32 protein-coding genes and 3 tRNA genes are annotated in these 40,825 nt (G+C 49.3%); 14 read left to right on the top strand and 21 right to left on the bottom strand.

Translation table 11 applies throughout. The features are described 5' to 3' along the window. Positions 1-881: 881 nt before the first annotated feature. The 9 genes from AB1656_25665 to AB1656_25625 form a co-directional block, all read right to left on the bottom strand. Positions 882-1,121, bottom strand: coding sequence for a hypothetical protein (locus AB1656_25665; protein MEW6238786.1), 240 nt, complete (start codon positions 1,119-1,121; stop codon positions 882-884). 490 nt (positions 1,122-1,611) lie between these two features. Continuing rightward, positions 1,612-2,376 carry a hypothetical protein gene (locus tag AB1656_25660; protein MEW6238785.1) on the bottom strand — a complete coding sequence of 255 codons (765 nt, stop codon included), beginning with the start codon at positions 2,374-2,376 and terminating at the stop codon, positions 1,612-1,614. Between the two features lie 46 nt (positions 2,377-2,422). Continuing rightward, positions 2,423-3,778: a hypothetical protein gene (locus AB1656_25655; GenBank protein MEW6238784.1), complete on the bottom strand. Its 1,356-nt coding sequence runs from the start codon at positions 3,776-3,778 to the stop codon at positions 2,423-2,425. A gap of 19 nt (positions 3,779-3,797) precedes the next feature. Further along, positions 3,798-5,345 carry a hypothetical protein gene (locus AB1656_25650; protein ID MEW6238783.1) on the bottom strand — a complete coding sequence of 516 codons (1,548 nt, stop codon included), beginning with the start codon at positions 5,343-5,345 and terminating at the stop codon, positions 3,798-3,800. A 414-nt stretch (positions 5,346-5,759) separates the two neighbouring features. Then, complete coding sequence (locus tag AB1656_25645; protein ID MEW6238782.1) at positions 5,760-6,419, bottom strand: methyltransferase domain-containing protein; 660 nt, start codon at positions 6,417-6,419, stop codon at positions 5,760-5,762. 16 nt (positions 6,420-6,435) lie between these two features. After that, positions 6,436-7,656, bottom strand: coding sequence for a DUF3419 family protein (locus tag AB1656_25640; protein ID MEW6238781.1), 1,221 nt, complete (start codon positions 7,654-7,656; stop codon positions 6,436-6,438). Between the two features lie 52 nt (positions 7,657-7,708). Further along, the gene (locus AB1656_25635; GenBank protein MEW6238780.1) at positions 7,709-8,725 is read right to left on the bottom strand and encodes a PHP domain-containing protein; all 1,017 of its coding nucleotides are present in this window, start codon (positions 8,723-8,725) and stop codon (positions 7,709-7,711) included. Between the two features lie 790 nt (positions 8,726-9,515). Next, positions 9,516-9,597 (bottom strand) — tRNA-Leu (locus AB1656_25630). Between the two features lie 87 nt (positions 9,598-9,684). Continuing rightward, on the bottom strand, positions 9,685-9,966 hold the full coding sequence (locus AB1656_25625; protein MEW6238779.1) for a helix-turn-helix transcriptional regulator: 282 nt from the start codon (positions 9,964-9,966) through the stop codon (positions 9,685-9,687). 234 nt (positions 9,967-10,200) lie between these two features. On the opposite strand from AB1656_25625, the gene AB1656_25620 reads away from it, so the two are divergent. From AB1656_25620 to AB1656_25605, 4 genes are all read left to right on the top strand, one after another. Next, entirely contained in the window at positions 10,201-11,292 is a 1,092-nt protein-coding gene (locus AB1656_25620; protein ID MEW6238778.1) for a PilT/PilU family type 4a pilus ATPase, read from the top strand. Positions 11,293-11,383: 91 nt separating this feature from the next. Beyond that, positions 11,384-11,884 carry a hypothetical protein gene (locus tag AB1656_25615; protein ID MEW6238777.1) on the top strand — a complete coding sequence of 167 codons (501 nt, stop codon included), beginning with the start codon at positions 11,384-11,386 and terminating at the stop codon, positions 11,882-11,884. Then, the gene (locus AB1656_25610; protein MEW6238776.1) at positions 11,881-13,428 is read left to right on the top strand and encodes a hypothetical protein; all 1,548 of its coding nucleotides are present in this window, start codon (positions 11,881-11,883) and stop codon (positions 13,426-13,428) included. The genes AB1656_25615 and AB1656_25610 overlap by 4 nt, the downstream gene beginning before the upstream one ends. Before the next feature lie 89 nt (positions 13,429-13,517). Continuing rightward, positions 13,518-14,897 (top strand): Mur ligase domain-containing protein, encoded by a 1,380-nt coding sequence (locus AB1656_25605; protein ID MEW6238775.1) that lies wholly within the window; start codon positions 13,518-13,520, stop codon positions 14,895-14,897. Positions 14,898-15,074: 177 nt separating this feature from the next. Here the strand turns inward: AB1656_25605 and AB1656_25600 are convergent, their stop codons facing one another. From AB1656_25600 to AB1656_25585, 4 genes are all read right to left on the bottom strand, one after another. Next, positions 15,075-16,154 carry a hypothetical protein gene (locus tag AB1656_25600; GenBank protein MEW6238774.1) on the bottom strand — a complete coding sequence of 360 codons (1,080 nt, stop codon included), beginning with the start codon at positions 16,152-16,154 and terminating at the stop codon, positions 15,075-15,077. Between the two features lie 269 nt (positions 16,155-16,423). Beyond that, the gene (locus AB1656_25595) at positions 16,424-17,410 is read right to left on the bottom strand and encodes a DUF362 domain-containing protein (GenBank protein MEW6238773.1); all 987 of its coding nucleotides are present in this window, start codon (positions 17,408-17,410) and stop codon (positions 16,424-16,426) included. 345 nt (positions 17,411-17,755) lie between these two features. Next, a complete protein-coding gene (locus AB1656_25590; GenBank protein MEW6238772.1) occupies positions 17,756-19,504 on the bottom strand; it encodes a glycosyltransferase in 1,749 nt (582 codons plus the stop codon). After that, complete coding sequence (locus tag AB1656_25585) at positions 19,504-20,496, bottom strand: Crp/Fnr family transcriptional regulator (protein ID MEW6238771.1); 993 nt, start codon at positions 20,494-20,496, stop codon at positions 19,504-19,506. Before AB1656_25585 ends, AB1656_25590 begins: the two co-directional genes overlap by 1 nt. A gap of 579 nt (positions 20,497-21,075) precedes the next feature. Between AB1656_25585 and AB1656_25580 the strand changes: the two genes are divergently transcribed. From AB1656_25580 to AB1656_25550, 7 genes are all read left to right on the top strand, one after another. Beyond that, positions 21,076-22,884 carry a hypothetical protein gene (locus tag AB1656_25580; GenBank protein ID MEW6238770.1) on the top strand — a complete coding sequence of 603 codons (1,809 nt, stop codon included), beginning with the start codon at positions 21,076-21,078 and terminating at the stop codon, positions 22,882-22,884. A gap of 580 nt (positions 22,885-23,464) precedes the next feature. Next, positions 23,465-26,110, top strand: a complete 2,646-nt coding sequence (gene polA / locus AB1656_25575; GenBank protein ID MEW6238769.1) for a DNA polymerase I — start codon at positions 23,465-23,467, stop codon at positions 26,108-26,110. A gap of 12 nt (positions 26,111-26,122) precedes the next feature. Continuing rightward, the gene (gene coaE / locus AB1656_25570) at positions 26,123-26,755 is read left to right on the top strand and encodes a dephospho-CoA kinase (GenBank protein MEW6238768.1); all 633 of its coding nucleotides are present in this window, start codon (positions 26,123-26,125) and stop codon (positions 26,753-26,755) included. A gap of 15 nt (positions 26,756-26,770) precedes the next feature. Then, entirely contained in the window at positions 26,771-28,303 is a 1,533-nt protein-coding gene (gene rho, locus AB1656_25565; protein MEW6238767.1) for a transcription termination factor Rho, read from the top strand. A 45-nt stretch (positions 28,304-28,348) separates the two neighbouring features. After that, complete coding sequence (locus AB1656_25560) at positions 28,349-30,286, top strand: ABC transporter ATP-binding protein (GenBank protein ID MEW6238766.1); 1,938 nt, start codon at positions 28,349-28,351, stop codon at positions 30,284-30,286. After that, positions 30,283-32,106, top strand: a complete 1,824-nt coding sequence (locus AB1656_25555; GenBank protein ID MEW6238765.1) for a glycosyltransferase family 39 protein — start codon at positions 30,283-30,285, stop codon at positions 32,104-32,106. The genes AB1656_25560 and AB1656_25555 overlap by 4 nt, the downstream gene beginning before the upstream one ends. A gap of 129 nt (positions 32,107-32,235) precedes the next feature. After that, positions 32,236-32,916: a phosphatidylserine decarboxylase gene (locus tag AB1656_25550; GenBank protein MEW6238764.1), complete on the top strand. Its 681-nt coding sequence runs from the start codon at positions 32,236-32,238 to the stop codon at positions 32,914-32,916. Positions 32,917-32,983: 67 nt separating this feature from the next. Here the strand turns inward: AB1656_25550 and fumC are convergent, their stop codons facing one another. Next, complete coding sequence (fumC, locus tag AB1656_25545; protein MEW6238763.1) at positions 32,984-34,372, bottom strand: class II fumarate hydratase; 1,389 nt, start codon at positions 34,370-34,372, stop codon at positions 32,984-32,986. Positions 34,373-34,658: 286 nt separating this feature from the next. Between fumC and AB1656_25540 the strand changes: the two genes are divergently transcribed. The 3 genes from AB1656_25540 (at position 34,659) to AB1656_25530 (ending at position 37,926) form a co-directional block, all read left to right on the top strand. Next, positions 34,659-36,068 carry a sigma-54 dependent transcriptional regulator gene (locus AB1656_25540; protein ID MEW6238762.1) on the top strand — a complete coding sequence of 470 codons (1,410 nt, stop codon included), beginning with the start codon at positions 34,659-34,661 and terminating at the stop codon, positions 36,066-36,068. A 184-nt stretch (positions 36,069-36,252) separates the two neighbouring features. Beyond that, complete coding sequence (locus AB1656_25535; GenBank protein MEW6238761.1) at positions 36,253-36,570, top strand: nucleotidyltransferase domain-containing protein; 318 nt, start codon at positions 36,253-36,255, stop codon at positions 36,568-36,570. Between the two features lie 111 nt (positions 36,571-36,681). After that, positions 36,682-37,926 carry a hypothetical protein gene (locus AB1656_25530; GenBank protein ID MEW6238760.1) on the top strand — a complete coding sequence of 415 codons (1,245 nt, stop codon included), beginning with the start codon at positions 36,682-36,684 and terminating at the stop codon, positions 37,924-37,926. A 99-nt stretch (positions 37,927-38,025) separates the two neighbouring features. Here AB1656_25530 and AB1656_25525 read toward each other — a convergent pair. From AB1656_25525 to AB1656_25495, 7 genes are all read right to left on the bottom strand, one after another. Further along, a tRNA-Asp gene (locus AB1656_25525) sits at positions 38,026-38,100 on the bottom strand. A gap of 51 nt (positions 38,101-38,151) precedes the next feature. After that, positions 38,152-38,235: transfer RNA gene (locus AB1656_25520), tRNA-Leu, on the bottom strand. Between the two features lie 173 nt (positions 38,236-38,408). Continuing rightward, on the bottom strand, positions 38,409-39,386 hold the full coding sequence (locus AB1656_25515; protein MEW6238759.1) for a CAP domain-containing protein: 978 nt from the start codon (positions 39,384-39,386) through the stop codon (positions 38,409-38,411). A gap of 244 nt (positions 39,387-39,630) precedes the next feature. Continuing rightward, positions 39,631-39,777, bottom strand: coding sequence for a hypothetical protein (locus tag AB1656_25510; GenBank protein MEW6238758.1), 147 nt, complete (start codon positions 39,775-39,777; stop codon positions 39,631-39,633). A 9-nt stretch (positions 39,778-39,786) separates the two neighbouring features. Beyond that, entirely contained in the window at positions 39,787-40,227 is a 441-nt protein-coding gene (locus AB1656_25505) for an AbrB/MazE/SpoVT family DNA-binding domain-containing protein (GenBank protein ID MEW6238757.1), read from the bottom strand. Between the two features lie 61 nt (positions 40,228-40,288). Further along, positions 40,289-40,543: a type II toxin-antitoxin system RelE/ParE family toxin gene (locus AB1656_25500; GenBank protein ID MEW6238756.1), complete on the bottom strand. Its 255-nt coding sequence runs from the start codon at positions 40,541-40,543 to the stop codon at positions 40,289-40,291. A 4-nt stretch (positions 40,544-40,547) separates the two neighbouring features. Beyond that, positions 40,548-40,825 (bottom strand): hypothetical protein (locus AB1656_25495; GenBank protein ID MEW6238755.1); only part of this gene is annotated, 278 nt, incomplete at its 5' end.

Below are 40,825 nucleotides of genomic sequence, written 5' to 3'. Positions count from 1 at the left end.
TCGCACGCTGAAACGACGCGGATACCATCCGATCCAAACCCTCGTCGCCGCGCTTCGGGAATATATCCGCACCGGCCATTTACCCCCATTCCCTCCCTTTCTCACTTCTGATGGCTGACCTGTTACACGAAATCAAATCATCAAGGCTCATGCGATTAATAAATTCCGTTCTTTCTTGTTCGCCTTGCAATTGCAAATACGCATCGTACTTAGAATTCTCTTCCGCATAGGCGGCAATCGACGATAGGTAAAGAACGATAGAAAAAAGGGCATTGGCTTTCATCGGCGACTGCTCCGTTATAATAATTAAGTCAAAATGACGGTTCACTCTTCAAAATACTTTGATGAAGGCATCATCCGCATATCCTCAAAACAAATTGGACCAGAGAAATAAAGGGATTTAAGGGCAAAAAATATCGGTATCCTTTTTTTGATAACTACTTTTCCTTCCCCTTCAACATAAATGCAATAATTTTCTGATATTTTATGGTTGTAGGTTAATTGATACTCAACTTTTATGTTATTAATGAAATAAGAAATGTTCATGTATACGCAAGGATAGAAATGACAGAATAAGATCGTTCTTTGCCCGGGCTTAATTCTCTCCGCAAAATAACGATATTCATAATCGCTGCCATAATATATTTTTACCTTTGTGAGAGGATGCTCCGAATTATTTATTATAGCTATGACCTGAAAAAAAGCGTATGAATAAAAGAAATAACAAACATGCGCTGCGAATAGAATAAGAAGAAGCGCAAGGATAATCTTGGATTTTAGGGGAATTATGAAATTTCTCATCCTAATTGTTAGGGTGGAGAAATGACATCATCTTCATCCCCATTACGTTGGGAGCAGTAATAGCCATAAGGAGAATGATTTCAATTATTGTTTTTTTCATTTTTCTGACGGATATCATTAGGCGATGTCCTGCCGAGAAACTTGTCCCAAACGCTGCTATCGACGGGCGGGGGCGGTATGTAGCGGAATACTGGATGATTGTCCACATCTTCCAATATGGCGATTTCCAGCGTATTGGAGGTTACATCGCAATAAGTATTATTGTCGTTGTCGTAGAATGTTTTCGTCAAATTGATTTTGTAAATTCCGCTCTGCGTCATGTCGAAGATTCTATTTATCAATATGGCATAACCTGCCGAATTATTTGGTAGTATGAATTCCTTCACATAACTGGAAGAAAGGACGCGATTCTTTAAAAGTATTCCAAGCGTCGCTTCTCCGTAACAAGTAAGCGCAGCTTCCTCATTATTCTCCTTAACTAATGATATTTTCCTATATTCGATTAATGAATCCCGAACTCGGCTAAATCTAATAACATTTTTCGATATATTTGAGTAGGATGCATGAATAATAATCGGCTCGCATGGCAAGTAGTATTTTTTATCGGTAGATAGGATATATTGAATTTTTTGTTTTAGAGATTCATCGAAAGCAGGTTGTTCATACGTTGCCGTCGATAATATTACGTTTACTCTCGACTCTAATTGAATATTCGAGGTTAATTCGGAAACTATTACATTATTGTAATTTTGACCGATGGCAATTTGATTAAATATACTTAAAAGTATTAACAAAGCCATTAAGTTCACTTCAATTATTGTTTTTTTCATTTTTCTGTTGGTCATTATTAGAGGATGGCCTGTTGATATTATTATTCCATGCCTCATCTTCTCTGGACAATTTTGGGCTGTAAAATATGGTTGGAAGCTCGCCGTTCTTGTCAGATACAATAATTTCCAACGTATTTGTCGGCACCTCGCAATAGGTCCCCTTCTCCCTGTCGTAGAAGGTTCTTTTTATGTTGATCTTATAGGTTCCATTTTGGGTCATGTCGAATAAGCGGTTGATTAGTATTTTGAAATGAATGTGTTTTTGCGGTTTCAACGACATTATTACATTACGGAAAACATCGATAATGCCTTTTTTAATATCCCCTAAAACGGATTCTCCATAAATAGTTAACGATATTTCTTCATCTTTATCATTATAAACATATATAAGGTTGTCAACGTAAGGACGGCTGTCATAATAATCGATTGTTTTATCCGATATATTAATATATGTAGCGTCTATTACGATTGGCTCGCAAGGTTCGTAAATCACATTCTCGGAAGTAAGAATACCATGAACTTTATCTCGGATGGATCGGTCTTCTGGACGATCACTTTTCTTTTCTACAAATATCCAGCCATCTTTCGTTGCATTATCGATTATTATTTTTGATGTGGAATTTAATATTTTATATTTTGATAAAATAGGTATGGATAAATCGATTTTTGTATCTTGACTGTATAAATTCAGACTGTTCAGTAGTAAAAACAAGATATAGAATAATTTCAATTTGTATGTATACATATTTGATTCTCCTTTATTAATCTTATGATTTATATTCAATTAAAATCTAGTCATTAATATTTCCACTCCATTGTGGAAAAGGAAAAGCAGAAATATAAGTTGGACTTGATACGTCGCGACTTCCAACATAACCCCAATCGCCGCTATGTATAGACTGAACCGACCAGTTCCAATCAATTTTAGATAATGGAACTGGTATTGAACCACCAATGTTTGATTTAAACATTAACCATGTGCTATAACTATCCGATGCTTGAGATGCCATATAATTTGCTGGAACAATTTTGTTAGGAGTATCTTCAATAAATAATCCTGTACCATAAGGTATGGTTACATCAGATACATTATATTTTTCAAATCTGCTAAAAATGTAATTGTTATCTACATGTTCGCGAAGAGTATGATTGATAACCTGAATCCAGTAAGGAACTCCATTAGTACCATTGGCTGAGTACGAAGCAGTAAATGTTATTCCTATTAAGTTCTGTGAAATATTACCTAAACTAATAATCCATGAATTCTCCAAATAATAACCAGCATAATTATTGATATTAGTAACAACCTGACATGTCGGCCGCTTTACATTAAACGGCGCTCCGCCCCAAAAAGTATGTCCGGCAATTGAGACGTCGCAATAGACATATTTACCATCGCCGCCGTCTACCCAATAATAGCTGACCGTAGGATCGTCCAAATCGCTTCCAGCGATATCGACGACTTGCCCTAAATTAGTGGAATAGGTATAGCTTTTTATTTTGCTTCCCGGAACCGTCCACGCAAAGCCAATCGAATAAATATACACATCATTCGGCGTTATGGAGCAGCCTAAATTGATCAGCGCGCCCGAGTCCACGGTTTGCTGCGTATCCGTTATGACGGAGCCATTGCGGGTGATGTCGACTTTGATGACGTAGCCGCTCATAGAAATGTTACTGCTGCCGGGGATGATATAATCTCCATAAGGGAATTTCGTGCAGGCGTAGCCGTTATGTTTACCCGTAACCGAGAACGCTCCCACGCTCGAATACATGATTCCAATATACGCAGCATTTCTTGTATATTCCTGGCCACCGGAATAATTCCAGGTTGCGTTTTGCAAGTTGCAAAAGCCGCAGCCGTCCGTCGACCAATTCCACGTCGTCCATAATCCGCCTATGTTATTTTGCGGAATCAGCTCGTATGTTATATAATGAGGCGCACTGCGATGACTTAGAAACAAATGATCTCCATTTTCGGAATAAGCGATTACCGTCGAATTTTCCGTAGCATGCATGACGTATCTGTCCGGCGTGTCGCATTCCGGCGGCGGCGGACATGCCTGGATTGTAATGGAATTCCATCCAGAAAGAAACAAAAAAATCGCTGTCAAGAGTGTTTTTATCGTAGATCGCATGGCGAACATAATCAATTCTCCCTCTCCTTTATTGATTTTGCATTCTTTTTTTCATTTCTTCGTTTCGTTGGCGGATCATTTCTTCATGGTCGACTTTACGATTCAATTTCGCCTTATAATCCAGGTAACTTTGATTGTCTCTAATGATCTTGCGGATGCCTTGCTCCATCTCTTTCGATAGTCTCAGGCATTCCCCCATTTCGCCGTTGGCTTTGGGCGGAATTCGGTTATAGACTTCCTGTAAAATTTCCAATGCTTTTTCGTATTGCCCAGACATTCCCGTATATTTTGCCAGCAGGCGGTAAACGTGGGGCAGCATATCGTCGAAGGGTGCGTTTTGGACGATATCTTCCAGTAAGGCTATAGCGCCAAAGACATCCCTCCCGCCGGGATTATTCTTCGAAGCGATATAGACGGCCAGGCTCATCGCCGCGTTGGCGCCCGTAGGCGTAGCGGGGTAGCATTCCTTCATAAGTTCCCGCCAAGCCGCCGCCGCTTCCTCCCACTGAAAACGCCAGGATAAGCCGTGCGCATGTAGTTCCAGTACATGCCAGTACAAATCGCTGGGCATAGTGGCGCGCATTTGCTCGTTGGTCAGAACTTCTTTATTGACGCGCTCGCGGATCGCCGCATCGGAAAAGATGGGCGAGTCTTTCAAATACGCCGTCACTTCGGGAATGATATGCCGCTTGCCGCCGTTGCGGTCGAAGAAGTACGCGATGCGCAGAATACGCCCCAAGACGTGTCCCGCATCGTCGGGATTGCGTTGATAAAAGACTTTCAGCCATTCGCGCGCCGCATCATAATCGCTTCCCGCTTCGAACATCGTCCACGCGATATAGAGAGGCATGGTTTTATAAAATTCTTCGTCTTCCTTTTTATCAGCGAGCAGAGTATCGATGGCTTGCAACGATTTGATCGATTCATCGAACAGGCTGTCCGCCGCCAGACACAAAGCGCGCGTCAGTTCGAGCAGGATAGGTTTTTTGTCGTTGAAGATCAGATAAGGAAACACGTCGCGGACGGCGGAAATGGCGGAATCGTCTTCTTTCGCGAAGAGCAGGACGGTGCGAAAAACGCTCAAATCTTCCTTGCGTTCCCGATAATCGAGATAGTCCGGCTTGCCCACGCAACGGTTGAATTCCTCGATGCAGCGCTCCTTGTTTTTGCCGACCGCCGTCATGCAGTCGAGATAAGTTGGAATCGCTTTCGGCCAATTTTCCGCAATGGCTTGTTCGAAAAGAGTTTTGGCTTCCTGCCACTGGCTGTTGCGACCGGCGAGTTGCGCCTTGTTCAAAACCAATTGGCGATAGAGATTCGAGGATTTCTCTTCATTCTGCAAACGCAAATCGATTTTTTCCACCATGGACGGCAAATCGCCGATAACGTGAGCGTATTTCACTAAATCGCCTAGCGATTTCGTTAAAACGCCTTCGTCTTTTTCGTTGAGAATGGCGCTATTGCCTTTGGCGAGCCGATCGGCGATAGAACCTTTTTCCAGCGCCTCGGAAAAGGCGAAAAAATTCATTCCTGCCAATAAGAATAAAGTTAAAGAAATAAATATTTTTACTCTCATAACGATTCCTCCATATAATATTGTTTACAAATATTTATAATAAATAAATATTTGTCTATACAATATCGGCCTAAATACGTTTATAATTTCTAAATATGGTTTATCGCCGTTATTATGACTATATCGAATTTAGAGAGATTTGTCAAGAGAAAATATAAAAATATTTCAAATAATTAATTACTCATCATTTGCAAATATATAAAGGATAAGGCTATTAGAGAGAGAGAGAGAGAGATTCATAATACATCATATGAAAAAATAATATCTCAATATAGGGGGCGGAAAGGACAAGGGTTTTTCTTCCCTTGATGATTCCCACCGGTTTGCGGGTAAGGCTCAGCTTAGAGGGGCGAGGGAAATTATTGGCATTAATCTAAATGCAGGCTGGAATTAATCCTTCTCCGTTTGCGGGATTCAATTCTGCTTTGTAATAGTAGCCATAAAAGCGTAGCGTTTGTAAAGGTATTCGATTTGCAGCTTCGCCTGTTCGCGGTTGGAAAGGATCGGCAGGAAATTTAACAGTGCGGGATCGCGCCGGACGTGAAACCAAAACAACCAAGCGGCGAGAATCTTGCGAAACCAACGCGGGAGGTCTTGCTGGTCGCAGAAATCGACGATGGCGAGTTTTCCATCCGGTTGCAGTTGTTCGAAGGCCGTTTGCAGCGCTTCTTTCCAAGCGGGGATCATGGAGAGGGAATACGAAAAGAAGATTCCATCGAAGGGGGCGTCCAGATCGAAGGTTTTTTTGGCGTCCAGTTCTTCCGCCAAGCATTGGCGCAATGCGATTCGATCTTCCAGCCCGGCGCGTTTCACCTTCGCTTCCGCCGTGATGAGCATTTCCTTGGAAGCATCCAAACCGTAAAAACGAACCTGAGGATGGCGGCGAGCCATCAAAATCAGGTTGCGGGCCGTTCCGCAGCCGATTTCCAATATTCGTTCTCCAGGCTCGATCCGCATCTGGCGGATCAACCGGTCTCGACCCAACAGGTAGTATTTACGGGTTAAATCGTAGATATACCGTTGAAAACGATAGATGCGATCCATGAGAAGCGCATGGTTGGACGTCGTTTCCATAGCGCGCCTCCGGTTTCTATTGCAGAACGTAAAGATGGAAGCCGCCGTAAATCGCCGACCGGTCTTTTTTGTACAATTCCCGCGATCGAGTTTCTTCGTAAACGAAATGTTTGCGAAGATGGGCCGGCAATGCGGTTTCAATGGGAGATTCGTTCGAGGCCGTGCGGAAAATAACGCGGCTTCCCGGCATTCCCGTCCGGACGACTTCGGTCCATAGTTCGGCGATCGCAGCCGCATCCATCCAATCCTGCGAATCCAGAAAGACGAACCGGTTCAGACATTTGTCCGGCTGTTGGTGAAGATATTCGGTCAACGACGTGTAATTTAGATGGATAGCATCGATGCGTTTTTTAATGGTTTCGTAATTTTCTTCTTTCAGATAGTCGGGAATCGCGATTCGACGATTCACGTCGTATCGGCGGCAGAAGGCCTGCCAGGCAAAATAATTTTCTTCGATCGGAAAATCGCAAGCAAGGCTTTTAATGCGTTTGCGATAAAGACGATTCAACTGGCCGTTGCATTCCTTCTTCATGGAATCGAACTGTTGCGGAGGGATTCCCAAACCGTAAAACAAAAACGGCAGCCGCCCCAAACCTTTCACCAGCCAATGATCGAAAAACGGCGCGAAATGTTTTTCGAAGAACTCTTCCCGTTCCCGAGAGTCCTGGATGGCCAACAATTCTTGCGGATCTTTCGCGAACCGCTTGGAGAGAACATTCGCCAGAAGAATGAAGTTGGCCATCGCGCTGTAGGAATAAACGTTGTTGGCGAAAAAGCGGATGCGGGATTTGCGGAACAGCGATTTCGTTTCCCAATATTGGCGCGTTTCCCGGTCCAGGTGCGGTTGAATGTATTGGTAGTAATTGTTAATGTTGGCCTCTCGGTCGGCGCTTCCGAAAAATTGGAAAAAACGATTGTAGTCGGGAAGGCGCTTCATCGCCGCCAGTTTGAGCCGCGTAAAACAAATATGATTGAAATTCAGATCGACCGCGCGAATGGAATGAGGCCCGGCGACCAGGTAATTCAACAAATTGCAACCGCCGGACGAGATCGCCAGGATTCGGCTGCTCGAATCCAGTTCCATGGCCTCCATATCGACGCGAGGGTCTTCCCAGATTTGGTTGTAGACCAATCCGTCGAACCAATAACTAAAGAGACGCTGTTGCAGGCGGCGAATACTGACCGTGGAGCGATTCTCCACCGCCTCGCGGATTTTAATAGCTGTGTTTACAGGCATGATGGCTATTCCCTATCAAAAATTTAATGGATTATCGATCCGAATATTCTTTCTATGGAGCTGTGTCGAACGTCAAAGAAGGAATATCCAGTATTTTGCCGATTTTTTTTGCGTTCATGTTTTGTTGGAACAAATAAAGAAAAGAGAAGAAACCGGTTTTCACGATCTTGCGCGATAAAGATTCCATGATAGGGAACGAATAGGGATAATTGTCGCTGGTGTTGTTCGCCAGGAAATTGATGGCGCAGTCAAGAATCGTGATCCCGGTGAAGTGCGCCCGGCCCCTCAAAACATTTTCCAAGCGGAATAAGAGCTCGATCCAACCTACGATTTCCGAATTCAAATTCTGCAAATCCAAATCTTGCGGAATGATATACGCGTTTCCTTGGGAGATGTTGGCGAAATATTCGCGAAAAGTATCTCCCTTCGCCAGGGTGTACGACTGCGCGATTCTGCCGATGTGCGTGTCCGTCGAAGCCAGGATTCCTTTCCGTTCCATCATCGCCATCCCTAAGGCAAGAAGGTTTTTCCTGCGGACGCGCTTCATGTTGTATTCGATGACGGGGAAAAGTTCGACGATATCTTTTACGGCCCGGTAATTGGGTCGATCTCCCTGAGAAAACCAAAAAGGATGATTGTATAAATAGGGCAGTTTTTGATCTCGAAGGCAGCCGATGTAAGTTTCGATGTTTTGGTCATGCTGCGCGATGCGAAGCAGTTCGTCGAACTGGTATTTTTTCAAATCGTACACGTTGACGTGAATGGTATGGCCTACCCGTTTCCTGTCCAGAAGGCTCATTTCCACGCCGGTTACGAGATGTTCCCGATCCCAGCCAATGACATCGTACGCCGCCATCGTATCGTGGTCGGTTATCGTTATGTAATCCATGCCAAGATTCAAGGCTTTTCGATAGATGGCTTCGGGTTGAAATTCCTGGGAGGGGAGTACGTCATATGAACAGGTGGAATGAACGTGCAAATCGGCGGCGAGATAACCGTTCTGGATGCATGGCCACCCCTGTTCCGGACGGAGGATTCGTTTGCTTATCGTAGGCATCATTGACATCATGGAAACACAACGCTCCCAAATGAAAATAAAATTGCATGTAATGTATCCTTCGAATATTTGGGTTCATTTCGAGTTCGATTCAAAGTTCGTTAGATTGTTCTCGCCGCAAGATAGGCTGGAATCTACGAGATCAGTCTTGGCAATGGGATGAGAGGTAAAAAAGGGAATTATCTATTTAGCCGTATGAAGAGAAGAAATACGAATTAATTATTTCGCCCATTCAGGGCTTAAGGTTTTTGTTGATCCTGTTCCCAGGCCGTTGGCCTGGGTTATCTTTTTTCGTTATTTCGGAATCCGCGATAACATAACCATTGAAATTGCGCATGAAGTCGACGCCTTCACGAAACATCAAATTTGGCTGAAGGCGACTGCGCGAATGGATGTACTTGTCGCCCGTCCAAAATGGTTTTGTGTGATTGATGGCATTATTCCTGAATAGTATTCCTTCCTTCTGCCGCTCGTGACGGTGGAAGAATTTCCACGATGCCCGGAGAGCCGGGCGATTCTCCTTTAGCAAATCCGCCCAAGACAAGAGGTCTTGGACGGATTTTGTTTTGACCGTTGCGCGGCGGGCGGATTTTAGTCCAGGCGATAAGAAGCGGCGCGGATGAAGAAAATTACTTCCAAAGAAAAAAGAATGCTTTTGGGGCAAAGACGGCGGTTTTATTAAAAAATCCCCACTATGTCTTTTTCTTGGTATCTTGAGGGGTGCATGCTGGGGTAAATGGTAATTTTTTATCTTCGAATCGGACTGCTATTTTTTGCTATAACTTATTGATTTTATGGAGTTTGCGAGGAGGGGGACTCGAACCCCCATGCCTTTCGGCGCTAGATCCTAAGTCTAGTGCGTCTGCCAATTCCGCCATCCTCGCGCTTGGAGAGTATTCTATTCTGTTTCTTCTCCCTATCAACCTCTTCTTTTCCTGCGGGCGCCCGCAGCCATATGGCATGGATTGCTATCAAAGAAAAATTTTATCTCCAACGTTCAACGCTTTGGCGAATATTCGAGCGTTCCTCATGCCGATCGGCCGTTTGCCGTTTTCCATTTCGGAGATATGCCTTTGCGGGATTCCGGTTTTTTCCGATAAAGCCGACTGAGTGATTCCCTTTTTCTCGCGCGCTCCGCGAAGACAAATCCCCGGCAATGTCTCCTCATCGACATCGGAAAAAGCTTCTCGCCAAGGAATCGATTCTCGATCTGTTCCGATAGGAGAAGACGCCTTAAAACCAAATGGCTTCACAGCGCGCAGGACTTTGTCGATATTCTCCTTCGGTCCCTCAAATTGCAGAATCGCAAGAGACGAAGGGCGCGTTTAAGAAATTTCAATAGGGAGCTTTTTCATGCGTTCCGACATAAATCACCTCAATCATTCTTGCGTTCCAGTTTTCTACCCCAGCGTATCGCCCGCTTGGATGACTTCGCGTTAAATCCGATATATCATAACTCATAAACGCCGCCAGGAGAGAATAACGCTATGCAAATTCATGAACTATTAGGGATCATGCGCGAGAAGAACGCTTCGGATTTATATTTGAAAGTTGGAATCCCTCCCGCCTTCCGCGTCAATGGACTCGTCGGCCGAATCGAAGCGGAATTGGTTGCGGACAGCGATATGGAAGCCGCCGCCAAGCAAATTTTGACCGAGCATCAATGGCGGATCTTCTGCGAGCGTCCCGACCTCGATTTCGCCTACTCGCCCGATTCCAGTTCCCGCTTCCGCATCAACCTGTTCCGGCAGCAAGGACATATCGGACTAGTAGCGCGCCTCATCAAAGATGCCGACCTTACTTTCGCGCATTTGCATCTGCCGTTGGCGATCCAACAGCTGGCCGAGTTGCCGCGCGGCCTCGTCATCATCACCGGCGCGACGGGCAGCGGCAAGTCGACGACGCTGGCGGCGATGATCCATCATATCAACGCCAATTTCTCCCGCCACATCATGACGATCGAAGACCCCATCGAATTCATCCACACCGACAAGCAATCTATCGTCAATCAGCGGGAAGTGGGATACGACACGTTGGATTTCAAGGATGCCCTGCGTCAAGTAGTGCGCCAAAGCCCCGACGTCATCCTTATCGGCGAAATGCGAGATATGGATACGATGATGACCGCCGTATCCGCCGCCGAAACCGGCCATCTGGTGCTCACGACGCTGCACACCGTTGACGTATCCCACACCCTGGACCGCATCATCAACTATTTTCCCGACTATCTGCGCGCCCAGGTGCGGCATGAACTTTCTATCTCACTTTGCGGCGTCGTCTCCATGCGGCTTTTGCGCCGCAAGGATGGAACGGGGCGCATCCCGGCGCTGGAAATTCTGCGCAGCACGCCCAGCGTGAAAAAAGGGCTGATGGAAGGCGAATTTTGGAAACTGAAAGAACTGATGCAAAAAGGCCAGGATTTAGGGATGATGACCTTCAACCAATCCCTATTGAATCTTTACAAGCAGGAAATCATAACGATGGAGGAAGCGTTGTTCGCCTCCTCCAATCCCGACGAATTCAAATTGAACGCGCAAGGCATGTATACGGGGACGGATTCGATCTTGCATCGGCGCTAAGCGTAAACGGGGGAAAATGGAATCCATCGTTAGCGTTGACGCTTTGCGTATAGACTTTGAACGCTCTACTCTCTGAAAGGAGTATCGGATTATGCCGAAGTCGCCTCACATCTTGCTGGCAACGGGTAACTGTCAGAAGGTCAGGTCTAATCTCACATACATATTAGATTCGGCGGCAATCTCTGCAATTGATACAGAGATTGCTAACAACGTCCAAGGACTTTTCAATCTAGGTATGGATCACTATAACTTCGCTTGCAGCATCCCCCAAAAAGAATGGCGCCAGCGCATCTCGCGCCTTTATTACGGCGCCTACAATATTGCGCGATCCATCAAGCTGGCTCATGAAGGATACTATTCAACAGAAACCAGCGAACATAAGAAAATCACAGAATTGCCTGTCGACTTGCCCAATTGCCCTCTTTATAAGAATAATCTTAGCAATTTAAGAGACGACAGAAATCTCGCCGATTACGATCATACTGTGATTGTGAACGATCTAGTCCTTACGCCAAACGAGGCGATGGAGTTAGTAACCCAGTTTATTGCGGATGCCAAAACCTTCCTTGCTGGAAAGGGGATAAAAATATGAATACGCAGGAGATGAAGCCAGTTTTATCTAGTAATCACAGCATTCTTTTACAGGCGTTTCAAAAAAAGTCCGGTTTATCGGATCTCAACTACGAATTACGCGAACGTCCCGACGGAGATATACTGATAATCCAACTTGCAAACCCGACCAATCGTTTCTTTAGCATCCTTGAAAATATAATCTCGGAATCATTCCCTAACTATTCATCTCCCCCGAAAGCGACGCTTAAAAAGCGACCCTCCAAAGACTTGCTAAGAGGGCCGGAAGTGAAATTATTTGCTCGTACGCTTTCTGAAAGCCTTACAATTCGTCGGGATAGTTTTGGAGCCGATTTTTTTTCGCGCTATATCCATTCCGTCAGCGGTGCTGAGAATATGATTACTTCAGCAGCCAGTCACTTCGTTTTAGGGCGCAGAGGCTCCGGAAAATCAACTCTTCTTCTTTACGCTTTACATTTGCGAGAAAAAGAAAACCTGCCTTCCGCTTGGGTAGACATGCAAGCGTACTCTCAACGTAATGATACAAATGTTATCGTCGATATCATTGCAACTATCCTTGAGCAAGCGTCCAAATTCGCGGCCCAAGAAGCAATTGCAAATGATTTGCTTTCACGATTTCGTTTGCTTGCCCAGTCTTCGGCAGAATCATCCGAGAAGGAAATAAAGAATTTGCTTCCTAACACTAAAAGACTAATGAATATAATTCTAAACTCATCGAACGATTTTGTGATATTCCTAGACGACTTTCATGTAATTGACATTAATCTGCAACCCAAGTTGCTTCATTTTCTTTACTCCTTCTCTAAAGGCGCTCGCGTTTATATTAAGTTATCCGCCATAGAGACTTTTACGAAGTTCTGGGACGCTGCGACTCGAACCGGTATGGAGTCTCCCCATGACGCCCAACAAATCAAATTAGATTATAACCTCACTATTGCGGATAAAGCTTGCGATCATATCTGTAAAATACTTGATGCTCATGCAGCCTATTGCGGTTTGCCCTCGGCGCGCAGTCTATGCAGTTCGAATGATGTTTTGAATCGTCTAGTTTGGGTTGCGGCCGGCGTGCCTCGCGATGCGCTGAATATCTTCTCACAAGCAATTTCAAAAGCCACTGTCCGAAATCAATCCCGCATTACCGTTACAAATATAAATACAGCGGCCTCCGATTTAATAAATGATAAACTTCGATATATTGAACTCGATTCATCGGGCGCGCTTTCAAAAACCAACCAGATCCTCAGTCAAATTCGTGATTTCTGTATTAAACGGAAAAAGAAGAACGCTTTTTTAGTTGAGATCAAGAATACCGATCCAGTTTATAAGGGCATCCTGCAATTAATCGATTTGCGACTCCTCCACATTGTCCATGAAGGTTTTGTCAAAGAAGAGGCCGGAAAGAGGCATATGGCTTTGATTCTTGATTATGGATTCTATATTGGAATGCGCGCGGCGAAAAATATAGATTTATTCAATAATCAGACCGGCGCTCCTCGCTATAAGGACTTAAGAAAACTGCCGGTGTTCTCTGGTGAATGCAAATAACCGTTTACTCGACTTTAATGTTGAAGCAACGCTATTGGGCTATAGATTTTCATCACGCAATATTTTAAAAGTATTATTGAATCTCTAATATGGAATCCATCCATCTCATCGGAATCGCGGGCAGCGGCATGTTGCCACTCGCCGAATTGGCGCTTAAGCGGGGAATGCGCGCAACCGGCTCCGACCGGCTGGTTCGCGATCCCGGCAATTTGGAATCCCTGTCGCCTCCCATCCGCTTGCGTTTGCAACGGCTTATGGATTTGGGCGCGCAAATTTTTCCTCAAGATGGAAGCGGCGTTACCCGCGAGACGGTTCGCGCCGTCTATTCTACAGCTATAGAAAAGGACAATCCCGACCGCTTGAAAGCCGAATCGTTCGGCGTTCCTCTTTTGCATCGTTCCGAGGAACTCAAGAACCAAATCGCCGGGCATCGTCTTCTCGCCGTGGCGGGAACTAGCGGTAAATCGACAACTACGGCTATGTGCGCTTGGTTGTTGCAGGCGATCGGCGAGCTCGGCTGCTTCGTGGGCGGCTCGGATATCCTCGACGCTTCAGACAGTATGACGGGATGGTCTCAGGTCTACGTCTCTCAAGGCCAATGGGCTTGCGTCGAACTGGACGAGAGCGACAAATCCCTGCTGCGTTTCGCGCCGGAAACTGCTCTCATTCTCAATATCGCCCGCGATCATCATTCTTTGGAAGAAAATTTGGATATCTTCTATGAATTTTCCCGCAACGTCCAAGCGATCCTTCTGCTTAATGAAAGCGATAGCAGCTGCCGCGCCTTGGCGGATCGTTTAGGAAGCGATGCGCGCATCCATTGGTTTGCGCCACCCGCTCCGCAAGCGGTTTTTCATTTGCCGGACGGCGTAGGATTTCTCTTCGAGGGCGAGCGATTCGAAACGCCGCATATTGGCCGCCACAATGCCGCCAATCTATTAGCTGCGCTGGCGGCGGTTCGGCTAACGGCGCCTTCCGCTTCTCTCCGTACTCTCCAGGAAGCAGCGAAAACTTTCCCCGGCATCCGCCGCCGGTTGCAGCGCTACGGTTGCGGCCTCGTCGCCGTCTTCGACGATTACGCCCACAATCCTGACAAGATCGCGGCGCTGCTGGAAGCGCTGCAACTGCGCTATCCCCGCCTTCATCTCGTCTTCCAACCGCACGGCTACCAGCCGTTGCGTTTCCATCTCGACGGCTTCGCCCAAACGTTAACGGCGGGCTTGCGTCCGGAAGACTATCTCTATCTCCTGCCAGTCTATGACGCAGGCGGCACGACGAATCGAAGCATCTCCTCCAAAGATTTAGCGGACAAAATCCCCCCGCCAAACGTTCATCTACCCGCCAGCCGCGAAGAAGCCTTGAACATGCTGCAACAACGCGTTCGATCGGGCGACGCCGTCGCCGTCGCGGGGGCTAGGGATGACGCTCTCGCCGAATTCGCTCAACGCATCGCGGAGCGATTTTCTTGAAATGGAAGCGAATGGCTGAATCATGATATCCAGGATGCAAGGATGACGAGGATTTTTAAAAATTAGATTCTTACGACAAAATTCTGGCTTTGCGATGTAAAATGAAATAAAATAGCCTTACCTAAGAAACTTTGCGCTGCTCATTAATAATGCTCATTGGAGTTAGAAAGGTATATTTCAACTTTTGGGTTTAATGACATTCTTCATTTTTTCTTCCAGAGAGATGACGGAATCCTTCTTTCCTTCAATATAATAGATTCCATTCACGCGATCCTCTACTTTCGATCCATTGACAATATAGGTTGAGGGATCGAAATAATTGTCGGCGAAATTCATTTCTGGAGTAAACTCATGGTAGGTATAAAGGATGTAAGTTGACGCCTTTTCTCTTAGATTGTCGTTGACGTCTTTGACCAATCCTTCTTCATTGAATTGAAAATCTTCGATTGACTGTATTATAGAGTTGTCAGAATAATGATAAAGCCTGCAAATATATAGGCTGCCATCATTGTAGTATCTAGATATCGAATAAATTTTTTCTGGATTGTTCGATGACAAAGTAAGGCTAATCATAACGCAGTTGGGCAGAATCGGATTCGCGCATTGAATCGTAAATTGTTCTCCATCCTGCGACGTTGAGGTGTGAAAAAGTTCTTCCGCTTTCCCATTTAGATTTTCGATCATTTTATTAATGTTGAATGGCGCGCGATCGAAGAAAGGATCGGAAAGTACGCGCAATAAAGAATAATCGTTATCTTCGTAAGTTATATTATCTTTCCGCGGATCGATGACCCAATACGGCATAACCTTATCCTCATCCTCATAGACTACGCAGGCGCCGTTAACGTTCGCATCGCGAAAACCAATCGAACGATGCGAAGTAGTAAATGAATTGTCGGGATTGTTTATGTCTTCCAACCTGATGGAACGAGCATTGCGAACTACTTTTGAAACGGTGGTATGATACCGATTGCCGCTAGCGAATTCTTCCAAAATTTCGGCGTCTTTACGAAGCATTGGCATTGTCATGCCCGACATGGTAAAAAATCGGTTCCACCCCGGCTGATCGAAATGCTGATTTACAAAAGATAATTCTCCTTGAATGCGCAGTCCGGAATTCATTTTTTGTTCTACAACCGTTTTCCCTTCCTCCAATACTTTGTTTACAATATCGAGTTCCGAACCGAATAAGGATAACGGACTTAAAAAAAGCGAAAGCAAAAACACTGCACATAATCGAAAGTAGGTTTTTTTCATTGACGACGCTCCCTTTCTTATAAAAACATATAATCGATTGAATAAACAAATCGATCCTGCATTTGAACGATCTTGTTTCTTTTTGCCTCTATTAAGCGATTATCGATGCGCTTATAGAATTAACAAAAAAAAATGAATATGGTTAATTGTTTCTGAAAACCAGTGAAGCGATGGCAGCGATAATGCGCATTTAGCGCAACAACAATATGAACTGAGCCGCAGACGTTCGGCTCTGCGGCTCGATCATGGGGATATTTGTAGAATATTCCTCACCCCTCCATCCGTTGGAGATCGATCTTCGATTTCTCGTTAGCGCCCAAACCGGCTTTCGCCGCTAGCGCTATATAATTGGTGGAAAGACCTCTTTCGGCGAGGGAGGGCAGGCCTTTGGCTTTGCGCGCCGATTCGATGCGTTCGGTTCCCATGGCGTCTATGGCTACGCAATCCGTGGCGATGAAGATCGACTCGTACTTCTCGACGCCGCTGGCTTTGTATCTCGGTCCGCCGTCGCAACAGCCTAATAGCGCGTCCATCACTACCAGGCGATGTTTAGCGCGCACTACAGGCAGCGCGTTGATTTGCGCGATGCAGGGATGGCATTTCCCGCCGTGAAAGGCGTCGGGATTGTCCGTTACGCCGTGGGAAATATTCTTCAGAGAAAGGGTCGTTCCCGCAATGGGATGGTCTTTCATGATGGGAAGATTGACGAGCGCCGTAATCTGTTCCGTCAGGATTTTGGATAAATGGGTGGAACCGGCTTCGATTTGCGTTGCGTTCTGGTCGTGGCCGATTTCGGGATTTTCGGAGGCGTATACTCTCACGCCGGTCTTGCCTACATTTTCCGCGAAACCGGTGGCGGTAACGAACGAGGTGCGGTTATCCCACACGATGATGTTATTTTCTTTGACGCCCGCGTCCAACAGCCCTTGAATGACGGCCTGGATCAATTCCTTTTTAGTGCACATCAAAGCGCCGCCCAAGCCGTTGACCTTCAATCCAACCACATCATCTTTGGAGACGAATTTCGCCCATTGATCGCGGCGGGATTTCTCGCCCGTGAATTCTCTCATGCCCTTGTCCAGCATCTCCTGCGTTCCCGCCGCATCGGGACGGTTGTTCTCTTGCAGGATGCCAGGACGATGAATTTCGACGATCCGGCTCTTCTCTTCGGCGGCCCAAGAAACCAGGGACGCGGCCCCGGCGGCCAAAGGCAAGGCTTGGATGAATCTCCGGCGATCGATAGAACTGTTGGTCATATTCGTAATTCCTTTCCTATGCGCCGCATGATGTTATCCGGCGGTTCGAGGCTGACAATATTGGAGTAGTATAGCCGCAATTAAAAGGCGGCGGAATTTTTTTCATTTGCGCATAGGAATCTTGTTCCTTTGCCCTCTAAATTACTCAAGGGCAGAAAAAACCTTGCACTTGGCGCCCCAAAAAGGGGGAATTATTTTTATTCTCTCAACATGAGCCTCATGCAAAATTCTTTTATTCCTCCCCCAAGCTTGGGGGAGGTTAGGAGGGGTTGACGTAAGTCCATTAAAATCAACCCCCCTCTAACTCCCCCCAATCTTGGGGGGAGAATTTTAAGACGGATTTCATTAATTTTGCAAGAGCCTCAACATACTTAACAATTCCTTGATGCGATGCCGGTAGGTATGATTGGCGAGAACAGTCTGTTTTCCCTGCTCGCCAATATCCCGCCGCAACTCTTTGCGGGGCGAATAAAACTCGATCTTCTCCCGCAATTCCTGTGGCGTGTGGAAAACGTCGAGGTCGCGTCCGATGACGAATTGTTCTTCCAGTACGGGCCGATATTCCGCTAAGAGAAAGCCACCGCATGCCAAAACGTCGTAAATGCGAATGGGAACGCCGTCGACGATTTGCGGATGGTTGATATGAAGATTGATGGCGGAAGCGGCGTAAACCAGCGGCGTTTCGCAATCGTATTTCAACGAGCGTCCGGCGTAAGCTTGTGTTAGTCCGCCCGTATAACGGGCTTGTCCCCAAAGCGCGTCGCCGTAAATCGCCAATCCGTAAGGTTGGGCGGCGGCCAGAAAGGCGAAACGGATTTCCGCCGCCGCGATTTGATAAATCAGCCATGGAAAAATGGGATCGTTTTCGTCGAAAAAGGGGCGCGTCTCTTCCCGTAGCTGCGCTTGCATTGAGTCGGCGGATTCGCCTAACGATTGGGCGACGGCGGCGCGGATCACTTGAATCAATCGGGCGGAAAAGCCGGGACTCTGCATTAAATACGGCAGCGACAAGCGCAGGCCGGTAGCGCCGACATAAGCGACGGGCGGAGTATTCGGCGGCGGGTCCAGCGGGGGTGCGAATTGGTCGAAGGCCGTCGCGGGCGATAGGGTTTGCGCCCGATCGCCGAAAAGGGGACGCAGAATTTCCAAGTGAGACGAATCGAAAGCCAGCGCCAGGTCGTAATCCTCGGCGATAGATTCGCAGCGGATATTAGGCGTATCGTAAAACCAAACCACGCGCCGAACGCCCGCCTCCCCCATCGACCGCATCTCTTTGGAAGAAAAAAAACTTCCGTAAAAACCCAATACAACATTGGGAACGCATCCGCACGTTTCTCGCCAGGCGTTTTTCCCTTTCAAGAGATGCGCCAGCGCCGGCGAACGTTCGGCGCGCATGGCCCGCAACCCATTGGCTTCCGCCCCGCGCAAGACGGCGGGATGAATGTCCGGTATAGCGTTGGAGATCAGAGCGAAGACGTTTGTATCTTTCGACTCGTCCAAAGGCTCACGAGAAGATGGCGATTGCAGTTGTTCCTGAATCTGCAAGAATTGTTTTTCTTCATCAAGATTTAAAGACGAGCCGGAGAGAAACAAAACCGGCGGCTCGAATAAGGATGGATGGCGGCGGCGCAGCGATAAAAGATGGGATGCCGGATCGTCGCCGATCAACAAATAAACCGGCGTCTCGCCGAACAGGGATCGCATATCCCAGCGGTTGATCCATTCCCAAAACAATTCCCAGCGCGTTTCGCAGACGATCAATCGCCGCCTTGGATTCGATTGCAAAAGCGCCCGTGAAAGATAACCCATTCCCGCTTGCCATAGAACCGCGAGTCCGCAAGGGGACGCCTCCAAATCGCGCGCTCTCTTCTCCGCTTCGTCGCGGGGGTCGGCGGGGCCGTGAATCCAACCATGACTTGAAGGCTGCGCCCAACGGCATAAGACGATTTCATTGGGGGAGGGAAGAAATTCAAAACGCGGCGGCGTTTGCTGCTCGCGCCGTTCTTTCAACAGCCTTTCTATCCGCTGCAGAAGCGCAGGATCGATCTCTTGCAGCAAGCGGATATTGCGTTCGGCGATCGATTTTTCGTTCATCAGGAAACAGGCCGGAATAGAACGGCTTTCATGGTTTGGAAGGCTTCGATCTCTTGCTTCGGTTTAGGATACGCTTCGATTTTATCGAAGTAAATTCGAAGCGTTTCCGGCGAGGAGATTTCGAAAGCGATGGCGCCGCTCTCCGTCAGGCATTGCAACATCTCTTCGGCGCGCTGCATTTGCATGGCGGGACTCAACGTCTTCCATAGATCTGAGGAAGCGAGCAATTCCACTATTCCCTTGCGCGGCAAATCCACCCACTTCATCTCCTCACCAACTGGACGGCAGTATTGGGTTAGAACTTGCAGAGCCTGATATTGCTTGGAGGGAGTGGGTTGGGGAAAATCCTGTTCGATAAATTCCTCGTTGCAATGCAGCAGGAAGGAGCGCAGCATCGCCTGGTCCACGAATTCGATTTGCTCGCCGTTAGTTCGGACGGCGCCGGTTTTTTCCAAGCGTTCAAGAACCAAGCCGATCCGTTGCAGGGGTATATCCGTCAACGCTTTAATGTTGTCGAAAAAGGATATGAATAAATCTTGCGGCGCTTTCTTCACTTCGGCGCAAAGGCAGAGAATCGCGCCGATCCGCCGCCAGCATTCCGGAGATTGCAGATCGATGTTTTTGTGGGCGGCGTAATGGGCCGTGCGCAACTTGCGGCATAACAGTTTCAAAACCACTTCTGCAATTTTGGGATGATGGCGGATGAGGGCGTGGATGCGCGACTTGTCCAAGACCAGCAGCGTGGAATCCTCCGCCGCGATGACCGTCGCCGAACGCGGTTCGTCATCGAGAATGGCGAGTTCGCCTACGATATCATTGACGCCGATTTCCGCGACAATCTCCTTCTTGCCGCCGAAATCTCTTTCGACCAGCAGCCGCCCCTCCAGCACGAAATAAGCGCATTTTCCGGTTTCTCCCTCGCGCATCAAAACCGCGCCCTTGCCGACGCGAAACACTTCGCGCCCTATTCCATGAACTCGTTGCGGACTCATCTCTATTTCCTCGATAATCGATTCTCTTGCGATGCGACAGCGATATTTTTTCGATTATATATTGTCTTAGATATTTTTCCTATCATACTTGTGGAAATAGACGCAAGTATTCATCGTGAAAACGCAGATTTGTTCATTCATGTTATTCACGATAAAAAACAATGCGATTAATGGCGATCGTCGTTTGAATCATGAAAACGCGAAATGAAAATGAAAAACACGAAAAAAAGAATATTTAAACGGTTAATACAAGGGATCATTCCATGAATCGGATATTTCCGTGGAATCCAAAAGAATCCGTGATATTCATGCTATCCGTGATTCGAAAATTTCGTGGAATTCGCGCCTTTTCATGGTTTCGTGATTCAATAACGGAACATAAATAAGTTACTACGCCTCTCCTGAACGATGCTTCCAATTGGTTGTGAAATGTTTAATTCGAAAGCGAGAGAATATTCGCTGCGATGCGGAGGTTGAAATTTGGCGAATCTTTCGAGATGATGAAGCGGCAAGAATTCTCGCGCAAGTAGATTCAACGAACATCATAAGCCATGTCCTTTTTATATAGGAGAACAATCCATGCGGAAATGGTTTTTATTTTTGACGGTTTTATCGATATCGACTTTCCCGGCGTTGGCCGCCGACTCGCCTTTTTCCATCCGGGGAACGCTGCCTTGGCACAATTTTCTCTCCGGCCCCACGGCTTGGAACTTCGACGATTACAAAGACTATCTCGACCGCATGGCGGCGCTGGATATGAATTTCGTTGGCTTTCACTGCTATACCGGCGGCGCGCGGCGCTATGTCAACTACGTCGAACCGCTTATTCGCGTCGAGTATCGCAACGTCCTTCCTCAGGCGGAACTGGATACTTCCGCTACAGCGCGATGGGGCTACCGTCCTTTGACGACGGATCAATTTCTCTATGGAACGAAAAAATGGTTCAAGAAAAAAGTTTTTGGCGCCGACTGCGCTCTCGACGCCAAGGATCAGGAAGACCGCTATCGCCGCACCCAGGACTTGATGAAGCGCGTTATGGACTACGCCCATACAAAGGGGATCAAGTTCTGTCTCGGTTTCGAGTTCGGCGTCTATCCGCCGGAGTTTTATTCCATCATTCCTCCCGACGCCATGTTGAGCAATCCCTATCTTCCCGATCCCACGCATTCGGCCAATATCGAATTGTTGAATTTGTATATCGACAATCTGCTGCAAGCTTTTCCCGGCATCGATTATATTTGGTTCTGGCTGGAAGAGATGTACAACCCCAGCGAGGGATTCGCCTTCTCCAAAGAGTTCGAGAAATATTACAACGCCAACATTGAGCGATTTTCTTATCTCGACGATAAAACCTCCCAATTTTACGGCGTATGGTCTTTGGCTTATATTCAAAAAGCTTATGAAATTCTGAAACGTAAAGCTCCTCATGTCCGCATGGCCATCGGCGGCTGGGGGGAAGATACCCAATTGCCGCCCCTTCTGAAAGGATTGGACGAAGCCGCTCCCAAAGAGATCGTCTTCTCTTGCCTCAATCCCGCTCAAGGCTGGCATCCCCAACCGGAAATCATGGGAAACCTGAAAGACCGAGAAGTTTGGATTATTCCTTGGCTGGAAGGCGACCGCCGCCTTTGGCATCCGCAGCCTCGCGTTTCTCTCTTGGCGGAACAGATCGCCTTGGCGAAGAATCAAGGCATCAACGGCGTCATCGGCATCCATTGGCGCACGGAGGATATCCGCGCCAATTTCGAAGCCTTGGGCTTGCTGGCGAAAAATCCTCCGAAAGTGGATGGCATACGGTTGATGGAGAAAGCCGAAAAAGAAAACGTCGTTTCTCCTTTCTATCTCGCTTGGTGCGAACGCGAATACGGCAAAGAAGCCGCCCGCGCCATCGCTCCTATTTTGACTCATTTCGACATCGATCAGGTTCTCGCGCCGCGCCGGGGCGGCGCCACTTCCGACGAATATTTCCCCTATCATCCTTATTGGGGACGTCTGCTGGATGACGTTCAAAAAGAGACGGAAGCGTTTTTGAACCAAGTCGCCGCGTTGAAAGTAAAGGAGAAGGATCGGACGCGCTTATCCAATATGGAGTATCTCGAAAACACGCTGCGCTTCGTTCTTCTGCTGCACGAAACGGGACTCAAAATTCAACCCGCCTATTATTGGAAGGAGGACGTCTTGACGGATTCGTTTACCTCTCCCGCTCAAAAGGAAAAAGAACGAGTTTCTTGCTTGAAGTCGCTGGAAGAGGCGCCCCTGCAAGCGTTGTTCGAAACCTACGCCGCTCGGGTGCGCTCGCAAGGCGAGCGAGGCGTCTTGAGTTCGCTTAATCAGAAGCTGGGACTTCAGGTGAAGGAATTGCGGCGGTTTTTCGAAGAGCATCCCTAGAACCATTATTGCGCCCGGCTTCTGGATTTCGCGCTGCACTGCTTATAAAGATTTGAGATTGGGAGATATAATAGATTCCGGAACAGGCGGTCGCGTTTTGTAGGGACGTTTACATAAAGTGGCTATTCTTATGAAAGCCGGCAAAGTCCGCCGGGAAAAAAAAGATAAAAATCCCTTGTTTTCAGTGGAAATCTCCGGTAAAATACTTTCAGTTATGATGATTATCGACAGACACGCCTAATTCTGGGAAAATCCCCGTATCAATGCTTTCATGGCTTTGCGTGAGTTTAAGCACGAATGTTTTTGTTTTGAGGGATAGATGCGTTTGGCGAGTTCGAACGGACTTTTATTCTCCATGCGGTAGAGCGGCTGGATATCCAACTTATTCCTTGGGATTCTTTTTTTCCATTTGACGCCGCTGCATGATATGAATTGAAAACAATCGCGCAAATCGAAATGCGCTATCAATAATTCGAATGGATTGGCAATCGTTTCTTTACGGCTTATCGTCTTTTCGGCCGTTATTATACTTGTTGGCTTCCACGTTCCCCATTCAATTCCGTCCTAGAGCGATTAAACGATGAGCAAGGTTTTTTTGGTTGACGGCAGTTCCGTGTTTTTCCGTTCTTATCACGGCATTCGCGACCTTCGGCGTTCGGACGGAAAGGCGGTTAACGCCCTATACGGCTACTTGCTGACTATCCGGAGCTTGCTAAACGAATACAAACCAGAGGAAATGGCCGTCGCTTTCGATCTGCCGGATAAAACTTTCCGCAAGGAAATGTACGAATCCTATAAGGCCAATAGGGCGCAGCCTCCGGACGATCTCATCGCTCAAATTCCCTGGATCAAGAAGGCGACGGAACTATTGGGCATCACTCAATTTGAGGCGGCGGGTTTCGAAGCCGACGACATTATCGGGACTCTGGCGGCGAGATTTTCCCAACAAGGAAAAGAGAGCGTTATCGTTTCGTCGGATAAGGACCTGCTGCAACTGGTGAACGGCGGCGTTTCCGTCTTGCGCCAGACGCTGCAAGGCAACCAACTCTATACGGCCAAAGAAGTGGAAGAACGCTTCGGCGTGAAGCCGGAACAGATGATCGACTATCTTGCTCTCACCGGCGATAGCAGCGACAACGTCCCCGGCGTTCCCGGCATCGGCGAGAAAACAGCGAAGGATTTGATTCAACAATTCGGTTCTTTGGATAATCTCTATAAAAACCTGAATCAATTGAAAGGCAAGAAACGGGAAAATCTGCTTAACCATAAAGATATGGCCATGCTTTCCCAAAAGCTCGTAACCATTCATGTGAATGTTCCCATTGATATGGGAACGGACGGCGTAAAAATCGGCGCGCCGGATTGGGAAGGTCTGCGCGCATTCTATCTCGAAATGGAATTCCGCACTTTCGCCAGCGAACTTGGCGGCGCTCCCGCCAAGGCGGAAGAACTTCGCTACGAAACCATCCGCTCCTTCGCCGAACTGAAGGAAATGATCGCGCAAATCAAGCGTCGGGGCGCTTGCGCGCTGGATACGGAGACGACGTCGCTAGATTCGCTCAGCGCCCGTCTTGTGGGATTTTCCTTCAGCGTGGAAGAACGGCAAGGCTGGTATGTACCCATCGGCCATAGCCGAGGAGAAAATCTTCCCCGCGAAGAAGCGTACTCGCTTTTGAAAGAGATTGTCGAATCCGACTCGATCCGTAAAACCGGCCATAATCTTAAATACGATTATCACGTCTTGGAAAACGAAGGCTTCCAGCTGAGCGGCGTCAAAGACGATACCTTGATCGCCTCGCATCTCGTCCAGCCGGAACGAACAACTCATAAACTGGACGATCTCGCCATCGGCCAATTGGGAATGAAGATGACGCCCATTTCCGATCTCATCGGAAGCGGCAAAAACCAAGGATGCATGGCGGACGTAGACATCGAAAAAGTCTCCCCCTACGCCTGCGAAGACGCCGACGCCGCCTGGCGCCTGAACCAAAAACTTGCGCCCCGCATCGAGGAACTCGGTCTGGCGCGCCTCTATCGCGGCGTGGAAATACCCCTTATGACGGTCCTCGCCGCCATGGAAAGGCGCGGGATCAAGGTGGACCCCGCGATCCTGCAGGAACAATCCTGCGAGCTGGGCGCGGAAATGGATCGATTGGCGGCGGAAATCTTTCAATCCGTTGGACGTGAATTTAATCTCAATTCCCCTATGCAACTGGCGGAAATCTTGTATGATGATTTACAACTTCTATCGGGGCGGAAACGATCGACCCGGGCGGATATTCTGGAAAAGCTGGCGGATGAGGGCGTTCCCATCGCCGTGAAAATTCTGGAATACCGCCATCGGCAGAAGATCAAATCCACGTATCTCGACGCGCTTCAACAACTCATTCGCCCAACGACCGGACGCGTCCATACGACGTACAATCAAACGTCGGCCAATACAGGGAGAATTTCCAGCAGCGATCCCAATTTACAAAATATTCCTATCCGAACGGATGTAGGACGCCGCGTACGGCGCGCTTTCGTCGCGAAAGCGGGTTGCCTTTTGCTCTCATTGGATTACTCGCAGATCGAGTTGCGCATCTTGGCGCACGTCTCCAAGGATCCTGGATTATTGGCGGCGTTCGCCGCAGGCGAGGACATCCACAGGCGGACGGCGGCGGAAATCTTTGGAGCGCCGCTTGAGCAAGTAACGCCGGATATGCGCCGCAAAGCCAAGGAGATCAACTTCGGCCTCAATTACGGCATGTCTTCCTATGGTTTGGCGAAACGATTGAATATACCGGAAAATGAAGCGGCGGCGTGCATCGAAAAGTACTTTAAGCGATATCCTGCGGTCCAACGGTATATGGATGAAATTATCGCTTTCGCCCAGGAAAAATCGTACGTTCTTACTGTCTTGGGGCGGCGCATCTCTACGCCGGGGTTGCGCGATTCTAACCGGATGCATCAAGAGAACGCCAAGCGGGCGGCCATCAACGCGCCTATTCAAGGCTCCTCGGCGGACCTGTTGAAAGCGGCGATGGTGAACGTCCATCGCGCCTTGAATCCCGATGAGGCCGCCATCCTGTTGACGGTGCATGATGAGTTGATATTAGAAGTAAAAGAAGAACGGGCGGAAGCCGTCAACCGTCTCTGCCGGGAATTGATGGAAAGCGCTTTGGAAATTTCGATTCCCATTCCCGTCGAATGCTCAATCGGTTCGAGTTGGGCGGACCTGAAATGAGGATATCCAGGATTGAGCGATAAAAAAGATCGGCGAACGCCGCTGGCGGGAAAAGTCATTGGCGTGACGGGGAATCCCGGCGCGGGAAAATCGGCGGCGGCCCGCCTATTGGAAGAAAAAGGCGCTCGCGTCATCAGCGGCGACAGCCTTGGGTATGAGATGCTGCGTTCCGGTTCGCCTGTCTTTCCGGCGCTGATTCAGACTTTTGGGGAAGGAATACTCGGCGCGGACGGCGAGATTGACAGAACAGCGTTGGGCGAGATCGTTTTCGGTTCTCCAGAACAGTTGCAACGCCTGAACTGTATTGTTCATCCGCCGATGTTGGAACGGATTCGCGGCGAAATCGAACGCTTCCGCGCTTCGCAAGAAAAGGGGCCTTTGGTAGTGGACGCGGCTCTGCTTTACGAATGGGGAATTGAAAAGTGGTTCGATAAGATTATTCTTGTCGCTGCTCCCAAAGAAATCAGGCGAAATAGGTTTCTATCGCTGCGCGGAGGCGAAGGAAGCCGATTCGACAAGCGGGAAGAATCCCAAATCCCGCAGGAAGAAAAGGAAAAAAAAGCGGACGCCGTTTTGTATAACCAAGGGGATTTGATGGCGCTTCGCTCACAAATAGAACTATTATTCGATAATCGAAAGGATTAAGAAAAAGAAGAAATCATGGAATCGAAAACCTTTACAAGACGTCCCCGGAATAACATTAAATCGTATGAGAAGAATGGCGTAAATTCCAATAACAATAATAACAACAATAATAACAACAGTTGGAAATCGGGGGGAGACAAGCGTTCCATCGACCGCAACCGCTATGAAGAACGCAGCCGCTACGAAGCGCCATCCGCCGCCGTCGAAACCGCTCCCGCCGCCGTTGCGAACGCCCCTGCCGATTCTTCTACCGTCGCCGCGGCGGAGCATGTCCGCACGCTGGAGATGGAAGGTTTGAAAAAGAAGACCGTTACCGAGCTGATGACATTGGCTCACGAAATGAACCTGGAGGGCTTGAGCGGCATCCGCAAGCAGGATTTGATCTATCGCATCTTGGAACACGCCGCCAAAATCCAAAGCGAAAAAGGCAGCCAGTTGGAAGGCAGCGGCGTTCTCGAAGCTCTTCCCGAAGGCTTTGGATTTCTGCGCAGCGCCGATTATTGCTACTTGCCGGGTCCTGACGATATATACGTCTCCCCCTCGCAAATCCGCCGTTTTGGACTGCGCAAGGGCGACACCGTCTCCGGCGTGATTCGCCCTCCCAAGGAAGGCGAACGCTATTTCGCTCTTTTAAAAGTCAACAGCATCAACGGCGAGCCGCCCGAAGCCGCCCGCGACAAAATTCTCTACGACAACCTTACGCCTCTCTTTCCCACGAAGAGAATTCACATGGAAACGCGGTCGGAACGCATCTCCTCGCGGATCATCGACCTGATCACGCCGATGGGCAAAGGACAGCGCGCCCTCATCGTCGCGCCGCCCAATTCCGGCAAGACTATGCTGTTGCAGGAAATCGCCAACAGCATTACTACCAACCATCCCGAAGTTTTTCTCATCGTCCTTTTGATCGACGAACGGCCGGAAGAAGTCACCGACATGGAACGCACGGTCAAGGGCGAAGTCATCGCCTCCACCTTCGACGAGCCGCCTGACCGCCATGTCCAGGTCGCCGAAATGGTCATCGAAAAAGCCAAGCGCTTGGTGGAATACCGCCACGACGTCGTCATTCTTTTGGACAGCATCACCCGCCTCGCCCGCGCCTATAACCAAGTTGCGCCTCACAGCGGTAAGATTCTTTCCGGCGGCATCGACTCCAGCGCTCTCATTCCGCCCAAGCGATTCTACGGCGCCGCCCGCAATATCGAGGAAGGCGGCAGTCTCTCCATCATGGCCACCGCCCTGATCGACACCGGCAGCCGCATGGACGACGTCATTTACGAAGAATTCAAAGGCACCGGCAACCTCGAACTTCATCTCGATCGCAAACTAGCGGAACGGCGCATCTATCCTTCCATCGACATCAACCGCTCCAAAACGCGCAAGGAAGAATTGCTGCTGGAACGCGGCGAACTTGAACGCGTTTGGCTGCTGCGCAAGGTTCTCAACGAAATGAACGCCAGCGAAGCGGTGGAACTGCTCATCGAACGCATGAAACGAACCAAAACCAACCGGGAATTCCTGGAAACCCTTCACCAGGCCGATTTATAATCTGGCCGCCTATTCGATTCTTATGGATGGCTGATTAGCGATGCGATGCGGCGCCCGTTTTTCGTTCAACGCGGGAAGGGCGGCCGCTTCAGCCTTGACGATATGAACATCCAATTATTTCAAAGCGAATTGAGCGTTTTCTCAAAGATTTGGAAATACGTTCGGCGTTATAAAGGGCGCTTGATTCTATCCGTTGTGTGCAGCGCGATGATTTCGGTATTAAACGTCGCCTTAATCGCTTTATTAAAACCCTCAGTGGAAACAATCTTTGACAAAATACCTAAAACTCATTCTACCGATTTTCTGAGTTTTCTTCTGGCTCCTATTTATTCGTTCATCAAAAATTATGCGGAAGAAAACATCCTGGGAACATTAGCGTTCATCTGTTTCTGCGTCCTTTTTCTCTCCGCCCTCAACGGCGTTTTCAAGTACATACAGGAGTATATGGTTCGCTGGATCGGAAACCGCGTCATCCTCGATCTTCAGCACGATCTTTACGACCGCATGACCCATTTCAACGCCGCTTATTTTTCCAACAACCGCGTCGGCTCTCTCATTTCCTACTATACGGTCGATATACGAACCATCGGCGTTACCATTTTTCAGGTCTTTGGAAGATTAATGCTCGATCCCCTCAATCTTCTAGCCATCATGATATTTCTACTTTCCATTCAATGGAAACTTACGCTTCTCTACGCCGTCATTTTCCCGTTCATCTTCTTGACGATGAGATACTACGCCGGCAAAAACCGCCGCGCCGGACGCAAAGCGCAGGACATTATGGCCCGGCTCGGTTCTTTCCTGCAAGAGCATTTCAGCTACATCCGCCTCATCCAGGGCTATAACATGTACGATCGCCAGCGCGGTAAATTCCAGGCGGAGACGCGCGGCGTCTTCGGCGCCACCATGTCCATGGCGCGCGCCACCGCCGCCTCTTCTCCCATCAACGAATTTCTCGGCCTTTTCGCCATCTGTTGCATCTTGATGTTAGGTGGATGGATGATGAAATCTGATCGAAGCGGCTTATTCAGCGGCGGAGTCTTCGTTACGTACATCATGGCGCTGGTTGCTCTCTATCAGCCGGTAAAAAGGCTGGAGCGCGCAATCCAGGAAATACAAATCGGCGTGGCTTCAGCGGAGCGCGTTTTCCAATCGCTGGAGACGGACGCCTCGCTTCCGGAAAAAGCGGACGCCGTTGAGGTCTCCTCCTTCGAGCGGGATATCGTCTTCGATAAAGTTTCCTTCTCCTTCGACGGCATAACGAAAGTCTTGAAGGATATCTCCTTCACTGTCCGCAAGGGCGAACATATCGCCATCGTCGGCCCCAGCGGCGCGGGCAAGACGACGCTCATCAATCTCATTCCCCGTTTTTACGATCCTATCGCTGGCAGCGTGAGGTTGGACGGCGCCGATCTCCGTTCGTTGAAACTAGAATCGTTACGGCGGCTCATTAGCTTCGTCTCCCAAGACGTCATGATTTTCGGCGATACGGCTTGGATGAACCTCACTTGCGGCGAAACGCGCTATACTCCCGAACAAGTCATGAAAGCGGCGCAAGCCGCCTACGCCGACGAGTTTCTTCTCGCCTTGCCCCAAGGTCTCGACGCCGTCATCGGCGAACGCGGCGAATCGCTCTCCGGCGGACAATGCCAACGCATCGCCATCGCCAGAGCTTTCCTGCGCGACACGCCGATTCTTATCTTCGACGAAGCCACTTCGTCGCTCGACAGCGAATCGGAACTGCATATCAAGCAATCTCTCGAACGCTTAATGAAAGGCCGCACCACTTTCATCATCGCCCATCGCCTCTCCACCATTCTTCACGCCGACCGGATCGTCGTTCTCGACCGCGGCGATCTCGTCGATATCGGCCCCCATCGCGTATTGATCCAACGCTGCGAACTCTACCAGCGTCTTTACCATCTTCAATTCAATCCAGGAGAAACGGCGCCTCCAGCCGGTGAAGCCGTTATCGGCCGATGACAAAGAAATGCCTGGCCGTTTTTCTCGTTTTAGCGCTTCATGCGGCGATTCTCTGGGATAGCGCCCGACGTGAATCGGCGACGGTGGACGAATTGAGCCATCTCGCTTCAGGCCTCTATTCGCTGACGACTTGCGATTTCCGCATGAATCGCGTCTCGCCGCCTTTGCAAAACCTCATCTGCGCGCTGCCCGCCTATCTCGCTCAAGATTGCCAACTTACTTACGATTCCTATTGCTGGAAAATGGGAATATGGAATGGTTCCGGCGATCAATTGTTGAAAGACAATCCCGATCATTTTCATCAAATTCTCATGGCGGGCCGAACAGGAACCATGTTTCTATCGGTTATACTCTGTTTCGTGATTTTTCTCTGGTCGAAGGAATTGTGTGGATTTCTACCTGCATTCTTTGTATTAATCTTGGCGGCGTTGGAACCGAATCTTCTGGCTCACGGCCATTTGGCTACCGCCGATACAGCTCCCTCATTGATGTTTCTGACGACGGGTTATCTTTTCTGGCGCTTTACTCGCCAGCCATCGCGTCGGCGGCTGCTGTATGTGGGAATCGCCTTCGGCTTCGCTTGGTATTCCAAGCAATCCGGCGCGCTTTTGCTTCCGGCTCTATTTGCATGTTTTTTCATCTTTTCTTTTTTTACTCAAGAAAAAGGGAATATTCTTTTCCTGGAAAAATGGAAAGGGTATAGACCGATTCCGCAATCGCTTCTCCATTCCGCCATGCTGACGGGGGCGACTGCCATCATAGGCTTTTCGATTTTATGGGCGGCATACGGCTGCGAAATCGGAGATTCGATTCCCGGACCGCGCAAACCGCAATTCAGTTATTTATGGAAAGATTTGCAAACGCCGATCAACACGGTTTCGTTTCTGCTGCGCGGGCATGGCGTGAAATCCGACGGCGACAATCCCGACGATCCTCTCTGGCTTTTTCTGCGGCGGCATACTCCCCTCTTCAGCCATATCGAAGGATTCCTATCCAATCGCGCCCATCTGCGCATCGGCCACCGCGCTTATTTCATGGGCGAAATTTCTACTAGCGGCTGGCGTTCATACTATCCAATTCTATTTCTTATCAAAACGCCTATGCCTTTATTATTGATATTCTTAGCGGGGATGCTGTTGCTCGCCCTGCGCGCCATTCGCATCGACGCCATGATGGCGTCAGCTCTCTTCGTCATTCCCGCAATCTACGCCTACGCGCTAATCTTCATGAATACGGCCAACATCGGCTATCGCCACGCCTTGCCCATCCTTCCATTTCTTTTGGTTTCCATGGCGGGCGCGGCGGCCGCCTTCGCGGCGCAATCTTTCACGGCTTCTTTTGCCGCTTTTTCGTTATCGGACGCCGCTCGTCTTCCAACGAAACGGGAACGTTGGCTGCTTGGTTTATTCGCGATAGGATTGCTCGCTTGGAGCGCGGCGGATGCATTCGCTATCCATCCCCATCACCTTGCTTATTTCAACCAACTCATCGGCGGTCCCCGGAACGGCCATTATTACGCCGTCGATTCCAACCTGGATTGGGGGCAAGATCTGCTTTTCTTGAAACGGTATATCGAAAAGGAAAATCTGCAGGACGTCCATCTTCTCTACTTCGGCCCGGAAAAATTGCCCTTAGCCTATAAAGTACCCTGCGCACTCGTCGATCGTTCCAAACCGTTGCCGCCGGGACTGTGCGTCGTCAGCGCCTCCGCTCTTCACGGAATCGGGGCTGGCGATATCTATCCCCATTTGCTTCCGTTCCAAAACCGGAAGCCCGACGATTACGTCACTCCCTCCCTGTTGGTATATCGGATTCCTTAATTCATTTGGGAAGGAATGAAGCGCTGATTTTTTGATATTGCATCGAATCCATTGAAAACTCTTTGGAGAAAGGAAAAAGGCGATTATTCTTTCTATAGCGAAATCCATTTGAAAGGCGTTATTTTTTTTGTGAATCCCTTCGACGAGTTTCAACAAAATCCATTTCCCCGTCCCCGTTCCTGGATCGAGCGTCTGGCTGACGCCATAGGACTCAACCGCTTCTTCCTGCGCGAGGGGCGCCGTCCCGAAATCCGCGCCGAGGAAAATCTATTGCTCTCGCCCGTTCAAGGAAAATTGACCGAAATCCAGACGCTGCGCGCTTCGGAAGAAATTCGCGGCAAGCGCGGATTCCAACGGCAAGAGAATTATTCCTTCGAGGAAATCGTCCATCGTTGCGAAGGGCGGGAAGCGTTCGAGTCGGGACGTTGCTTCAATATTTATCTCTCGCCGTTGAATCTGCACTACCTTCTTTTTCCTGCTTCCATGACGGTGAAAAAATTGGACTATCATCCCGCCTTTTGCCGTCCGATCCTTTTCATGAAATCGGGAGAGATTCATAACGAGCGGTTGGTTATCCACGGCGAAACCGCTTCCGGTTGCCCGATTATCCTCATTCTCGTTGGATCGTTTCTCGTCAGCGGCGTCGAATGTCTGGCGCAGGTAGGAAATAAGTACGAAAAAGGAGCCTTGCTCGGCGGCTTCAAACTCGGCTCCACCGTCCTCATGCTCCTGCCCAATGGCCGCGTCGAACCGCTGACCGAGCCAGGCGCATCTCTCCAAATGGGAGAACCCATCGCCCGGTTTTTGTAAGATAGTTTGAATAAAAAAGGCGGGACAAACGCCCGCCTTTTCATCATTCATCATTCATCACTCATCATTACTTCGGTCCGATCATCTTCTCCGGCCTGACGATCTTGTCGAATTCCTCTTCCGTGAGCAATCCCAATTCCATCGCCGCTTGTTTTAGCGTCTTATTTTCTTTGTGCGCCTTCTTAGCGATGCTGGCGGCCTTGTCGTAGCCGATATGCGTATTCAACGCCGTGACCAGCATCAGCGAGCCTTCCAGGTTTTTCTTGACGTTAACCTGGTTGACTTGAATGCCGACGGCGCAATTGTCGTTGAAACTATCGCAGACGTCGGCGAGCAGCCTGATGGATTGCAGCAGGTTGTAAATCATCACCGGCTTGAATACGTTCAATTGAAAGTTGCCCGAGGCTCCGGCGTAGGCGATGGCGGCGTCATTGCCCATAACCTGCACCGCCACTTGCGTTACGGATTCGCATTGAGTGGGATTGACCTTGCCCGGCATGATGCTGGAACCCGGCTCGTTTTCGGGTAGCATTAGTTCCCCGATGCCGCAGCGCGGCCCCGACGCCGACCAGCGGATATCGTTGGCGATCTTGAAGAGCGACGCCGCCAGCGTTTTCGTCGCGCCGCTGGCTTCTACGACGGCGTCATGCGCCGACAGCGATTCGAATTTGTTTTCCGCGGTAACAAAGGGCAGCCCCGTTAGACCAGCGATGCAAGCGGCGGCTTTCTCTGCGAAACCAATGGGCGCGTTGAGACCCGTCCCCACCGCCGTGCCGCCCAACGCCAGTTCGTTGAGGTGCGGCAGGCAATGCTCGATCCGCTTCAAGCCATGCCGCAGCTGCGCCGCGTAGCCGGAAAATTCCTGTCCCACCGTCAACGGCGTGGCATCCATCAGGTGCGTGCGGCCGATTTTGATTATATCCATGAACTCTTTGGATTTGGCGTCGAGGGTTTCCATCAGCCGCGTTACGGCGGGAATCAGACGCCGGTGAATTTCCATAACGGCGGCGATGTGCATAGCCGCGGGAAACGTATCGTTCGACGATTGCGACTTGTTCACGTCATCGTTGGGGTGAATCGGCGTCTTGCTGCCCAAAACACCGCCCGCCAACTCGATCGCCCGGTTGGCGATGACTTCGTTGGCGTTCATGTTCGTCTGCGTTCCGCTGCCGGTTTGCCACACGACCAGGGGAAAATGTTCGTCCAATTTTCCCTCGATCACCTCGTCGGCGGCGCGGACGATCAAATCTTTCTTTTCCGCGCTCATAATTCCTAGTTCGAAATTCACCAAAGCGCAAGCTTTCTTCAATACCCCGAACGCCTTAATGAATTCCCTGGGAAAACGCTCCACGCCGATCTTGAAATTCGAGATCGAGCGCGCCGATTGCGCTCCGTAATAAGCGGTTTTTGGAACCTGAACCTCTCCCATCGTGTCTTTTTCAATGCGGTATTCCATCTCCATAATCTCCCCGTTCGTCTTGCGTTAAAATTGAATCCATTCATAGAAATACAATATTTAGTTTACAGAGAAATCGCCGCAAGCCTAGCCTGGAACTCATCCATTCCTCCTGGAAGGGAGATGGTTTTATTCTCTATGGGTTCGAAGAACCTCCGCCCCCGATTAAAATTCCAAGCAGCGTATCCTCCTTGGCTGGAAAAACGTATTCATAATCGAGAGAATAACGACGCTTCGCCTCATCGCTCCATCCGAGGATGAAATTTATTGTGGAAATATCATACCCATGAGCGCCCGCATACTCCTTGTCGAAGACGACCGCCGGTACGCTTCCCGGCTGCAAAAAAACCTTTCCATCGAAGGCTATGATGTATTAATGGCCGCATCGGGGGAGGAAGCGCTTGATCTCTTTACCCAGGAAACCATCGACTTGGTTATTACGGACATTAAGATGCCGGGAATCGGCGGCCTGGAATTAATGAAGCGCCTTTTCGAATTGCAGAGCGGCATAGAACATGAAATCCCTATTATGCTCCTGACTTCCGTCGATTCCGTCCGCGTCGCCGTCGATGCGCTCAAAGCCGGAGCGGCGGATTACATCACCAAGGATTCCGACCGCGACGAAATTCTATTGCGCATTCAAAAAGTCCTATCCAGCGCCAAGGTGCAAGCCGAAAACCGCAGCCTGCGCAAACGCATCGAGGAAGGCGGCGGCTTCGGGCAGCTGATCGCCGTCAGCGCGCCCATGAAAGACATCCTTCATGAAATCGACGCCGTCGCCGATTCCGGCGCCGGATTCCTCATCGTGGGCGAAACCGGAGTCGGCAAAGAACTTATCGCACGCTGCATTCACAATAAAAGCCCTCGCGCCAACCGTTCCTTCATCGATATCAACTGCGCCGCGCTCCCTTCGGACAACCTCTTCCAATCCGAAGTCTTCGGCCATGAAAAAGGCGCCTTCACCGGCGCCTCTGGCCGCAAACTGGGACGCCTCGAACTCGCCGACGGCGGCACGCTCTTCCTGGACGAAATCGGCGATATGCCCTTGGAAAGCCAGGGGAAAATCCTGCGCGCCTTGGAAATGCAGGAATTCGAACGTCTTGGCGGTAATCAAAAAATCAAAGTTGATATCGCCGTCATCGCCGCCACCAACAAGGACTTGCGCGCTGAAGTCGACGCGGGACGCTTCCGGCACGATCTTCTTTACCGCATCGACATCATTCGCATCGTCATTCCTCCTTTGCGGGAACGTCTGGAGGATATCGCGCCGCTCGCCAGGCATTTCCTTCAGGAATACGCCAAAAAATACCGCCGCCCTCTCCCGGAACTGACGGAAGAAGCCGTCGCTTTCTTGCAGCGCTATTCCTGGCCGGGCAATGTCCGCGAGTTGAAGAATCTCATCGAACGCATCATCATTCGCAACCGCAACTGCGCCCGCGTCGATGCGGATGCGTTGAAACGCGAAGGTCTGAACGGAAAAGAAGAAAATAAAAATTCCGTTCTTGCCGCGGACGAAATCCTTCCCCTTGAAGAAATCGAACGCCGCGCCATCGTCGCCGCTCTGGAAAAAAGCGCCTGGGTGCAAATCGATGCGGCCAAGTTGCTGCAAATCTCTCCCGACCGCATGCACGCCCGAATCAAAAAATTCGGCCTCCATCATCCTTCCTGGAGAACCTACAACAAAGAAGAAGAGTAATCGCCGCTTCCTTTTTCGTAGAAGAGAAACAGGGGGACGCATTTGACTCGCCTAGGCGAGTACGCATCGAATTTATAGGCGTTCAGCATCGAGCAGAACCTCATTTTCGTCCGACATATTGAGGATTTATGTATATCTTCCAGTGGGGTGAGCGTATAATGGAATAAATGAATAGAGGCGAATCATGCAAACCGATCAGGAAGTAATCGATAAACTTGTTCAAACTGTGGTGAATGCCGTTAATCCATTAAAAATTATCCTTTTCGGATCGGCGGCGAAAGACGATAGGAATAATGACAGCGATGTGGATATTCTTGTGGTTATGCCGGATGGAACCCATCGGCGGAGAACGGATCAAGAACTCCACTTCAAAATGCAGGGTTTCCCTCTTCCTGTCGATATTCTTGTGGCGACTCCCGCAGATTTGGAAAAGCACAAAGACAATATTGGCTTGATTTACAAAACGGTTTTAAAAGAAGGAAGAGATATTTATGTCTCCTGAACATCTTCCTCCAGGGTCGCCCCTAAGTTGGCTTCGTTATGCCAAAGCCGACTTAACGATTGCAACCGTTTCGACAAAAAATTCTCTTAGCGAAAGGAAACGACGAATACTATGCGTCTATCATGCCTCTACGCCATGCTTTTCTTATCTTTTGGTTCTATCGATATAATGGCCAATGAACATTGGTCAGCTCAAGTTCTGCCCTCAGAACGTTTCGCGATGCAAGACGAAGCTAGCGGCGCCGAGTTGATCTTCGCAACGCGATCTCAGTCCGACGATATCAACGCCTATTTTCACCAGCGTTCCTGGTTTCCGGACGAATCGATTCTCTTTTTCGTCTCCAATCGAACCGGACGCAGCGAAGTCTTTGGATATATAGAAAAAACCGGCGAATTGATTCGTCTGCAGCGGGATGGCGATGGATCGCTATCCCAATTCACTACGGGAATATTAGATAACGCCCTTTATTTTGTCCGTGATAAAAAAGCCTGCGAATGGCGTTTGCAAGTCAGCCTGTCGCCCGATCCCGGCGCGCAGCCGTCAAAAGTCGAAGTGGAAGAACGCTGCATCGCCGACTTGCCCCCGGACGCGGGAAGCATTCTCGGCGTCAACGAAAGTTGCGACGGCCAAGCCATCATAACCGGTTTCAATAGCAGCGGTCCCCACGCCAATCGCGTAGTCTGGATCGATAAAAAAAGCGGCGCCATAAAGGAAATCATGGCCGTCGATTATCCCATTTCCCACATTCAATGCAGTTGGGAATCGCCAGGACTCATCTGCTTCGCCCGCAACTATTCGGATCCGCAGGGCGACCGCGTTTCTACTCTTGCGCCGGGCGAAATTCGTTCCCGGATACAATGCGCGGATTTGAGCGATCGCGAACCTTGGCCCATTTATCCCCAAGAAATCGGGGAATTGGTTACGCATGAGTGTTGGTGGGTTCACGATCAGATCACGTTTTGTTCGGGGCAGCAATCCAGCGGCGCCGCCGAAGAGAGCCATGTAAAAGTCTACGATCCTAGAATGGATCGAACATACATCATCGGCGCTGGTTCGTGGTGGGATGGGTGTACTCCGGAAGCGGCAGCGAAAGTCAACTATTGGCACGCCGCCGGTTCACCGGATGGCCGTTTCGTCGCCGGAGACAATTGGCATGGAATCATCGCCCTTTTCAGCGCCAAAACGGCGCGAACCCGGATTCTGACCCAAGGCCATCGCATCTACGGAAAAGGGGCGCATCCCCACGCCGGATGGAGTCCATCCAGCGAAAAACTCGTCTTCGCCTCTAATCGCTTCGGCAATCCCGACGTCTGCATCGTGAAGGTTCCATCGGCATGGCGGGAAAAAGAATGGTGATCGCGCTGCAATGATTTGCTTGGGTGATACGCCCTATTTTTCTAACGGATACGGGAAAGAAAAGATTGGAATATTTTGTTTAAGAGAGGGAAGAAAAATCGGGGCCGACGAGGCTCGAACTCGCGACCTCCTGATCGACAGTCAGGCATTCTAACCAAACTGAACTACGGCCCCTGATTCCTTGCTAAAGCGAAAAGTATATTTGAAATGAATTTTTTATCAAGTTGCCGGAGGGGGGAATCGAACCCCCACATCCCGAAGGATACCAGATTTTGAGTCTGGCGCGTCTACCAATTCCACCACTCCGGCTAAAATCCGTTTTCGGAACCGCTAAAGTGTACGCATTCTCCCCCATTTCATCAAGCCCTTTTTATCCCCTTCATGCGGGAAAAAGCCTTTCAACGCTTGAAAAATTCGAGAACGATGATTTCCGGAGAGGAAATTTTCCGCCCCGGTTCGGATCGACGAATGGGAATGGCGAATCAATACAACGTCCATTCGCCAACATTGGAATCCTGGCCGAGAATAAAATCGGCTTTGATATTGTCGCCGAGGATTTTGACGGTCTTGCGGATGGATTCGGTCAAGATGCCGCCGGACGCCGTGATAGTATACTGCCCCGGTATCGCGATAGGGAACGAGTAACCGCCGCTGGAGGCTGTAACCACGACGCGATTGTCGCCGTTGATGGTGATTTTGACGCCGCCCAAGCCTTCGCCTATATCGTAAAATTGGTTCCCGTTCAAATCGTTGTAAACGACGCCCACTACCTGCGGAATATAATTCTGTCCCGCGCCGAAATCGATGGTAATCAGCATTGGCCCAACCGCCGACCCCTGCAAAACGGCGCTGGGAGAAATCTCTTTTCCCGCCCGATCCAACCGCTTGGCGGCGGCCACCTTGCCGGATGCCGTGCGGACGATGCCGATGCCAACTTCATTGAAGATGGGATCGTCGTCGTATTCCAGCGTCGCCATGCGATGGCCAGGTATGGTATTGCCCCAGTCGACGAGAAATCCGGCGTGCCCGTGTTCGACGCTCTTGGCGTAAGCGTAAATATTTTCCGCCCAGCCCCACCAAAGATAGCCCGCATCGTCGATGCGCAGTCCAGGATCGGAGCCGTCCGAGCCAGTATGATCCTGAAAATTATTGGCGCGCATGTCCAAACTATGGCGGCGGGCGGATTGGATCAATTTTTCGTTCATCGCCAAAGGCGGACGTGGAGGATAAGAGGCGAATTCTTTCTTCATAGTTTCCAAATCGACGCTGAAATACGCATAGGCGCTTAAGATGGCGGGATCGGTCTCATTGGCCAGACGAATCCCTTCGGCGGGCGGGTCCATGCGGGCGCGGTTAATCAATTCCAGCATCAGTTGTTCTTCATCCGTCGGCTCGACGGTCTGGCACTGAAGAGCGGGAGCATACAGCGTTATTGCAATCCATAAAAATGAAACAAGCATTCCACAACTTCGCATTTTTAATCCTTTCATGGATACATAAAGATAGAACGCGGTTATATTCATCGATAACAACTATATCGAGAAAAGGGAAATGAGTCAGGTGATTTTTTCTCGCTAATGATTTCAAAATCTTCGGAATTTACTTTTTCAAAATATCGTGCGCGCCGACGCTCCGCAGGACATACTCATCCCCTTCGATCGTAAAAGTAATTCGGTAATTCATGGTAACGCTGATTTCCCATCGTTAGCGGCCTTTCATTTTATGAAGCCGCAATGATGGATGTTGGGGATTTTGCAGCAAGAGCGCCAATTGCTTATCAACGCGGTTTTGGATGTCGGCAGGCAGTTTTATATAGCATGAACCGAACTCGCGGGTGCGGTAAATGTTCATTGGCGAGAATTACGCTTTCTTGGCGAGACGATGTAAATCGGCGATTAACTCCTCGGCTGTTTCATAAGGACCGTATGTCCGCCCCGCTTGAATATCCCGTTCGGAGGCGCGATCCATCTTTTGCCATTCCTCGGTCCAAAAATAGCGCTGGTCTTCGTCGATAAGCCCGGCTTTGGCGGCGATCTCGGTTTCTTTGACGGTGAGACCTTTTGAGTTCAGAAAGTCGTTTTGGATGCGCTCGATTTTGGCTTGGGCGCGAGCGAGGATTTTCTGCTCGGCGGGCGAGAATTTCGCCGCCAGGACTTTGTCGGCCAAGCGTTTGGGAGTAAGAACGATTTTGCCGTTATGAACGGCGGCGTCCAAAACATCCCCGACTTCCAAACTCACGGCGTCGAATACCGGCTTAGGGATAGTGATCTGATGTTTGGGACTAATGCGGGTCGTGGGCATGGCGCTCCTCGCGGCGAAGCGATTTTTCCAATGCGCGGCATTGGAATCGTTAAAATTAGAATTATTTCTTCAAAATATCGTGAGAGCCGATTTTAAAAAGTATATACTTATCGCCTTCAATCTGGAAAACGATTCGGTAGTTTATCGTAACGCTGATTTCCCACATATTCGCATAACCTTCCATCTTATGGAGACGAAGAGATGGGTGTTGGGGATTTTCCAGCAAGAGCGCGAGCTGCTTTCCCGCCCGTTCTCGAATATCGAGAGGCAAATTTCGGAATTGCTTTTTGAATCGCGGAGCGTAATCGAATTGCATAGATTTAAGCGTTGAGCGAATCGATCAATTCCTCAGCCGTCGCAAACGGTCCGCAAGCGCGTCCCGCCTGAATATCGCGTTTCGCAGCGCGGATGTCTTTCTGCCATTCCTCAGCCCAAAAATAGCGCTGGTCTTCGTCGATAAGCCCGGCTTTGGAGGCTAGTTCGGTTTCTTTGACGGTAAGACCTTTGGAATTTAACAAGTCGTTTTGGATGCGCTCGATTTTGGCTTGGGCGCGAACAAGGATTTTCTGTTCGGCGGGCGAGAATTTAGCCGCAGGGA

The organism is Candidatus Omnitrophota bacterium, assembly GCA_040755155.1.
In the GTDB taxonomy this organism is placed as follows: Bacteria; Hinthialibacterota; Hinthialibacteria; order Hinthialibacterales; family Hinthialibacteraceae; genus JBFMBP01.
Note: the sequence above shows the minus strand (reverse complement) of the source record. Positions and strands in the feature narration are given on the sequence as shown.

Coding starts and splice junctions, on each gene's coding strand:
- AB1656_25650 (MEW6238783.1), bottom strand. CDS start 5,345: ATGAGAGTAAAAATATTTATTTCTTTAACTTTATTCTTATTGGCAGGA.
- AB1656_25645 (MEW6238782.1), bottom strand. CDS start 6,419: ATGGAAACGACGTCCAACCATGCGCTTCTCATGGATCGCATCTATCGT.
- AB1656_25660 (MEW6238785.1), bottom strand. CDS start 2,376: ATGTATACATACAAATTGAAATTATTCTATATCTTGTTTTTACTACTG.
- AB1656_25510 (MEW6238758.1), bottom strand. CDS start 39,777: ATGAACATTTACCGCACCCGCGAGTTCGGTTCATGCTATATAAAACTG.
- AB1656_25610 (MEW6238776.1), top strand. CDS start 11,881: ATGAATACGCAGGAGATGAAGCCAGTTTTATCTAGTAATCACAGCATT.
- AB1656_25620 (MEW6238778.1), top strand. CDS start 10,201: ATGCAAATTCATGAACTATTAGGGATCATGCGCGAGAAGAACGCTTCG.
- AB1656_25585 (MEW6238771.1), bottom strand. CDS start 20,496: ATGAGTCCGCAACGAGTTCATGGAATAGGGCGCGAAGTGTTTCGCGTC.
- AB1656_25555 (MEW6238765.1), top strand. CDS start 30,283: ATGACAAAGAAATGCCTGGCCGTTTTTCTCGTTTTAGCGCTTCATGCG.
- polA (MEW6238769.1), top strand. CDS start 23,465: ATGAGCAAGGTTTTTTTGGTTGACGGCAGTTCCGTGTTTTTCCGTTCT.
- AB1656_25505 (MEW6238757.1), bottom strand. CDS start 40,227: ATGCCCACGACCCGCATTAGTCCCAAACATCAGATCACTATCCCTAAG.
- AB1656_25535 (MEW6238761.1), top strand. CDS start 36,253: ATGCAAACCGATCAGGAAGTAATCGATAAACTTGTTCAAACTGTGGTG.
- AB1656_25595 (MEW6238773.1), bottom strand. CDS start 17,410: ATGACCAACAGTTCTATCGATCGCCGGAGATTCATCCAAGCCTTGCCT.
- AB1656_25600 (MEW6238774.1), bottom strand. CDS start 16,154: ATGAAAAAAACCTACTTTCGATTATGTGCAGTGTTTTTGCTTTCGCTT.
- AB1656_25500 (MEW6238756.1), bottom strand. CDS start 40,543: ATGCAATTCGATTACGCTCCGCGATTCAAAAAGCAATTCCGAAATTTG.
- AB1656_25590 (MEW6238772.1), bottom strand. CDS start 19,504: ATGAACGAAAAATCGATCGCCGAACGCAATATCCGCTTGCTGCAAGAG.
- AB1656_25515 (MEW6238759.1), bottom strand. CDS start 39,386: ATGCTTGTTTCATTTTTATGGATTGCAATAACGCTGTATGCTCCCGCT.
- AB1656_25655 (MEW6238784.1), bottom strand. CDS start 3,778: ATGTTCGCCATGCGATCTACGATAAAAACACTCTTGACAGCGATTTTT.
- rho (MEW6238767.1), top strand. CDS start 26,771: ATGGAATCGAAAACCTTTACAAGACGTCCCCGGAATAACATTAAATCG.
- AB1656_25580 (MEW6238770.1), top strand. CDS start 21,076: ATGCGGAAATGGTTTTTATTTTTGACGGTTTTATCGATATCGACTTTC.
- AB1656_25615 (MEW6238777.1), top strand. CDS start 11,384: ATGCCGAAGTCGCCTCACATCTTGCTGGCAACGGGTAACTGTCAGAAG.
- AB1656_25665 (MEW6238786.1), bottom strand. CDS start 1,121: ATGACGCAGAGCGGAATTTACAAAATCAATTTGACGAAAACATTCTAC.
- AB1656_25530 (MEW6238760.1), top strand. CDS start 36,682: ATGCGTCTATCATGCCTCTACGCCATGCTTTTCTTATCTTTTGGTTCT.
- AB1656_25640 (MEW6238781.1), bottom strand. CDS start 7,656: ATGCCTGTAAACACAGCTATTAAAATCCGCGAGGCGGTGGAGAATCGC.
- AB1656_25605 (MEW6238775.1), top strand. CDS start 13,518: ATGGAATCCATCCATCTCATCGGAATCGCGGGCAGCGGCATGTTGCCA.
- fumC (MEW6238763.1), bottom strand. CDS start 34,372: ATGGAATACCGCATTGAAAAAGACACGATGGGAGAGGTTCAGGTTCCA.
- AB1656_25560 (MEW6238766.1), top strand. CDS start 28,349: ATGCGGCGCCCGTTTTTCGTTCAACGCGGGAAGGGCGGCCGCTTCAGC.
- AB1656_25635 (MEW6238780.1), bottom strand. CDS start 8,725: ATGATGTCAATGATGCCTACGATAAGCAAACGAATCCTCCGTCCGGAA.
- AB1656_25540 (MEW6238762.1), top strand. CDS start 34,659: ATGAGCGCCCGCATACTCCTTGTCGAAGACGACCGCCGGTACGCTTCC.